General features: G+C 66.6%; 46 protein-coding genes, 1 tRNA gene and 1 pseudogene. 24 read left to right on the forward strand and 24 right to left on the reverse strand.

Going from position 1 to position 40,500, the window contains the following annotated elements; all coding sequences use genetic code 11:
- The 5 genes and pseudogenes from ACREB7_RS09455 to ACREB7_RS09475 all read left to right on the forward strand — a co-directional run.
- Positions 1-429: pseudogene (locus ACREB7_RS09455) on the forward strand (P-type conjugative transfer protein TrbL); the annotation flags it as partial.
- Positions 430-431: 2 nt separating this feature from the next.
- A complete protein-coding gene (gene trbF, locus ACREB7_RS09460) occupies positions 432-1,115 on the forward strand; it encodes a conjugal transfer protein TrbF (RefSeq protein ID WP_431592020.1) in 684 nt (227 codons plus the stop codon).
- On the forward strand, positions 1,091-1,963 hold the full coding sequence (trbG, locus tag ACREB7_RS09465; RefSeq protein WP_431592021.1) for a P-type conjugative transfer protein TrbG: 873 nt from the start codon (positions 1,091-1,093) through the stop codon (positions 1,961-1,963). Before trbF ends, trbG begins: the two co-directional genes overlap by 25 nt.
- Positions 1,960-3,168: a TrbI/VirB10 family protein gene (locus ACREB7_RS09470; protein ID WP_431592022.1), complete on the forward strand. Its 1,209-nt coding sequence runs from the start codon at positions 1,960-1,962 to the stop codon at positions 3,166-3,168. The genes trbG and ACREB7_RS09470 overlap by 4 nt, the downstream gene beginning before the upstream one ends.
- Complete coding sequence (locus tag ACREB7_RS09475) at positions 3,165-3,386, forward strand: DUF2274 domain-containing protein (RefSeq protein WP_431592023.1); 222 nt, start codon at positions 3,165-3,167, stop codon at positions 3,384-3,386. The genes ACREB7_RS09470 and ACREB7_RS09475 overlap by 4 nt, the downstream gene beginning before the upstream one ends.
- Positions 3,387-3,691: 305 nt before the next feature.
- Here ACREB7_RS09475 and ACREB7_RS09480 read toward each other — a convergent pair whose 3' ends face one another.
- From ACREB7_RS09480 to lnt, 6 genes are all read right to left on the reverse strand, one after another.
- Positions 3,692-4,912: a tyrosine-type recombinase/integrase gene (locus tag ACREB7_RS09480; RefSeq protein ID WP_431592024.1), complete on the reverse strand. Its 1,221-nt coding sequence runs from the start codon at positions 4,910-4,912 to the stop codon at positions 3,692-3,694.
- A gap of 131 nt (positions 4,913-5,043) precedes the next feature.
- Complete coding sequence (trmB, locus tag ACREB7_RS09485; RefSeq protein WP_431592025.1) at positions 5,044-5,757, reverse strand: tRNA (guanine(46)-N(7))-methyltransferase TrmB; 714 nt, start codon at positions 5,755-5,757, stop codon at positions 5,044-5,046.
- A 47-nt stretch (positions 5,758-5,804) separates the two neighbouring features.
- Positions 5,805-6,887 (reverse strand): hypothetical protein, encoded by a 1,083-nt coding sequence (locus ACREB7_RS09490; protein ID WP_431592026.1) that lies wholly within the window; start codon positions 6,885-6,887, stop codon positions 5,805-5,807.
- Positions 6,888-6,947: 60 nt separating this feature from the next.
- Positions 6,948-7,925 (reverse strand): hypothetical protein, encoded by a 978-nt coding sequence (locus ACREB7_RS09495; RefSeq protein ID WP_431592027.1) that lies wholly within the window; start codon positions 7,923-7,925, stop codon positions 6,948-6,950.
- Between the two features lie 68 nt (positions 7,926-7,993).
- Positions 7,994-9,214: a methionine adenosyltransferase gene (gene metK, locus ACREB7_RS09500; protein ID WP_431592028.1), complete on the reverse strand. Its 1,221-nt coding sequence runs from the start codon at positions 9,212-9,214 to the stop codon at positions 7,994-7,996.
- A 49-nt stretch (positions 9,215-9,263) separates the two neighbouring features.
- Positions 9,264-10,901 carry an apolipoprotein N-acyltransferase gene (lnt, locus tag ACREB7_RS09505; RefSeq protein ID WP_431592029.1) on the reverse strand — a complete coding sequence of 546 codons (1,638 nt, stop codon included), beginning with the start codon at positions 10,899-10,901 and terminating at the stop codon, positions 9,264-9,266.
- A 104-nt stretch (positions 10,902-11,005) separates the two neighbouring features.
- Here lnt and ACREB7_RS09510 point away from each other — a divergent pair, with 104 nt between their 5' ends.
- Complete coding sequence (locus tag ACREB7_RS09510) at positions 11,006-12,082, forward strand: hypothetical protein (RefSeq protein ID WP_431592030.1); 1,077 nt, start codon at positions 11,006-11,008, stop codon at positions 12,080-12,082.
- Positions 12,083-12,088: 6 nt separating this feature from the next.
- Here the strand turns inward: ACREB7_RS09510 and ACREB7_RS09515 are convergent, their stop codons facing one another.
- Genes ACREB7_RS09515 through ACREB7_RS09525 form a run of 3 tightly spaced genes read right to left on the reverse strand, consistent with a single transcriptional unit; the run spans position 12,089 to position 13,762 of the window.
- Entirely contained in the window at positions 12,089-12,511 is a 423-nt protein-coding gene (locus ACREB7_RS09515) for a DUF2141 domain-containing protein (RefSeq protein ID WP_431592031.1), read from the reverse strand.
- A complete protein-coding gene (locus ACREB7_RS09520) occupies positions 12,459-13,211 on the reverse strand; it encodes a sterol desaturase family protein (RefSeq protein WP_431592032.1) in 753 nt (250 codons plus the stop codon). Before ACREB7_RS09520 ends, ACREB7_RS09515 begins: the two co-directional genes overlap by 53 nt.
- Positions 13,208-13,762 carry an N-acetyltransferase family protein gene (locus ACREB7_RS09525; RefSeq protein WP_431592033.1) on the reverse strand — a complete coding sequence of 185 codons (555 nt, stop codon included), beginning with the start codon at positions 13,760-13,762 and terminating at the stop codon, positions 13,208-13,210. Before ACREB7_RS09525 ends, ACREB7_RS09520 begins: the two co-directional genes overlap by 4 nt.
- Positions 13,763-13,810: 48 nt before the next feature.
- Between ACREB7_RS09525 and crtY the strand changes: the two genes are divergently transcribed.
- From crtY to ACREB7_RS09555, 6 genes are all read left to right on the forward strand, one after another.
- Positions 13,811-14,965 (forward strand): lycopene beta-cyclase CrtY, encoded by a 1,155-nt coding sequence (gene crtY / locus ACREB7_RS09530; RefSeq protein WP_431592034.1) that lies wholly within the window; start codon positions 13,811-13,813, stop codon positions 14,963-14,965.
- Positions 14,962-16,452: a phytoene desaturase gene (locus ACREB7_RS09535; RefSeq protein WP_431592035.1), complete on the forward strand. Its 1,491-nt coding sequence runs from the start codon at positions 14,962-14,964 to the stop codon at positions 16,450-16,452. The genes crtY and ACREB7_RS09535 overlap by 4 nt, the downstream gene beginning before the upstream one ends.
- Positions 16,453-16,547: 95 nt before the next feature.
- Positions 16,548-17,129, forward strand: a complete 582-nt coding sequence (locus ACREB7_RS09540) for a TIGR00730 family Rossman fold protein (RefSeq protein WP_431592036.1) — start codon at positions 16,548-16,550, stop codon at positions 17,127-17,129.
- Between the two features lie 84 nt (positions 17,130-17,213).
- Positions 17,214-18,215 carry a phytoene/squalene synthase family protein gene (locus ACREB7_RS09545; RefSeq protein ID WP_431592037.1) on the forward strand — a complete coding sequence of 334 codons (1,002 nt, stop codon included), beginning with the start codon at positions 17,214-17,216 and terminating at the stop codon, positions 18,213-18,215.
- Positions 18,212-18,790, forward strand: coding sequence for a nicotinamide riboside transporter PnuC (gene pnuC / locus ACREB7_RS09550; RefSeq protein WP_431592038.1), 579 nt, complete (start codon positions 18,212-18,214; stop codon positions 18,788-18,790). The genes ACREB7_RS09545 and pnuC overlap by 4 nt, the downstream gene beginning before the upstream one ends.
- Positions 18,787-19,302: an AAA family ATPase gene (locus ACREB7_RS09555; RefSeq protein ID WP_431592039.1), complete on the forward strand. Its 516-nt coding sequence runs from the start codon at positions 18,787-18,789 to the stop codon at positions 19,300-19,302. Before pnuC ends, ACREB7_RS09555 begins: the two co-directional genes overlap by 4 nt.
- 99 nt (positions 19,303-19,401) lie before the next feature.
- Here ACREB7_RS09555 and ACREB7_RS09560 read toward each other — a convergent pair whose 3' ends face one another.
- On the reverse strand, positions 19,402-20,946 hold the full coding sequence (locus ACREB7_RS09560; RefSeq protein WP_431592040.1) for a class I adenylate-forming enzyme family protein: 1,545 nt from the start codon (positions 20,944-20,946) through the stop codon (positions 19,402-19,404).
- A 95-nt stretch (positions 20,947-21,041) separates the two neighbouring features.
- Here ACREB7_RS09560 and ACREB7_RS09565 point away from each other — a divergent pair, with 95 nt between their 5' ends.
- From ACREB7_RS09565 to ACREB7_RS09580, 4 genes are all read left to right on the forward strand, one after another.
- Positions 21,042-21,764 (forward strand): response regulator transcription factor, encoded by a 723-nt coding sequence (locus ACREB7_RS09565; RefSeq protein WP_431592041.1) that lies wholly within the window; start codon positions 21,042-21,044, stop codon positions 21,762-21,764.
- Positions 21,765-21,830: 66 nt separating this feature from the next.
- Positions 21,831-23,363: an acyl-CoA synthetase gene (locus ACREB7_RS09570; protein WP_431592042.1), complete on the forward strand. Its 1,533-nt coding sequence runs from the start codon at positions 21,831-21,833 to the stop codon at positions 23,361-23,363.
- A 3-nt stretch (positions 23,364-23,366) separates the two neighbouring features.
- Entirely contained in the window at positions 23,367-23,981 is a 615-nt protein-coding gene (locus tag ACREB7_RS09575; RefSeq protein ID WP_431592043.1) for a 2-hydroxychromene-2-carboxylate isomerase, read from the forward strand.
- Positions 23,982-23,992: 11 nt separating this feature from the next.
- Positions 23,993-24,796, forward strand: a complete 804-nt coding sequence (locus ACREB7_RS09580) for a crotonase/enoyl-CoA hydratase family protein (protein WP_431592044.1) — start codon at positions 23,993-23,995, stop codon at positions 24,794-24,796.
- A 125-nt stretch (positions 24,797-24,921) separates the two neighbouring features.
- On the opposite strand, the gene ACREB7_RS09585 is transcribed toward ACREB7_RS09580, so the two are convergent.
- From ACREB7_RS09585 to ACREB7_RS09610, 6 genes are read right to left on the reverse strand one after another with little or no spacing between them, the layout of a single operon-like run.
- Positions 24,922-25,611: an ATP12 family chaperone protein gene (locus ACREB7_RS09585; protein ID WP_431592045.1), complete on the reverse strand. Its 690-nt coding sequence runs from the start codon at positions 25,609-25,611 to the stop codon at positions 24,922-24,924.
- Positions 25,608-25,844, reverse strand: a complete 237-nt coding sequence (locus tag ACREB7_RS09590) for a hypothetical protein (RefSeq protein ID WP_431592046.1) — start codon at positions 25,842-25,844, stop codon at positions 25,608-25,610. The genes ACREB7_RS09585 and ACREB7_RS09590 overlap by 4 nt, the downstream gene beginning before the upstream one ends.
- The gene (locus tag ACREB7_RS09595; RefSeq protein ID WP_431592047.1) at positions 25,841-26,461 is read right to left on the reverse strand and encodes an FMN-binding negative transcriptional regulator; all 621 of its coding nucleotides are present in this window, start codon (positions 26,459-26,461) and stop codon (positions 25,841-25,843) included. Before ACREB7_RS09595 ends, ACREB7_RS09590 begins: the two co-directional genes overlap by 4 nt.
- Positions 26,461-27,681, reverse strand: a complete 1,221-nt coding sequence (locus ACREB7_RS09600; protein WP_431592048.1) for an RluA family pseudouridine synthase — start codon at positions 27,679-27,681, stop codon at positions 26,461-26,463. Before ACREB7_RS09600 ends, ACREB7_RS09595 begins: the two co-directional genes overlap by 1 nt.
- Positions 27,678-28,055, reverse strand: a complete 378-nt coding sequence (crcB, locus tag ACREB7_RS09605; protein WP_431592049.1) for a fluoride efflux transporter CrcB — start codon at positions 28,053-28,055, stop codon at positions 27,678-27,680. The genes ACREB7_RS09600 and crcB overlap by 4 nt, the downstream gene beginning before the upstream one ends.
- A gap of 46 nt (positions 28,056-28,101) precedes the next feature.
- Positions 28,102-28,689 carry a thermonuclease family protein gene (locus ACREB7_RS09610; protein ID WP_431592050.1) on the reverse strand — a complete coding sequence of 196 codons (588 nt, stop codon included), beginning with the start codon at positions 28,687-28,689 and terminating at the stop codon, positions 28,102-28,104.
- Between the two features lie 237 nt (positions 28,690-28,926).
- Here ACREB7_RS09610 and ACREB7_RS09615 point away from each other — a divergent pair, with 237 nt between their 5' ends.
- The 3 genes from ACREB7_RS09615 (at position 28,927) to ACREB7_RS09625 (ending at position 31,621) form a co-directional block, all read left to right on the forward strand.
- A complete protein-coding gene (locus tag ACREB7_RS09615) occupies positions 28,927-29,964 on the forward strand; it encodes a MarR family transcriptional regulator (RefSeq protein ID WP_431592051.1) in 1,038 nt (345 codons plus the stop codon).
- A gap of 56 nt (positions 29,965-30,020) precedes the next feature.
- A tRNA-Val gene (locus tag ACREB7_RS09620) sits at positions 30,021-30,096 on the forward strand.
- 67 nt (positions 30,097-30,163) lie between these two features.
- A complete protein-coding gene (locus ACREB7_RS09625; protein ID WP_431592052.1) occupies positions 30,164-31,621 on the forward strand; it encodes an amidohydrolase family protein in 1,458 nt (485 codons plus the stop codon).
- Here ACREB7_RS09625 and ACREB7_RS09630 read toward each other — a convergent pair.
- Genes ACREB7_RS09630 through acnA form a run of 3 tightly spaced genes read right to left on the reverse strand, consistent with a single transcriptional unit; the run spans position 31,618 to position 34,940 of the window.
- Positions 31,618-31,893, reverse strand: coding sequence for a CBU_0592 family membrane protein (locus ACREB7_RS09630; protein WP_431592053.1), 276 nt, complete (start codon positions 31,891-31,893; stop codon positions 31,618-31,620). The genes ACREB7_RS09625 and ACREB7_RS09630 overlap by 4 nt on opposite strands.
- Before the next feature lie 52 nt (positions 31,894-31,945).
- Positions 31,946-32,251, reverse strand: coding sequence for a ribosomal protein L7/L12 (locus tag ACREB7_RS09635; protein WP_431592054.1), 306 nt, complete (start codon positions 32,249-32,251; stop codon positions 31,946-31,948).
- Positions 32,252-32,267: 16 nt separating this feature from the next.
- On the reverse strand, positions 32,268-34,940 hold the full coding sequence (gene acnA, locus ACREB7_RS09640) for an aconitate hydratase AcnA (protein ID WP_431592055.1): 2,673 nt from the start codon (positions 34,938-34,940) through the stop codon (positions 32,268-32,270).
- 147 nt (positions 34,941-35,087) lie between these two features.
- Here acnA and ACREB7_RS09645 point away from each other — a divergent pair, with 147 nt between their 5' ends.
- The gene (locus tag ACREB7_RS09645) at positions 35,088-35,240 is read left to right on the forward strand and encodes a hypothetical protein (RefSeq protein WP_431592056.1); all 153 of its coding nucleotides are present in this window, start codon (positions 35,088-35,090) and stop codon (positions 35,238-35,240) included.
- 152 nt (positions 35,241-35,392) lie between these two features.
- Here the strand turns inward: ACREB7_RS09645 and ACREB7_RS09650 are convergent, their stop codons facing one another.
- From ACREB7_RS09650 to ACREB7_RS09660, 3 genes are read right to left on the reverse strand one after another with little or no spacing between them, the layout of a single operon-like run.
- Complete coding sequence (locus ACREB7_RS09650) at positions 35,393-35,902, reverse strand: hypothetical protein (RefSeq protein ID WP_431592057.1); 510 nt, start codon at positions 35,900-35,902, stop codon at positions 35,393-35,395.
- 46 nt (positions 35,903-35,948) lie between these two features.
- Entirely contained in the window at positions 35,949-36,269 is a 321-nt protein-coding gene (locus tag ACREB7_RS09655) for a hypothetical protein (protein WP_431592058.1), read from the reverse strand.
- Positions 36,266-36,793: a DUF4142 domain-containing protein gene (locus tag ACREB7_RS09660; protein ID WP_431592059.1), complete on the reverse strand. Its 528-nt coding sequence runs from the start codon at positions 36,791-36,793 to the stop codon at positions 36,266-36,268. The genes ACREB7_RS09655 and ACREB7_RS09660 overlap by 4 nt, the downstream gene beginning before the upstream one ends.
- 117 nt (positions 36,794-36,910) lie before the next feature.
- Here ACREB7_RS09660 and folE point away from each other — a divergent pair, with 117 nt between their 5' ends.
- The 4 genes from folE (at position 36,911) to ACREB7_RS09680 (ending at position 39,887) form a co-directional block, all read left to right on the forward strand.
- Positions 36,911-37,567: a GTP cyclohydrolase I FolE gene (gene folE, locus ACREB7_RS09665; RefSeq protein WP_431592060.1), complete on the forward strand. Its 657-nt coding sequence runs from the start codon at positions 36,911-36,913 to the stop codon at positions 37,565-37,567.
- On the forward strand, positions 37,564-38,247 hold the full coding sequence (locus ACREB7_RS09670; protein WP_431592061.1) for an RNA polymerase sigma factor: 684 nt from the start codon (positions 37,564-37,566) through the stop codon (positions 38,245-38,247). The genes folE and ACREB7_RS09670 overlap by 4 nt, the downstream gene beginning before the upstream one ends.
- Positions 38,248-38,572: 325 nt before the next feature.
- The gene (locus ACREB7_RS09675) at positions 38,573-39,253 is read left to right on the forward strand and encodes a hypothetical protein (protein ID WP_431592062.1); all 681 of its coding nucleotides are present in this window, start codon (positions 38,573-38,575) and stop codon (positions 39,251-39,253) included.
- A 145-nt stretch (positions 39,254-39,398) separates the two neighbouring features.
- Positions 39,399-39,887, forward strand: a complete 489-nt coding sequence (locus ACREB7_RS09680; protein WP_431592063.1) for a MarR family winged helix-turn-helix transcriptional regulator — start codon at positions 39,399-39,401, stop codon at positions 39,885-39,887.
- Positions 39,888-39,892: 5 nt separating this feature from the next.
- On the opposite strand, the gene ACREB7_RS09685 is transcribed toward ACREB7_RS09680, so the two are convergent.
- Entirely contained in the window at positions 39,893-40,186 is a 294-nt protein-coding gene (locus ACREB7_RS09685; protein ID WP_431592064.1) for a hypothetical protein, read from the reverse strand.
- Between the two features lie 146 nt (positions 40,187-40,332).
- Positions 40,333-40,488: a hypothetical protein gene (locus ACREB7_RS09690; RefSeq protein ID WP_431592065.1), complete on the reverse strand. Its 156-nt coding sequence runs from the start codon at positions 40,486-40,488 to the stop codon at positions 40,333-40,335.
- Between the last annotated feature and the right edge of the window lie 12 nt (positions 40,489-40,500).

A 40,500-nucleotide genomic window follows, 5' to 3' on the forward strand; every position in this document is an offset into this window, starting at 1 on the left:
CTCGCTGCCGGCGCGGCCGGCGCGACGCTCGCGGGAGGAGCGGGCGCCACCGCAGCGCGCGGCGCCGCTTCAGCAGGAGCGCGCGGCGTCGGCAGCGCCTCGGCGGCCTATTCCGCGGGAGCGGCCGGGAAGGGCGGTGCGGGCGCGGTCGGCTCGGGCCTTGCCAATGTGGCCCGAAGTGCCGCGAGCGGCGCCGCATCACCGCTCCGCCGCGCCGCTCAGAAGCTGAGAGCCGACTTCGAGGCCGGACGCAGTGGGCCCGCCGAGAGCGCTGGGGCTTCACCGCCTGCCGACGGTCCTCCCGCATGGGCGGCCGCGATGCGCCGCCGACAGATGATGACACAGGGCGCGACCATCGGTGCCCACACCTTGAAGAGCGGCGATAGCCATGGCGGCGGCTCGGCGCCGGATATCAGCGAAAAGGACTGATCATGTTCAAGAGACCCAGCAATCACTATGGCCGTACGCCCGAGCCGGTCACGCCCTATCAGCGTGCCGCGCAGGTCTGGGACGACCGCATCGGGTCGGCAAGGGTGCAGGCCAAAAACTGGCGGCTCGCCTTCTTCGGCTCGCTTCTCCTCTCCGGGGGGCTTGCGGGCGGTCTCATCTGGCACTCGGCGCGCGGCACGATCACGCCCTGGGTCGTCGAAGTCGACAAGCTCGGCGAGGCCCGCGCCGTCGCGGCGGCGGACGAGGATTATCAGCCGACCGATCCGCAGATCGCCTTTCACCTCGCGCGCTTCATCGAGCATGTCCGCTCGATTCCCGCCGATCCCGTGGTGCTGCGGAAGAATTGGCTTGCTGCCTATGACTTCACGACCGCGGCGGGCGCGCAGGCGCTCAACGACCATGCGCGGAACAACGACCCGTTCGCCGAGGTCGGCAAGCTCCAGGTCGCGGTCGATGTCTCGAGCGTGATCCGCGCCTCGAAGGACAGCTTCCGGATCGCGTGGAGCGAACGGCGCTATCAGGATGGCAGCCTCGTCGAGACCTCGCGCTGGTCCGCGATCCTCACCGTCACCCATGTGCCGCCGCGCACGCCGGACGCGCTTCGCCGCAACCCGCTCGGCGTGTTTGTGTCCGCTATTTCATGGTCGAAGGAGCTCAACCAATGAACGCAATTTCCCGCATTTCGCTGCTCGCCGGCGCCGCCGCTTTCGGGATGGCGTTGCCGTCGGTTGCTGCAGAAATCAAGGATCCGAAGCAGAATGTGGGCCGGGCCAATGACGCCGCGCGCGTGCAGCCCGATCGCGCGACCTTTCTCAACGCGATCCAGAAATATGCATGGGCGGAGGGCGCCTTGTTCCAGGTCTATGCGTCCCCCGGGCAGATTACCGACATCGTGCTGCAGGAAGGCGAGGAGTTGGTGGGACCGGGACCCGTCGCTGCCGGTGATACGGTGCGCTGGATCATCGGCGATACGGTGAGCGGTAGCGGTGCGGCCCGCCGCGTGCATATCCTCGTGAAACCAACGCGGCCCGACATCATGACGAATATCGTCATCAACACGAGCCGGCGCACCTATCATATCGAGCTGCGCGCGACGCCATCGACCTACATGGCCTCGGTGTCCTGGTCCTATCCCGAAGCTGAGCTGATCGCTTTGCGTACCGCCGAAGCCGAGCGTGAGCGGGCGGCCCCGATCGCGGCGGGGCTCGATCTTGCCACTCTCAACTTTCGCTATCGCCTTTCGGGCGACAAGCCTGACTGGCGCCCGGTCCGGATCTTCGACGATGGTCGACAAACTTTTGTCGAGTTTGACGACGATATCGGAACGCGCGAGATGCCGCCGCTGTTCGTTACCGGTTCGAAGGGCGAGGCGGAGCTTCTCAACTATCGTGTCCAGGGACGCTACATGATAGTCGACCGACTGTTCGAGCGCGGTGAACTGCGGATGGGTGCCGGCCGCGCGGCGCGCAGGGTGATCATCGAACGCGCCTCGCGCGGCGGTGGTCGCTCATGAGCGCGCCGGAACAGGACAAGGCGATTGAGGCTGAGCCTGCAGCTGCCCCCGCCTCCGGTGCCGAAGCCTTCCAACTCGGCGCGGAACCTCCAAAGGTTATGCGTCTCTCGCGCAAGGCGCTCGCCATCATGGGCGGTGCTGCGGGAATCGCGATCGGTGGTGCGCTGCTCTACGCACTCCAGTCTTCGGAACCGAAGGTAGCGGAAAACCTCTATAGCAGCGAGCGGGCAAACCGGTCCGAACTCGTCACCGGTGCGCCAGGTGATTATGACAAGATACCGAAGCTCGGGAACCCGCTTCCTGGCGATCTCGGGCGGCCGATCCTGACGGCGCGTGAGAGGGACGAAGCAGGGCCCGTCGCGGCTATTGACGCGCCGGTGCCCGATCCAAAGCAAACTGCGGTCGAACAGGCCCGCGTGCGGGCTGCGCAGGAGCGGGACAGCGCGCGCGCCAGCCAATTATTTCTTGGTAGCGGAGCGTCAGGTCCGTCGTCGCTGCCGGTGCTTGCAGATGCGGCGTTGCCACCTGCTGCCAGCGATCCGGCAGTCCGCCAAACCGCGGCGGATAAGCGAAAGGCCTTTCTCGTTGGCGGCGGCGAGAGACCGACGGAAAGCGCGGCTCGGATCGTCGCGCCCTCGTCGCAGCACGTGCTTCAGGCGGGCAGCGTGATCCCGGCTGCCCTCATCACGGGCATCCGGTCCGATCTCCCCGGGCAGATCACCGCGCAGGTCACCCAGAATATCTATGACAGTCCTACCGGCCGCATCTTGCTGATCCCGCAGGGCGCGCGGCTGATCGGGGAATATGACAACGAGATCGCCGACGGGCAAAGCCGGGTCCTCCTCGTCTGGGAAAGGCTCATCCTTCCGGGCGGACGGTCGATCGCTCTAGATCGCCAGCCGGGCGCCGATGCGACGGGGCAGGCGGGGCTCACCGATCGCACCGACCATCATTGGGGCCGGGTGCTACGTGCAGCGCTCGTTTCTACTTTGCTCGGTATCGGCGCCGAAGCGGGAACGGGCAGCGACGGTGTTCTGCTCCGAGCGCTTCGCGACGGGGCGCAAGACAGCGTGAATCAGGCAGGGCAGCGGATCGTCGAGCGCGAAATGAAGGTGCCGCCGACGCTCACGATACGTCCGGGTCATTCGCTGCGCGTGATCGTGACGCGTGATCTCGTCTTCGAGACCAAGAGCAACGAAGGATGAGCGCGCTCCGCCTCGGTCCGATTATCGACGACAAGCCGGTCAAGCTGACCATCGAACTTCCCGGAAGCCTGCACCGCGATCTCCTGACCTATGCCGAGATCCATGCCAAGGCGACGGGCCTCGCCGAGCCGCTGGCTCCCGAAAAGATCGCGGTTCCGATGATCGAGCGCTTCATCGCGGCCGACCGTGGTTTCGCGAAAGCTCGGCGGCAGCGTTGAGAGGCGCAAACCGAGCGCCTGGGCTTCGCGGGGAGCACGCTTTTGTGGAAACCAGATCCACGTCGCTTTTGGCGTTTTCGTACAATTTCTGGGATTCGCCAGCACCTAAGGCCGCCTGGCGACCCAGAAGAGCTCGTCTTTCTTGCAAAGGCTGGATCTTCATTCCTGTGCCCGCCCGGCTCCTGTCGGGCGGGCCCTTTTTTTTCCTCGTGCTGAGATGCCTTCGGCTTTCCATTTCTGGACGGGCGGGTTGCGCAAGTGTCATTGTCGAAAGTTCGGATTCGATGCTGGAAGGATCTGACAAGTTAACCGCGCGCGGCTGACCTAGCCGCAAGGATGATTGAGGAAACATGATCATTCCACAGCTTCAGCGCTTCCTGCTTTTCCTCCTTCCAATCGTGGCGCTGGTATATTCCGGCTACGCCCGCGCGGGATCCGCCCACATGGTTCAGAACGGCTTCGGTGACTTCGAAGCGGATACCGAGCCGCTGGAATCCTGTTGCGAGCGTGCGCCTCAGATCATGCAGACGCCAGTCTGGCACTGGCTCGCCGCCGTCCTGCGATAAGAGCAAAACCAGCTTGTTTTTGCCCTTGCTGTAGCCCGTGAATGCGCCACCGCGTGCCGTCGCGAACAGCTTCCCGGCACGCGGCCATTTAGCCGTGCCGGCCATCTGATCCAAAACGGCAACCGCTAGATCGTTCAGTGGTATCTGGTTCGACTTGCCATTCTTTGCCCGCTCCTTTGGCAAGGTCCACATACGTTCGACTTGGTCGACTTCCTCCCAGCGGAGCGACGAAACTTCCTCTCGCCGCTGGCCGGTGACGATCAACAGCCGTATGATCGGGCCGAAGCAATGGTGCGTGTGGGGCGCCGCGAGCCAGACACGCGCGAGCTCCTGGTCGGACAGCCAGCGGTCGCGCGGCGTAACGGCAGGCGGTGTCTCCATCCCCTCCATTGGACTGCGGTCGATATCCCCGCGGCTCACCGCCCAGCGAAACAGCCGGCGTATTACCGCAAAGACGTTTCGGATATTGCCTATTTGCTCCCGGGGCATCCGGTCGATCACCGCAACAATATCGGACCGGACAAGCCGGGGCAGGGGTTTGGAACCCAACACCGGCTTCACATGCAGTCTCAGAGCTTGCTCCGCGAGCCGCTTCCAACCTTTGCCAACGCAAGACTCGACAAACCGATCGGCATAATTGTCGAATGCCAGATCTACCGCCTCACGTCGACGCTGCCGCTCTGCCTCTCCGGGATCTGTGCCGTGGGCGACGAGTATGAATAACCGCTCTGCCTCGGCTCGCGCTGTGGTTGGCGTCCAAGGCGAGCCGTGACTGCCGATGGTATATCGGCGGGTCTTGGATTCTCGTCCGCCCATTCGAAATTGCAGAACATAAGAAACGGCCCCGGATTTTGTTCGCTTGGCGCCAAAGCCTCTTATGCTATCATCCCAAAGGATGTCATTTTCGCTACTTGCGATGAGAGCATCGATAGAGCGTTTCGTGATCTTTCCGCGTGCCATAAATGGTCTCCCAATACGGCGTTTCCAGCAATCACCGGGCAATCACCGTGACGGAAATTGCCGCGTAATTGGGGAAAAGATAGCATAGGGAAGAGCTAGAAAAAACTAGCCTTTTCAACTCTATAGCACTCTTATCTACGCCTCCAGCGGAAATACCAGACCTCATGCCCCTGCGCGCGCGCCTTCGCCTCATAGCGCGTTTCGGGCCAGCCGGCGGGGCGGGTCTGGAAATCATTGGCGTCCTTCGCCAGCCATTCGAACTGGTGACGATGGCGGCGCATCACCATCAGCGCATGTTCGAGGTAGATCGGATGGTCGGTGCCGAAACGGAACTCGCCGCCGGGCTTCAGCTTGGCCGCGATCAGGTCGAGCGGGCCGTCGTTCATCATCCGCCGCTTCGCGTGGCGCGCCTTTGGCCAGGGGTCGGGGTGGAGCAGATAGGCGAAGCTCAGCGCGCCGTCGGGGATACGCCGCAGCACCTCCAGCGCGTCGCCGTGATGGATACGGACATTGCCCAGCGGCAGGCCGGCGCCATGGTCGCCCGCGACATGGACCAATGCTTGGGCAACGCCGTTGATAAAGGGCTCGGCGCCGATGAAGCCATGGTCGGGCAGCATGTCGGCGCGCCCCGCCATATGCTCGCCGCCGCCGAAACCGATCTCGAAATGCAGCGGCCGGTCATAGCCGAACAGCGCCTCGGCGGTGACCTCGCCCTCCAGAGGCACCGCGATCTGCGGCAGCAGCGTATCGACCAGATCCTGTTGGCCCGCGCGCAGCGGTTTGCCTTTGGATCGGCCATAGAGGCGGTTGATCGTCGTCGGATCGCCGGGCTTGTAAGCAGTCATGGCGCGCGCGTTAGCGCGGTGTCCGGCGCGGCGAAAGCGCTTAATCCCTATTTGATGTCGCTGTTGATCTGGACGGCACGCTCTTTCCCCCAGGTCGTCACGGTGCTGGTGCGGCGGTTCGCATTGACGATTTCGGCGGCGCGCTCGGGCGACGGCAGCCGATCCTGCGCCATGAAATTCACATCCTCCGCCGCCGTGTGGAGCGTCACGCTGTAGCGCGGTTTCGCCTTTTTGCCTTCCAGTTCGGCCATGATCGCATTTACGCCGGACAGTCCGACCGACACGCCATTGCCGTTGTCGCCGAAGGTCAGCAGATAGGCATCGGTCGCCGCGTCCGCGCGATAGGTCGCGATATTGTTGCTCAGCTGATCGTCGCGGCACCACTGAACCGGCGTCGTCGAGGCCGGTTCCTTCTGGATCGAATCGTCGCCGGCCGCCGCCGAAACCAGCGCCGCCGCTAGTATCTCTTCCATGCCGCCACCGGCCAGATCCTTCGATTTCTTGTCGAAGGCGAGGGGCGTGGGGCAGGGCACGACCGGCAAAGCGGCGAGGGCGGGAGACATTTGCGACGGCCACTGGATTTCGCCGATCACGCGGTCGATCAGCGCGTCGAGCTCGGCCGGGGTGCGCTGGCGCGACGAGATTCGAAGCTTGGCATACCAGTTGCCGACCGGAACGAGCGCCACGCCCGTGCTCGTGAAAAACCCGCCGTCGCCCTGCGGCGCGTAGACCGCGCGCAGGCCGCTGGCCACCGTCTGGCCCGGCAAGGCGAAGGCGCGCGGCGGCCCGGCCAGCTTGGGCGCGCCATAGATGTCGCGATTCTCGATCGCCCATTGCGCCTGCGCGAACCACACCGGCGCCGCGCCATTGGTGTTGCGAAAGACATAGAAGGAAATGAAATCCTCGGCCCCGTCGGGCTCGAACGACAGGCCGACGTCGAGTTCGTCCTGCGCATAGGCCTTGGCCTTGGTCAGCGCATTGCCGCCCAGCGCCGGCGGCACAATGATGCCGCTATGGGCGTGGGTCCAGGCCTCGCCATGCTTGATCGCCAGGTCCTGCTGCGCGGCGGCAGGTGAGCCGAGCGCCAGCGCACCCGCGACAATAAGACCTTTAATCCAACGACTTCGCATGACTGCCCCCTCCGTTCGCGCCGCGACGCTGTCAGAACGGGAGGGCGATGGCAAGCCGCGTCAGCGCGCCGGCCAGGTTTCGACCATCGCGACCGCACGTTCGGCGGCGACCAGGTCGAGGATGCGTTGCGGTGCGGGCATATCGGCCTGGGCGACGAGCGTGAAGGTCCGGTTCGCGCCGATCATATTGGCCGAATAATAGGTCGCGCCGGCGGCGCCTTGCGGTTCGACCGCGAACGCCTTGCCATTGTCGCCGGTCGCCAGCAGGTAACGGTCGCGCGCGCCGTCGGGGCGGTACACCGCCTGATTGCCGCGCACGACATGGTCGAGGCACCAGCGCGCGCCGACCATCCGCGCCGCCGCCGTCTTGACCCCCGCCGTCAGGCTCGCGTCGGGCAGCGCCGAGTCGGCGGCGTCGGCGGCAAAGGCCAGCTTCGGCGCGCAATCGGCGATCGGGCGGACGGCGAGCGCGGTGCCGCGCGGCAGCGTGAGTTCGCTCAGCACCCCTTCCATCCAGTCCGACAGGTCGGCCGGGGTCAGGCTCGCCGAATTGGCGCGCAGCTTCACATACCAGTCGCCGACCGCGAACAGCGCGACCCCGGTGCTGCGGAGACCCTCGACCCCTACCGGTGCAAACACCGCCTTGATCCCGCTCGCGCTGCCTTGTCCGGGCGGGGTGAAGGCGACGGGCGCGACGGCGAGCGGCGGATCGGCGAGGTCGGTGCGCAGGCCGATCGCGCGCTGCGCCTGTGCGAACCACAGCGGGACCGCGCCATTGGTGTTGCGGAAGATATAGACGGTGAGCGATTCGCGCCCGTCGTCCGACGCGAAACTCTGGCTGATGTCGAGTTCGGGGGCGACGAAGCTGGTGGCGCGCACGCGCGGCAGTTCGTCGAGCGCGGCCGGGATGGTGATGCCGCTATGCGCGTGCGTCCACGGCTTGCCGTCGGCGACCGCCAGCGGCTCCTGCGCCGCAGCGGGCGCCGCGACCAGCGCCGCCGCGATAAAAAATGCCCGATACCAGATACTTGTCATCATCGATCCCCCCGCTCCCAGCCGATAGCTGTCAGAACGGGAGGGCGATGGCAAGCGGGCCTGGCGGCGCCTTATGCGGCGAGCGCGGCCTTCAGCTTGTCGACGAGATCGGTGCGCTCCCAAGGGAAGCCGTCGCCGGTCGCGGTGCGGCCGAAATGGCCATAGGCGGCGGTCTGCTTGTAGATCGGCTTGTTGAGGCCGAGGTGGGTGCGGATGCCCTTCGGCGTCAGGCGCACGAGCTGCGGGATCACCGACTCCAGCTTGCCTTCGTCGACATTGCCGGTGCCGTGCAGGTCGACATAGATCGACAGCGGCTCGGCGACGCCGATCGCATAGCTGAGCTGGATCGTGCAGCGGCGGGCGAGGCCGGCGGCGACGATATTCTTCGCCAGATAGCGGGTGATATACGCCGCCGAGCGGTCGACCTTGGTCGGGTCCTTGCCGCTGAACGCGCCGCCGCCGTGCGGGCTGGCGCCGCCATAGGTGTCGACGATGATCTTGCGGCCGGTCAGCCCGGCGTCGCCGTCGGGACCGCCGATCTCGAAACGCCCCGTCGGGTTGATGTGATAGACGGTGTTCGCGGTGAGCAGCTCGGCGGGCAGCACGTCGGCGATGACGCCCTTCACATAATCGCGCAGCTCGGCATATTTCGCCGCATCGCCTTCGCCATTGTGGAAATAATAGCCCGGCGCATGCTGGGTCGACACGACGATCGCGGTCGCTTCGACCGGGCGTTCGTTGGCGTAGCGCAGCGTCACCTGGCTCTTGGTGTCGGGCTCGAGGAAGGGCGCGGTGCCGGCCTTGCGGTCGGCGGCCATGCGCTCGAGGATCTTGTGGCTGTAATCGAGCGTCGCGGGCATCAGGTCGGGGGTCTCGTCCGACGCATAGCCGAACATGATGCCCTGATCGCCGGCGCCTTCGTCCTTGTCGGCGGTCGCATCGACGCCCTGCGCGATATGGTCCGACTGGCCGTGCAGGTTGTTCTCGAAGCGGAAGGTCTCCCAGTGGAAGCCGTCCTGTTCGTAACCGATGTCCTTCACCGTGTTGCGCACCGTGGTCTCGATCTCTTCGAGCGCGCCCGGCGCCCATTCGCCATTTTCGAACACGCCCTTGCAGCGGATTTCGCCCGCGAGCACGACGAGCTGGGTCGTGGTCAGCGTTTCACAGGCGACGCGCGCTTCGGGGTCCTTCGACAGGAACAGGTCGACGATCGAATCGCTGATCTGGTCCGACACCTTGTCGGGATGGCCTTCGGACACGCTTTCGGAAGTGAAGAGGAAGCTGTTGCGCATGGGAGCCTTCTTGGATCGAATATAAAGGAAGCTTTATGTGTGGGCGCTGTTAACGCCCGCGCCGTCGAAAGGCAATGGCGAGCACGAGCAGGAGCAGCGCAAATCCGACGGGCAGCACATTGCCATGGCGCGCGAACAGCGTCGGTGCGTGCGCCGGCGGCAGCAGCGTGTCGATCCGCCCCGCCTGATGCATCGGGATTGATTCGCGCACCCATCCGTCGGCGTCGATCACCGCGCTGATCCCGGTCGGGGTCGAACGAACGACGGGTAGCCCCTCCTCGATCGCGCGCAGCCGGGCCTGCGCCAGATGCTGCGGCGGACCCCATGACCCGAACCAGGCGTCGTTCGACGGGTTGAACAGGAAAGCAGGACGGTGGTCACGGTCGACGACCTGGCCCGAAAAGATGATCTCGTAACAGACCTGCAGCCCAACCTTGCCGAAGCGGCCGAGGTCGAGCGTGTGCGGGCCGGGGCCGGGCCAGAAATCGATGTCGCCGGGCGCCAGCCGCGACAGGCCGATCGCCGACAATATCGGCCGCATCGGCAGATATTCGCCATATGGGACAAGGTGCGACTTGTCGTAGCGCGGGCCGAGCCTGCCGTCGGCGTGCACCGTCATCACCGCATTGCGCGCGCCGACCACATCGCCCGTCTTGTCGAGCTCGAGCTTGAGCGCGCCGAGCAGCATCACGTCGTCAGGGTTCATCAAGGCCACGAGCCGCCCGCGCGCTTCGGCGGGCGAGCGGTCATAATAGACCGGCGGATAACCGGTCTCGAGATAGTCGGGCACCGCCGCCTCGGGCCACAGGATCAGGCGCGGGGTGTCGTTCTTCGGTGCTGTGAGGCGCGCGAGCTTCGCGAAATTGGCGTCGGCCTTGGTGCCGACCCATTTGTCTTCCTGGCCCACATTGGGCTGGACGACGGTGATGGAGGTCGCGTTTCCGGGTATTCCACGCACATAATCGTCGCTCCGACTGGCCTTGTCCAAGAGCGCTACGGGCGCATTGAGCACCCCTACGGCAAGCCACCAAACAAAAAATTGTGCAAAAGGCCGACCCGCCAATGTCGGGTGGTCGGGCCTATGAAGATACTGCCACAACCAGATCATTGCACCGATCTGGGCGACCAAAATACCCGACGCGCCATAAGTGCCGACCCATCGGATAACGGCCGGACCGAAAAAATCCCGCAACATCACTACGGACAGCGGATTCCAGGCAAAGCCGGTGAACACCCAGCTGCGCAGCCATTCGGTCAGCGTCCAGAGCGCGGCAAAGGCGAGGATGAAGGAGACGGAGGCGGCTGTGCCCGCGCCGCCCTTGAAGCGCGCGACCATCCACGCGCCCCACGCCGCCAGCGCGGGATAGACGGCGAGATACAGCGCCAGCAACACCACCGCGATCCAGCCGAGCCAGGCGGGCATCGCTGCCTGATAGGTGAAGGCGGTCGCGATCCAGTTCAGTCCGATCGTGAAATGCCCGACGCCAAAGGCCCAGCCGATCCCGAAGGCGCGCCATCCCTTCGGGCTGCGCGCCACCAGCGCCATCCAGCCTGCCAGCGCGAGCAGGGTCAGCGGCGAGAAATGCAGTGGCGCAAAACCGGTCGCCGAAACGGCGCCGAGCAGCAGGGCGATCAGCTTGGGCCAGCGGTCGGCGAAAGCGGCGATGCGGGGGGATGGCGCGGTCACGCGCGCTGCTTTAGCGGCGCGGCGGTGCGCCCACAATGGCGCTTGCCAAGCCCCGGCGATTTCGCCAGCATTCGGGCGGGGTCGCGCCTTCACGGGAGGCGCTTATGTGGTGGGCGATGCTCGCGCTGCTGTCGGGCAGCCATGTCGATCTGGTCAATAATCCGGCGGACCTGCGCGTCTGTGCCGCCGCCGCCGAGCTGTCGGCGCAGCAGGCCGAACGCAAGGGCGCGGACGATTTCGACATCAGGCTGAACCGGATGGTGGCGAAAATCTATCTCGACCGGCTTCGCGAACTCGGCGCCGACGATGCGGCGGCGCTGGCGGCAGTGCAAAAGGGATTGGGCGACTCTCCCGACGAGATGGCGCTTTATGAGAAATGCCAGACGATCGTGATGGCGATGCCCGCCGACGGATCGTTGATCGAGGGGGCGGAGGCGGCCGATGCGATGGGCAATGGCGACGCGTCGGCGGCGGCGGACGAGGCTGCCGAAGCGGCCGAGGCGAGCGGGCCGGCCTATGACGGCGATACCCTGCTCGCCGCGCTGTCCGAACCGCGCCGTGGCGAGGTGCGCTGCGCGACGATCGCCAGCGCGATCATGTACGATGTCGGGCGCGGCGTGTCGGACAGGAGCTATGGGCTGACCACGGAAAGCGCCGAAACGCTGGCGGGGCGGCTGGCCGAGACGATCATGGCTGAAACCGGGATGAGCGAGGCCGAGGTCCGCGCCGCCTATAAGGCCGATTTCGAGGCCTTCACCTTCGGCCTGCTTGGCGAGGATCAGGATGAGAAGACGGCGCTGGCGACGGTCGAGGCCGGGATCGACCAATGCCGGATGCTCTACGACAGCATCGACCTGTCGGGTCACGGCGACGGCGTCGTCAGGGGATTGAGTCCCGCCGCGATGCTGGGCGGCGCTGCCGCGCCCGATGCGGCGCAATGCTATGCGATCATGGCGCGTTTCGTGCCGGGACTGCCCGAGGGGAGCAAGGAGGCGAAAGCGTTCGGCGACATCGTGGCGCGGCTCGAACAGCGGCATTATGCCGAGAAGGGGCAGACGGCCGAAGCTGCCGCCGATCTCGCCACCGCTGTCGCGAGCTTCGACGATGCGGCGTTCGAGGCCTTGCCGGAGGCGGAAGCCGAAACGCAGATGAGCTATTGCATGGAGATGGCGGGCCAATAGGCGCGCCTAGAACATATATTTCATCTTGATCGACTGGCTGGTGTCGCCGGTCACCGCAAAACTCGCCGATTTGAAGCTTGGCGGGCCGACGGTGATCGTCGGGTTGCGCGAGAAGCCGAAGCCTTCCTTGGGCAGGAAGATCGCGACGTCCATCTTGTTGTTGCTGTTCTCGTCATGGACGACGGCGATCGCATAGGTGCCGGCCGTCGGCGCGACGACCTTGAAATGGGCGGCGTCGGTTGCCTTTACCGCCATGCGCACCGACGCCTTGTCCTTGCTGCAATCGGGAAAGGCCTTGGGATTGGTGGTCAGGCACACCAGCACCTGGCCCTTCATGTTGCGCAGCCCGGTGATGCCGACCTCAACGCTCGGCGCCTCAACGCTCGGGGGCGGGGCGCTCGCGCCGGTCAGCAACGTCAAAGCGGCCAAGGCCCAGATCGGTGCCGCACGCCTTGTCCCAGAAGCGGAAATAAAGCCCATAATTCCCCCGGTAAGCGGCGTGATGCTGCTGATGATGCGTCGCGGTTATCAGCCAGCGCCCCGCCGGTCCATGAACAAGCGCGCGCGGGAACATCTCCCACCCCATATGATTGCCGACCCCCATGATCGTCATCACCGTCAGGACCAGGCCGAGGACCGCGACATGGATCGGGATCAGGAAGACGAGCGCCGGAATGACCACCGCGCCGGTGATCGCCTCGACGGGGTGGAAACTCATCGCCGCCCAGGCGGTCGGGGGGCGGCTGTCGTGGTGGACGGCGTGGGCGATGCGGAACCACTTGGGCTGATGCATCCAGCGGTGGGTCCAATAGAACCAGCTGTCGTGGATCAGCAGGTAAGCGAACAGGCTGACCGGCAGGGCCCAGAGCGGATAATCGCTGACGTCGGTGTAGATGCGCGTCCAGCCACGCTCCTGCCACCCCCAGGCGACGATGCCCGCGGGAATGCCATAGATTGCGGCGCTGGCGAGGCTCCAGCCGATCTCGCGCTTCATCTGCCCTTCCAGCCCGCGATAGAGGCCGGGATGGCGAAGCCGCGTCGCGAGCGCGAAACCGCCGCTGCTGATCAGATAGCGCACCCCGACGATCAGCGTCATGGCGAGCGCCGACAGGGCGATCCCGGCGCTCATGCCGGCGGCCTCGCCGTGCCGCACCCAAGGCTGCGCTGCATATAGACCGTGTCGAGCCAGCGCCCGTGCTTCCACCCCATGCCCGCGAGACGCCCGGCGTGGGTGAAGCCGCACGCCGCGTGCAGCGCGACCGAAGCGGGCTCGGCGCCGCCGATGACCGCGACCATGGTGCGGAACCCGCTCGCCTCGGCCGCGACGAGCAGCGCGTGCAGCAGCGCGCGGCCGACCCCGCGACCCTGCGCGGCGGGCGCGACATAGATGCTGTTCTCGCACGCCCAGGCATAGGCGGCGCGCGGGCGGAACTGGCTGGCATAGGCATAGCCGAGGAGCGTGCCGCCCGCATCGCGCGCGGCGAGGAAGGGCCAGCCTTTGGCGCGATGGTCGGCGATCAGCGCCTCGGTCGTGACGACGCTGCGTGGCTCGGTGTCGTAGCTCGCGGTGCCATGGGCGACATGATGGGCATAGATGGCGGCGACGGCGGCTGCGTCGTCGAGGGTGGCGGGTGCGATGCGCGGCGCGATCATGCGTTCGGGATAGCGGGTGCACGCCATGGCGCAATCGCTTTGCGCCGCCCGCGAAGCGCGGCTAGGACCGTAGGCATGACCCGCGCTTCCTCTTCCTGCGACATCGCCATCGTCGGCGGCGGGCTGGCAGGCGGGCTGGCGGCGCTGGCGCTGGCGGCGAAGCGCCCCGACCTCGATGTGCGGCTGGTCGAGCCCGAGGCGATCGGCGGCAATCACATCTGGTCCTTCTTCGACGGCGACATCGCGACACGCGACCGCTGGCTCGTCGCGCCGCTCGTGCGCCATTATTGGCACGGCTATGACGTCCATTTCCCGCATCATCGCCGCACGTTGCGCATGGGGTATAAGAGCATCACCGGCGAGGCGCTGGCCGAGGCGGTCGCGGCGGCGCTGCCCGCCGAGCGCATCATCGCCGACCGGGTCAAGCATGTGGCGCCCGATCACCTGCTCTTCGGTCGCGGCGGCCGGCTCGACGCGAAACATGTCATCGACGCGCGCGGCGCCGCCCATGTCTCGGCGCTGACCTGCGGCTGGCAGAAATTCGTCGGCCAAGCGCTGACGGTGAAGGGCGGCCATGGCCTCGCCCATCCGGTGGTGATGGACGCGCGCGTCGCGCAACTCGACGGCTATCGTTTCATCTATCTGCTGCCGCTCGATGAAGAGACGATCTTCGTCGAGGATACCTATTACAGCGACAGCCCCGATCTCGACGCCGAGCTGATCCGCGAACGGATCGGCGCCTATGCCGCCTGGCGCGAGTGGGAGGTCACCGGGGTCTCGCGCGAGGAAAGCGGGGTGCTGCCGGTGGTGATCGCCGGCGAGTTCGACCGTTTCTGGCCCGAGGGCGACAAGGTCGGTCGCATTGGCACCCGCGCCGGGGCCTTCCACGCGACCACCGGCTATTCGCTGCCCGATGCGGTGCGCACCGCCGCCGCGCTGCCGAAACTGGTCGATCGCAAAGACCTGCCGGCGAAGCTGCGCGAGCGTGCGGCGCGGGGGTGGCGGCGCCAGCGTTTCTACCGCCTGCTCGATGCGATGCTGTTCCGCGCCGCCGAACCCGCGCAGCGCGTGCGCATCTTCGAACGTTTCTATCGCCTGTCGCCGCGGCTGATCTCGCGCTTCTACGCCGGACAATCGACGCGCGGCGACAAGCTGCGCCTGCTCGCGGGCAAGCCCCCGGTGCCGGTCGGGCGCGCGCTGAGCGCGGTGCGGAAATTCGACTGGAAATGAGCCGGAAAGCCATCATCATCGGCGCCGGTTTCGGCGGCCTCGCGCTCGCGATCCGCTTGCAGTCGGCGGGGGTCGAAACAACGGTGGTCGAGGCGCGCGACAAGCCTGGCGGGCGGGCGTACCACTGGAAGCAGGATGGCTTCACCTTCGACGCCGGACCGACGGTGATCACGGACCCGCCGTGCCTCCATGAATTATGGGCGCTGACCGGGCAGGATATGGCGGCCGATGTCGATCTGGTCCCGGTCATGCCCTTCTATCGCCTCAACTGGCCCGACGGCACGAACTTCGACTATTCGAATGACGAGGCCGCGCTCGCCGCCGAGATCGCGAAGCTCAATCCGGCCGATGTCGCGGGCTATGCGAAATTCCTGACCTATTCGAAGGGGGTCTATGAACAGGGTTATGTGAAGCTCGGCGCGGTCGCCTTCCTCGACTTCGCGTCGATGATCAAGGCCGCCCCGGCGCTGATGAAATATCAGGCCTGGCGCAGCGTCTATGCGATCGTTTCCTCCTATGTGCAGGACGAACGGCTGCGGCAGGCCTTGTCCTTTCACACGCTGCTCGTCGGCGGCAATCCGATGACGACGAGCAGCATCTATGCGCTGATCCACACGATCGAGAAGGACGGCGGCGTGTGGTTCGCGCGCGGCGGCACCAATGCGCTGGTCAGCGGCATGGTGCGTCTGTTCGAGCGGCTTGGCGGCACGCTGCGGCTTGGCGATCCGGTGACCGGCATCGAGACGCAGGGCGACCGCGCGACCGGCGTGAGGGCCGCGAGCGGTTGGCGCGGCGACGCCGATATGGTCGCGACCAACGGCGACCTGATGCACAGCTACCGCGACCTGCTCGGCCACAAGCGCGGGGCCAAGGTCGCGAAAAGCCTCGCGCGCAAACGCTGGTCGCCCTCGCTGTTCGTCGTCCATTTCGGGGTGAAGGGCGATTATCCCGATATCGCGCACCACAGTATCCTCTTCGGCCCGCGCTATCGGGGGCTGCTCGACGACATCTACAGGAACGGCGTCGTGCCGAGCGATTTCTCGCTCTACCTCCACCACCCCAGCATCGCCGACCCCGGCATGGCGCCGCCCGGCCATGCGAGCTTCTACGCGCTCGCCCCGGTTGCGCATCTCGGCAAGGCAGAGGCCGATTGGGACGGCGATTTCGGGCGGCAGTTCGCCGATGCGATATTGGACGAGGTCGAGGCGCGCGTGCTCCTCGGCCTCCGCGCCAATCTCGTGACGCGCTTCCACTACACCCCGGCCGATTTCGGCCGCGACCTGTCGGCGCATCTGGGGAGCGCCTTCAGCCTCGAACCCGTGCTCTGGCAGAGCGCCTGGTTCCGCGCGCACAACCGCGACGATGTGATCGGCAATCTCTATTTCGTCGGCGCGGGCACGCATCCGGGTGCCGGTATTCCGGGGGTCGTCGGCAGCGCCAAGGCGACCGCTGCGCTGATGCTGGAATCCTCATCCCGTTCGGCCTGAGCTTGTCGAAGGGCCGTTCTTCCTTCAAAGCGCAGGAAGAAAGAGCGGGGCTTCGACAAGCTCGGCCCGAACGGATTTTTGAAAGCACCCCAGCGATGAAACGCCTTGCCGTCTATTGTGGCTCCGCCACCCCCGCCGACCCAATCTATATCGAAACCGCGCGCCATGTCGGCCGCACCCTCGCCGAAAAAGGGATCGGCGTCGTCTATGGCGGCGGCCGCCTCGGGCTGATGGGCGCGGTCGCCGACAGCGCGCTGGAAGCGGGCGGCGAGGTGATCGGGGTGATCCCCGATGCGCTCGTCGGCAGCGAGGTCGCGCATCGCGGCTGCACCGAGCTGCATGTCGTCAGCGGCATGCACGAACGCAAAAAGATGTTCACCGACCTGTCGGACGGCTTCCTCACCATTCCCGGCGGCGTCGGCACGATGGACGAATTATGGGAAGCGATCAGCTGGGCGCAGCTCGGCTATCATGCCAAACCCGTCGGGCTGCTCAACGCGGCGGGTTTCTACAATGAACTGATCGCATTCAATCGCCACATGATCGACGTCGGCTTCATCCGCCCGGCGCACGCCGGGATCATGGTCGTCGACGCCAGCCTCGAACCGTTGCTCGACAAGATGGCCGCCTATGAGCCGCACGCGCCGATCTTCGCGATGAAAGCCGACGATCTGTGAGAGCAGGGCGACGCGCTATCTTCTCCCCTCCCGCTTGCGGGAGGGGTCGGGGGAGGGCGTGTTTCTTTCCCAACGGCTTAAAACATGCCCTCCCCTAGCCCCTCCCAAAAGCGAGAGGGGGACTTTCGCTACGACCCCCAAACCCTCCACGGCTTCGCGCACGACAGCATCGCGCGCGGCTCGAAAAGCTTCGCGCTCGCCAGCCAGTTGTTCGACCGCGCAACGCGCGAGCGGGTGTGGCTGCTCTACGCCTGGTGCCGCGCCGCCGACGATTTGACCGACGGGCAGGACCATGGCGGCGCGATGACGGCGGGCCATGACGCGAAGGCCGCGGTCGCGCGCATCCGCGACCTGACCGACAAGGCCTATGCGGGCCAGCCGACCGGCGTTCCCGCCTTCGACGGGCTCGGGCTATTGCTCACCGAAATCGCCATCCCGCGCCCCGTCATCGACGACATCATCGCGGGTTTCGACCTCGACGCCGCCGACTGGCGGCCGCGCAGCGAACAGGATCTGCTGCGCTATAGCTATCATGTCGCGGGCGCGGTCGGGGTCGCGATGGCGCTGGTGATGGGGATCGACCCCGCCGACGAAACCACGCTCGACCGCGCTTCCGATCTCGGCATCGCCTTCCAGCTCGCCAATATCGCGCGCGACGTGGCGGAGGATGCCGCCGCCGACCGCTGCTACCTGCCGGTCGAATGGATGGTCGAGCTCGACATCCCGCCCGGCCAGCATATGCATCCGGCCTTTCGCCAGCGCCTGTCGGTGATGGCGAAATGGCTGTCCGAACTGGCCGAGGAATATGAGGCGTCGGCGCGCTGGGGCGCGCGCAAGCTGCCCCCGCGCAGCCGCTGGGCGGTGCTCGCCGCCGCCGGCATCTATGGCGATATCGCGCGCGAGGTGCGCGCGCGCGGTGATCATGCGTGGGACCATCGCGCCGGGACGTCGCTCTTCGCCAAGCTCGGCTGGGTCGCACGCGCCGGCTGGTCGGTGCTGCGCCGCCCGCCGCAACGGCGGATCAGCCGCGACGGGCTGTGGACGCGCCCGCGCGGAAACGGGCTCCGCCCGGGCGTGGCCGGATGAGCGAGCTGGAATGGCTGGCCGCCGCGCTGGTCCTCACCAATGTCGCGCTCGTGGCGTTGCGCAGCGTGTGGAACTACCCCTTCGCGCTCGTCGCGGTTAGCGTCTATGCGATCGTCTTTTTCGAGGCGAAGCTTTATAGCGACATGCTGCTCCAGGGCTTTTTCTTCGCGCTCAACCTCTATGGCTGGGCCGCGTGGGTACGGGCGCGCGCAGACGGCGGGGTGCCGGTCGGCTGGATGACCGACCGCGCCCGGATGGGCTGGGGACTGGCGACCGCCGCGGCCTGGCTCGGCTGGAGCTTTCTGATGCACCGCTACACCGACGCGGTCGCGCCATGGATCGACGGCGGCATCGCAATGCTCAGCATCACCGCGCAATGGCTGCTGGCGCGGCGGCGGGTCGAAAGCTGGTGGCTGTGGATTCTCGTCGACCTGATCGCGGTGCCGCTCTTCGCCTGGCGGGGCCTCTATGCGACCAGTGTCGTCTATGTCGTGCTGCTCGGGCTGTCGATCGACGGGCTGATCCAGTGGCGCCGCGCCGCTGCGACCGCCCATGCGGGCGATGTTTTCGCATGACGCGCCAGATCTGCCTGCACGGTGCCGAAAGTACCGGAAAATCGACCCTGGCGCCGCGACTGGCGAAGACGCTCGGCGGGGTGGTCGTTCCCGAATATGGCCGCGACTATGCCGAGGCGAACGGCACCGATCTCGACGCCGCCGACCTGCTGGCGATTTTTGACGGCCATGTCGCGGCAACGCGCGCGGCCTTGGCGGCGGGGCCCGACTGGCTGATCTCCGACACCGATCCGCTGATGACGCAGGCGTGGGCGGTGATGCTGCTCGGCGAGCGGCTGCCGGCGATCGATGCCTGGACCGACGTCGCCGACCTCTATCTCGTCCCCGCGATGGATCTGCCTTGGGAAGAGGATGGCACGCGCCTGTTCGGCAGCGATTCGGCGCGGCGGCAGTTCATGGAGGTGGCGATCGGCGAGCTCGACCGGCGCAAATTGCGCTGGGCGTGGGCCGAGGGTGCGGGCGATGCGCGGCTACAAAGCGCGCTGGCGGCGATTCAGGCGTCGGGACTTTAAAACGTCGTCATTGCGAGGAGCGAAGCGACGCGGCAATCCAGAGCGTGCGTAAGCCGCCCTGGCTTGCTTCGCTTCGCTCGCAATGACGAAACGATGAAATCAGGCGGCAGGAGTTCCCGCAAATTTATCGCGCAGCTCGCGCTTCAACACCTTGCCGATCGGGCTGCGCGGCAGCTCGTCGACCATGGTGATGGCGCTGATCCGCTGGGTCTTGCCGACCTTGGCGTTGCAGTCGGCGCGCACGCTCTCCGCATCGGCGCCTTCCTTCAGCACCACGAACGCCACCGGCGTCTCGCCCCACTCCTCGCTCGGCATGCCGACGACCGCCGCCTCGACGACGCGCGCGTCGGCGAGCAATATGCCTTCGAGGTCGCTCGGGAAGATGTTGAAGCCGCCCGAGATGATCATGTCCTTGGCGCGGTCCATCAGCGTCAGGAAACCGTCCTCGTCGATGCGGCCGATATCGCCATGGCGATAGAAGAGGTTCCCGTCGGCATCGTACCAGTGCATCGCCTTGGTCGCGTCGGGGCGGTTGTTGTATCCGGTCATCATCGCCGGGCTGCGGCCGACGACCTCGCCGACCGACCCTTGCGGTAGTTCGTTGCCGTCTTCGTCGATCACTTTCGCGATATGGCCCGGCGCCGGGCGGCCGACGGTGTGCAGCTTGTCGGGGAATTGATGCGCTTCGAGGATGAAGGCGGCGCCGCCCTCGGTCATCCCGTAGATCTCGACGAGCCCGCCCGGCCAGCGCTGCAGCACATCGGCTTTCAGCGACGCCGCGAACGGCGCCGAGGTGCAATATTTCATCACGAAGCTGTCGAGGTCGAAGCGGTCGAAATCCTCGAGCGCCATGATCCGGCGATATTGCACCGGCACCAGCATGCAGTTGGTCGCGCGCTCGCGGCTCGCGAGTTCGAGGAAACCGCGCGCGTCGAATTTCTTCATCAGCACCGTCTGCCCGCCCGACCCGATCGTCGGCATGAAACTCGCCATCGTCGTGTTCGAATAGAGCGGGGTCGACAGGATCGTCACCGCGTTCGGACCATAAGCGGGGGCGCCGCGCTGGATATGCTGCCAGCGCATGGCATGGCTGTGGATGATGCCCTTGGGGGTGCCCGTGGTGCCCGAGGAATAGATGATGTTGAAGCCGTCTTCGGGCCGGATGTCGACCGGCGCAGGCGTCGCTCCCGCCAGCGCCAGCCAGGCGTCGAGCGGTGTGCCGACATCGCTGCCGTCCATCGCGACGCGGTCGCTCGCGGTCACCACATGGCCCTCCAGGCTCGCCGAGGCGGCGCTGTCGAGGAACAGGTGGCGCGCGCCGGTGTCGGCGATCATCGCCGCCATCTGCTCGCCCGTGGCGCTGTTGGTGATTAGTCCCGCAACCCCGCCGGCGCGCAGCGTGCCGAGGATGGCGGCCATCTGTTCGACGCTGTTCAGCCCGGCGATCGCGGTGCGGTCGCCCTTGGCAAAGCCGTCCTGCTGCAACCGCGCGGCAATGCGATCGACCAATGCGTCCAGTTCGGACCAGCTCAGCCGTCGCACCGGATCGGCGGCGGCTATGGCGTCGGGACGATCGGCGGCATGGGCGCGGATCAGGTCGGGCAGCGAGGCGAAATCGCCAGCGAGCAGGTCGGTCACGGTCATGGACGATTCGTTAGCACAGCCGGCGGTGCGTGCAACGGAGCGAAGCGAGCGATCGAAAAGGCGTCGGGGCGGGAGCGGGGCAGGGGGGAGGGGCGATGGAGCAAGGCGACGGCCGCGCCGCGACCGGCCCCCCGCCGCTTATCGGCGTCTGTCACGCGAACGAGGCGCGCGCTGATCGGCTCGGCCGCGCGCTCGTTTCGGCGGGATTTCGCACTGTATCGCTGCCGCCCCTGACCACCGGGACGCGGACGTGGCGCGACAGCTGCTTTGACGTGCTGGCTTTCGATCCGTTCGGCGATTCGCACGAACCCGCCGGTCTTGTCGGGCTGGCGCGCGCCATCGCGGCGCGGCGACCTTTGCTGGTCCTGTCCGATCGCGACAGTCGTACCGACCGGATGCTCGCGCTCGATGCCGGGGCCGACGACGCCGTCGGCTGGGCCGATGATCCCGCCGAGGTCGTCGCGCGCATCGCCGGCCTGCTGCGCCGCAGCCGGATGGCGGCGGGCCAGCTCGGCGACGGGGAATTGCGGATCGACCTGATCGACCGGCGCGTCGAGCGCGCGGGGCGGCTGATCCGCCTGCCGCTGCGCGAATTCGACCTGCTCGCGAATCTCGCGCGCGCGCCTGACCGGCCGGTATCGCGCAGCGCGCTGCTCAAGGCGGTGTGGCGGATCGACTTCGATCCCGGCACCAACCGCGTCGAGGTGCATATGTCGCGGCTGCGCGCCAAGGTCGACCATGGTTTTGGCTGGCCGATGCTCGCGACGGTCAAAGGCCGTGGTTATGCGCTTCGCTCGCGTCCCGACCTGCTCGCTTGACCAAAAGTTTCGGTTTGCTACGGGTTGGGGACATAAAGAAACCAATGCCCTGCTGGAGAGTCCCCGATGCACCCGTCCGTCCATGCCCGCACCCATCCCGACAAGCCCGCGATCATCGTCGCCGAAACGGGGGAGGCGATCAGCTATGCCGAACTCGACGCCGCGTCGAACCGGGTCGCGCAATTGTTCCGCGCGCATGGCCTGGGGCATGACGATGTCGTCGCTTTCATGCTCGACAACAGCCCGCATTATTATGGGCTGACCTGGGGGGCACAGCGCGCCGGGCTGCGCTATGTCTGCATTTCGTCGCGGCTGACGCAGGATGAGACCGACTATATCCTCGAAAATTCGGGCGCGAAATTGCTCGTCGTCTCGGCGAGCCTCGCCGAGGCCGCACAGGCGCTGACCACCGGGATCGGGCGCTTTTCGATGGGCGGCGCGATCCCCGGTTACAAAGGCTGGGAGGATGCCGTCGCGGCGATGCCCGCGACGCCGGTCGCCGACGAGCGCGCGGGCACCGACATGCTCTATTCGTCGGGCACCACCGGCCGCCCCAAGGGGGTGCGCGTGCCCTTGCCCGAGGATCCCGCGATCGACGCGACCAACAGTCTCGTCATGCTCGCCTCGGCGGTGTTCCAGATCAACGCCGACAGCATCTATCTCTCGCCCGCGCCGCTCTATCACGCCGCGCCCCTGCGCTGGTCGATGACGATCCATCGCCTCGGCGGCACCGTCGTGCTGATGAAGAAATTCGACCCCGAAGCGGCACTGTCGTTCATCGAAAAATACCGGGTGAACGCGAGCCAATGGGTGCCGACCCATTTCGTGCGGATGCTCAAATTGCCCGACGACGTGCGCAGCCGCTACGACGTCTCGTCGATGAAGGTCGCGATCCACGCCGCCGCGCCCTGTCCGGTCCCGGTCAAGCAGGCGATGATCGACTGGTGGGGGCCGGTGCTGTTCGAATATTATGCGGGGTCGGAGGGGAACGGCATGACCTTCATCTCCAGCGCCGACTGGCTGGCGCACAAGGGCAGCGTCGGCCGCCCGATCCTCGGCGCGGTGCACATCATGGGCGAGGATAATGAAACCGAACTTGGCGCGAACGAGGAAGGCTGCGTTTTCTTTGAAAGCGAAAATGTCTTTGAATATCATGGTGATGATGAAAAGACCGCATCGAGCCGCAACTCGAAAGGCTGGTCGACCCTTGGCGATGTGGGCAAAGTTGATGAAGATGGCTTCCTCTACCTCACCGACCGCAAGAGCTTTATGATCATCACCGGCGGGGTGAATGTCTATCCGCAGGAAATCGAAAATCACCTCGTCACCCACCCGAAGGTCGCCGACGTCGCGGTGGTCGGCGGCCCGCACGATGATTTCGGCGAGGAGGTGATCGCGGTGATCCAGCCCGCTGACATGGCCGACGCGACCGATGCCTTCCGCGATGAACTGATCGGCTATGCGCGCGAGAAATTGTCGGGGGTCAAAATCCCGCGCCGCATCGATTTCATGGAAGCGCTGCCGCGTCACGACACCGGCAAGCTCTACAAGCGCCTGCTGCGCGACCAATATTGGGCCAAGGCAAAGGCCGAGGCCTGAACCATGGCCGCGCGCGTCGAATTCTTCTTTGACCTCTCTTCGCCCTGGACATGCCTGGCTTTCCACAATCTGCCTGCGGTTCTGGAGCGCAGCGGGGCCAGCGCCGTGTATCGCCCGATCCTCGTCGGCGGGGTGTTCAACGCGGTGAATCCGGCCGTTTATGCGGCGCGCGAACAGGTCGACAACCGGCGGCTCCTGCATAGCTGGAAGGTGCTGCAGGACTGGGCGCGGCTCGCCGATGTGCCGATGAACTTCCCCTCGCAATGGCATCCCGCAAAAAGCATCGCGGCGATGCGCTTCTGTTGCGCGCTCGAGGAGGATCAGGCGGCGCTGGTGCGCTTTGCGCGCGCGGCCTTCGCCAGCTATTTCGATCGGCAGGAAAATCTCGACGACCCGGCGGTACTCGCGACCGTGGCCGATGCCGAGGGGCTCGACGGCGCGGCGCTTGCAGCGGCGGCGACCAGCGATCCGGTCAAGGCGCGGCTGCGGACCAATACCGAGGAACTGATCGCGCGCGGCGGCTACGGATCTCCGTCGCTGTTCGTCGATGGCGACGATATGTATTTCGGCAACGACCAATTGCCGCTCGTCGAAGCGGCCCTGACCCGTCAAGTTTAGAGGATTCTCCCATGAAAGACCGGATTACGATCACCATGCTCGAAGGCGGCATCGCCGATGTCCGGCTGATCCGCACCGACAAGATGAACGCGCTCGACGCGGCGATGTGGGCGGCGCTGAGCGAGGCGATCGACGAATTGAAGGCGAAGGCCGGGCTGCGCGTCGTCGTGCTGTCGGGCGAAGGCCGCGCCTTTTGCGCCGGTCTCGACCTGTCGAGCCTCAGCAACGATCGCGATCCCGGCGCGAGCAGCGCGGGCGGGACGCTGTCCGACCGGACCAAGGGAATTTCCAACAACGCCCAATATGCGGCCTGGGGCTGGCGCGAACTGCCGGTGCCGGTGATCGCGGCGGTGCACGGCGTCGCCTTTGGCGCGGGCAGCCAGATCATGGCGGCGGCGGACATCCGCATTGTTCACCCCGACACGCGCATCGCGATCATGGAAATGCGTTGGGGTCTGGTCCCCGATGTCGCGGGCATGGCATTGTGGCGCACCCAAGTCGCCGACGATGTGCTCCGCGAGCTTGTTTATACCAACCGCGAATTCAACGGGTCGGAAGCGAAATTGCTCGGCTTCGCGACGCATGTCTCGGATGATCCGCTGGCGAAGGCGATGGACCTGGCGCAGGTGATCGCGAACAAGAATCCCCATGCGATCCGCGGTGCCAAGCGTCTCTGCAACATGCTGGCCGACGCGAGCGACGCCGAGATTCTGCAGGCCGAAAGCGACGAGCAGGTCAAGGTGATCCGCACGCCCAACCAGGTCGAGGCGGTGATGGCGGGTATGGAAAAGCGGGTTCCGAATTTCGCGGACTAAGCGCCGCGCCGCGCCGCCTTCTCATTCTCCGTTCGTGTCGAGCGAAGTCGAGATGCCCATAGGTCGTGCATGCCTTAGGGGTGTCTCGACTTCGCTCGACACGAATGGGTTGAGGGGCAGGCGCTTTAGATCAGGCTCAAAAACCGCGCCGCATTGTCCCAATCGGCCTGCTTCTTCTCGCGCGCCGCCGTCGCCAGATCGTCGGCGCCCCAGCGGCGTTCTTGATAGAGCTCGTCGAGGCTGACCGCCTGCCACAGCGCGCCGCCATCGTTGGCGCCCTCGATGAGCGCCAGCCCCGCGACGAGCGACCCGCCGATCGTGACCAGCGGGGTCAGCGCGGTCATGCGCCATGGGTCGAGCGCCAGCACCGCCGCGCGCAGCGCGGCGACCGTCGCGGGCGGCTGGTCGATCGGCAAGATGCCCTGGGTGATCTCGAACTCGATTCCGAAGCGCGTCTCCGCCCAGGCGAGCAGGGGGTTCCACGCGGCCGCCTGCTCGGCCTGCAGCAGCGGGTCGCGGTCGTCGCGATAACAGAGCAGGTCGGTGGCGGCATAAGCGGCGACGGGTTCGGCAAAGGCGGCCGGATCGGGCGTCGCCAGATCGATCGCCGCGTTCGTCAGCCCGGTCATTGGCATCGCCGCCGGGTCGATCGCCTCGCCCTGCGCCTGCCACTCGGCGGCGATCGCCTGGGCGAGTGCGGGGTTCTTTACGGCGAGCGCGGCGCGCTGCGGCGTTCGTACCGGACGCCCGTCGAGCGCGATGCCCCAGCCGCCGTCGATTTCAACGACGCTCGTGTCTTTCCAGAACCGCTTCACAGCTCCCTGGGACTCCGCCAGCGCCGCGCGAGCAGCATCGGGAAGACCGCAAAATCGAAGGCGCCCATCAGCACCACCGCGACGCCGATATAGCGGTCGGTCGGCTGGCCCATGATCGCCCATTCCCCTGCGATCAGGACGAATCCCGCCATCACGAAAAAGGCGCCGATAATGCGCATCAGGTTGATCGCGAAATAGCGTTTTTTGGCGAGCGCCTCGTCGGCGGGGGTCATCGTCTTTCTCCTCGGCCAGCGAGCTGGTCCATCAAATGGGCGAGCGCGCCATGGCCCTGCGCCTTGAGCGCGTCGATCACGCGCGTGCGCTCGTCGGCCGGCTTGTTCTGCGACAGCTTGATCGTCGGGCGCCACGCGGTGATCGTCAGCTCAAAGCCGGTGATCGCATCGGCCAGCTTGCCGAAAATCGCGGGGCTCATCTTGGCGCGGGTCCAGGGCGGGTCGATGCCGCTCCGCGCTTCATGGGTTTCCGACAGCGTATCGAGTTGCGCGACCAGCGCCTCGCGGTCGAGCTTGCGGGCCACTCCCTCCATCTCGACCGCGACATAATTCCAGGTCGGGACCTGGTCGGCGGCGGCATACCAGTTCGCGCTGACATAGGCGTCGGGACCCTGCACCACCACGAGCGCCGCCGCGCCGTCGAGATGCTTCGTCAGGCCGTTGCCGCGCGACAGGTGGAATTGCAGCGTGCGGTTGTCGGCGCCGAGCACCACCGGCGCATGGGCGGCGCGCGGGCCATCGGGGGTGCCCGCAAAGATCGCGGCGAAACCGATCTCGCGTACCAGCAGCGCGGCGAGGTCGTCGTCCTTGGGCCGAAAGGCGGGATCGGGATGCATCAGCCGGGTTTCGCGGGCCGCGCCGGATGTTTCCTGGCGGTCGGCTTTTTGCCGGTGGGCTTGGGCCCTGCGGGTTTGCCGGATTTCGCCTTGGTCTTGGGTTTCGGCTTGCCGACGAAGTCGGTGGGCTTGCCCTCGGCGGTGCGCCCGCGCCTCTCGCCGCGCCGCGCCTTGCGGATCTGCTTGCTGTGTGCCTTGGCCTGCGCCTTCAGCGCCGCCTTCGGCGGCGGCCCCTTTTGCTGCGCGTCGATGCCGATATCGCCCAGCAGCGTGTCGAAACCCAGCGCGTCGATCGTCGCCGCGAAATGGTCGGGAACCTCGGCGCTGATATCGATCGCGCCGCCGTCGGGATGGTCGATGCGCAGCCGGCGGCTGTGCAAATGCATCTTGCGGCTGATCGCTCCGGTCAGGAAGGCGCCTTTGCCGCCATATTTGCCGTCGCCGACGATCGGATGGCCGATCGCCGCCATATGGACGCGCAGTTGGTGGGTGCGCCCGGTCAGCGGCTGCAGCTCGACCCACGCGGCGCTGTTGCCGGCGCGTTCGATGACACGGTAGCGCGTCTTCGACGGCAGGCCGTCGTCATGGACGTGCATTTTCTCGCCGCCCGATCCGGGCTGCTTGGCGAGCGGAAGATCGATCTCGCCCTGCTGGATGTCGGGGACCCCGACGATGATCGCCCAATAGGTCTTCTTCGCACTGCGGTTCGAGAAGCTTTTGGCGAAATAGGCGGCCGCCTTGGGCGTGCGCGCGATCAGCAGGGCGCCCGACGTGTCCTTGTCGAGCCGGTGGACGAGTTTCGGCCGTACCGGCCCGTCAAATTTCAGCGCGTCGAGCAGGCCGTCGACATGCTGCTCGGTCTTCGTCCCGCCTTGTGTCGCAAGCCCTGGCTCCTTGTTCAGCACGATAGCGCTCGCGTCGCGGTGGATCATCATCCCCGTCGCCAGCTCGATATCGGCGTCGGTCAGCGCGCGGCCCTTGCGCGCCGGGCGCGCTGCAGTCTCGACCGGCGGCGTCGGCATGACCAGCGTCTGCCCGGTCGCGATCCGGTCCGACACATCGGCCTTCCTGCCGTCGAGGGTCAGCTGCCCCGAGCGCGCCCAGCGTGCGAGCAGGGCATGCGGCGTGCCTTCCCGGTGGCGCTTGAACCAGCGGTCGAGCCGGATGCCGTCATCCTCCTCGGCGATCGTCGCCCCGTCCATTTTTATTTTGTCGCTCATGCTGGCACCTGTCGCATAACGAGCAGGCCGATTCCGCAGGCGGCGACCGCGCCGACCACCGAGACGAGAACGTAGGAAAAGGCCTGTGTCGCCTGGCCGCGCTCGAACAGGGTCCAGAACTCCAGGCTGAACGCCGAGAAGGTCGTGAAGCCGCCGAGCAGGCCGACGCCGATAAAGAGGCGCACCGTCTCGGTCCCCCCGCTCCGCGTGAGCCAGCCGATCAGCAGGCCCATCAACAGGCTGCCGACGATATTGATCGACAGCGTTCCCCAAGGGAAGCCGGGACCGAGGCGCGCGAGTATCGCGCCGCCGACAAGGTGCCGCGCGCCGGCGCCGATGGCGCCGCCGATCATCACAGGAAAAAGGCCGTTCATCCGCCCGCCCTAGCCGCAAAAGCGCGCGGCGGAAAGCCGTGCATCGTCAGCGGTCGGCGGCGGGCGCGCCGACGAGGGTCGCGGCGCGTTCGTGCGCTGCGCGCCAGTCGACCGGGCGGTCGAAATCGCCCCGCCAGATCCCGCGGCGCGCCAGTTGTGCTTCGCCCTCTTCCGGCAGGTGGGCGTCGTCGGTGGCGACCGCCCAGCCCTGGCGGATCATCTCGGCCGACAGGTCGACGCCATCGGGCTCGGGCCGTGTGCGGCAGGCGGCGAGCGTGCGGCCATATTTGTCCTTCGCCGTCAGCGCGCAAAACAGCGGGCCGCGCCCCGCGAGCTTGGCGAGCGCGGTGCGGGCTTCGTGACCGCAAGCCCAGCGGCTGCCGTCGGCGCGGGCGCAATCCTGCCGATACTCGACCGCATCGAGCCCGATCAGGCGGACGGTGAGCGCGGCGCTGTCCTGAGTCACGATCAGGCTGTCGCCATCGATGACATGGACGAGCGGTACGGCCTCGGTCGGCGCCGGCTGTGCGAACCAGACCGCCAATATCATCGCGGCGAGCAGCAGCAGGGCAGCCAGCGAGCGCAGCCGCCGTCGCCAGCGCAGGCGGGTGGAGAGGGAGAGGCGGAACAGCATCTTATTGCGAACCGTGCGAGGAGGAAGCCGAACTGGCAAGCGCGAATAGGGGATTGACGAGAAGAACAAAACATGTCCAAAATGGAGGCAATTCCACCCGCTTGGTCGCGACCAGCACTGTCTGCTTTTCGTCAGTGTCCGGATCGGCGGCACTTTGGAACGAACAAAAGGTGAATGTCGCCATATTGACGACATAAGGACGCCAGGGTGGAGATACGGCAAGGAAAGGGCGGCGCGATGGAACCTGTGATCGATCCGAACGCGCGGGGTTCGGCTTTGGCGCCCCCGCGCTTCGACCAAAATGGACCGTCGGCCGGACCGTCGCGATGGGCGGCCGCGAACGATGCTCCGGCGGCGGTGCTTTTCGTGGGGGCGCGGGCGATCGGCGCCGAACTGACGCGCACCGGCCGGGCGCGTGTGATCGATCATATTCCGCCGGCGCGCGTGGCGGCGCATCTGCGCACCATGGCCTTGCCCGATATCGTCTGGTTGATGGATGCCGAAACGATCGACATCGAAACGCTGACCGAAATTTGCGATGCCGCGATCGTGATGGAATGCGGCCTGGTGTGCGAAACATCGCTCGGCACGCTCGATCGGGTCGCCGCGATGGTTCCGGCGTCGATCCGCACCGAATGGCTGGTCGATGCCGACGCCGCCGATCGGCTGGTCGCGCTGGCGGCGGCGTCGCGTTCGCAAGGCGCGGCGGTCCACGATGTGGCGCGTGACGAGGCGATGGAGCGGATCGACCGGTTGCAGGACGAGGTCGCGCGCATCGCGCGGCTGCTCGGCGATCTGTCGGGCCAGCGCGGTCTCGCCGGCACCCCGCCGGCTTTCGCGCCGCAGGGCGGGGATGTTGGCGACCCCGGGGGTCAGGTTCGTTCGCCGGTACGCGACTATGCCGCCGGACCGCGCAGCTTCGAACCCGAGGAACGCACGGTGCATCGCCAGCGCGCAAAGGCGGTACGCCGGATGCTGCGCCAGCGCCGGATGCGCGAGCAATATTTCCCCGCCGACCTGTTTGCCGATCCGGCGTGGGACATGCTGCTCGACCTCTATGCCGCAAGGCTGGAACGTCAGCCAGTCTCGGTATCAAGCCTCTGCATCGCCGCCGCCGTGCCGGCGACGACCGCGCTACGCTGGATCAAGACGATGACCGATGCGGGGCTTTTCCTCCGCGAAGCCGATCCGCACGATGGCCGCCGCATCTTCATCGGCCTCGCCGAAGCGGCGTTCGATGCGCTGGCGCGCTATTTCGAGGCGCTCGAGGAATGAGGCCCGAGCTTGCCCCGGCCGCGAAGCTGTGGCAGGGGCGCGCTTCTTCCGAAAGGGGGCGCTTAGCTCAGTTGGTAGAGCATCTCGTTTACACCGAGAGGGTCGGCGGTTCGAGCCCGTCAGCGCCCACCACTTCTCCGGCCTTGTTGCGATTGTCACGGCGGCGCTAAAGGGATTCGCCTGTCACGAGGGATTCCCGATGAAACGTCTGCTTTCCGTCATTGCCACCGCCCTGCTTGCTATCGCGACCCCCGTGCTCGCTGCGCCGAAGCAGGGCGACGTCGTCATCCGCCACGTCACGCTGATCGATGTCGAGGCGGCGAAGACCGTCATCGACCAGGCCGTGGTGCTGCGCGGCGGCGATATCGTTGCGGTTGGGCCGGATGGCGCCATCGCGCGCGGCTGGCGGGCGAAGCAGTCGATCGCGGGCGAAGGCAAATATCTGATCCCGGGCCTGTGGGACATGCATGTCCATTTCGGCGGTGGCCCTGACCTGATTGCCGAAAATGAAGCGCTCTTCCCGCTCTATGTCGCGAACGGCATTACCACGATCCGCGACTGCTCGGGCGACCTCGCCGACCAGGTGCTTGCCTGGCGGAGCGCGATCGCGGGTGGCACGCTGTTCGGCCCGCGCCTGCTCACCTCGGGCGAGAAGATCGAGGGGATCGCGCCCTTGTGGAAGGGCACGATCGAGGTCGGGAGTGAAGCCGATGTTGATGCGGCGCTCGACCGGTTGAAGAACCGCGATCATGTCGATTTCGTCAAGATCACCGACAGCACGTTGAAACCCGAACTCTTTCTCTACGCGCTGAAACAGGCGAAGGCGCTGGGCATGCGGACCTCGGGTCATATCCCGATGGCGCTGACGACGGGGCAGGCGGTCGATGCGGGGATCAGTTCGATCGAGCATCTCGACTATGCCTATAACGCCGGAGCGAAGGACGAGGCGGCAATCGCGGCCGATTTCGCTGCGGGCCGGATCGACCGCGCAGAAGCGAACCGTCGCCTCGACGCCGGCTTCGACCGCGACACTGCGATGGCCGCCTATCGCCGCTTTGCGAGCCAGGGTGTCTCGGTTACCCCGACGCTCAACGGCAGCCGGATCATCGCCTATCTCGACCGCGACGATCACAGCAAGGATGCCGGGCTGGCCTATATCGGGCCGAAGCTGCGCAAAACCTATGAGTGGCGCGTCGAGCGCGCGGCGAAGGCCGATGCCGCCGCGATTGCGGCGCGGCACAAGCAGATCGAGGATATCGGCGCGATCCTGCCGATGCTCGCCGAAGCGGGGGTGCCGATCATCGCGGGGACTGACGCGGGTTTCCTCAACAGCTTCAACTATCCGGGTTTCGGGTTGCACGACGAACTCGCGCTGTTCGTCGAAAAGGGGCTCACTCCGGCGCAGGCGCTCGCCTCGGCAACGCGTGCGGGACCCGCATGGTTCGGCTGGCTCGACCGTTATGGCGCGATCAAGCCGGGCATGGCAGCGGATCTGGTGCTCCTGGATCGTAATCCGCTGGAAGATATCGCGGCGACGCGCGCGATCGATGCGGTGGTGATGCGCGGGATCGTCCATGATCGCGCGGCGCTCGACAAAATGCTCGCCGATACGCGCGCCAAGGTCGCGGCCTGGGATGCCGAGGTGGCGAAGCCCTAGGGCGTCGCCGATCGCGCCGCAGCGCGGGCGCGCCAGACGCTCCACAAAGTGAACAGCCCCATCGCTGCCCAGATGACGTTGAGCACCGCCGAGGGCAGCGCGCCATTATAGCCCGAGTTGATGACGAAGCCCCCCGCGCCGATCACGTTCATCCACTGATAGGCATAGCCGCGCGGTTCGAGCCGGCCGAGCGACAGCAGGATATAGGCGGCGAGGATGAGCGCGGCCGCTGCCCAGCCGATGGCTTCGATGCCGATATTGAACATGCTCATATCCTGCCCCTTTGTGGCGGTCCTGCGGTCCACCGATAGCGGGGGACGATGGTCAGCGCATGTCCCGTTCGAGTGCTTCGACCGCATCCTTGGCTTCGGCGAGGCCGAGCCCGGTCTTTTCGCGCATCAGTTTGATCGCCTCGATCTTGCGGTTCTGGCGGATGAGGTCGAGGATGTCCTCGTCGCCGATCCGCTCGTCGCCGACACGGACCATTGGTCGCATTTCGGGCGTGCGCGGCGCTGCGCGTGGCGGTGGGGCGGTGAGGTCGCGCCGGTCGCCCTGGCCCTTGCGGATCAGGAACAAGGTGAGCGCGACCCCGAGCAGCAGGCCGAGGACGAAGGGGATCAAGACGCCCATCGTCCCCGCCTAGTCCTTAAGCGGCCAGCTTGCGCAGCACATAGTGCAGGATGCCGCCGTTCATATAATATTCGACCTCGTTCGCGGTATCGATGCGGCAGAGCGTGTCGAAGGCGAAGGTCGAGCCGTCGGGGCGGGTGACAGTCACCGTGACGGTCTGGCGCGGCTTGAGGTCTGCAACGCCGGTGATGGTGAAAATGTCGTCGCCGGTCAGGCCCAGCGTCTCGCGGCTCTGCCCTTCGAGGAATTGCAGCGGCAGCACGCCCATGCCGACGAGGTTCGAGCGGTGGATGCGCTCGAAGCTTTCGACGATCACCGCGCGGACGCCGAGCAGGTTGGTGCCCTTCGCCGCCCAGTCGCGCGACGAGCCGGTGCCATATTCCTTGCCCGCGATGACAACGAGCGGGGTGCCGTCGGCCTTGTGGCGCATCGCGGCGTCGTAGATCGGCATGACCTCGGCGCCGTAGCGCGACATGCCGCCTTCGATGCCGGGGACCATTTCATTTTTGATGCGGATGTTGGCGAAGGTGCCGCGCATCATCACGTCGTGGTGGCCGCGGCGGGCGCCGTAGCTGTTGAAGTCGGCCTTGCTAACCTGATGTTCCATAAGCCATTTTCCGGCCGGCGAGTCCGCCTTGATGCTGCCGGCGGGGCTGATGTGGTCGGTCGTGATGCTGTCGCCGAGGATCGCGAGCGGCTTCGCGCCGACGATATCCGACACCGGCGCCGGGGTCATCGACATGCCCTCGAAGTACGGCGGGTTCGCCACATAGGTCGATCCGGCGCGCCACTGGTACGTATCCGAACCCTCGACCTCGATCTTCTGCCAATGCTCGTCGCCCTTGTAGACATGGGCATAGCGCGCAACGAACATGTCGCGGTCGACCGCGCCCGCCATCGTGTCGGCGACTTCCTGGTTGGTCGGCCAGATGTCCTTGAGGAACACGTCGTTGCCCGACTGGTCCTGCCCGATCGGCGTGGTCGTGAAATCCTCGATCACCGTGCCCTTGAGCGCATAGGCGACGACGAGCGGCGGCGAGGCGAGGAAGTTGGCGCGCACGTCGGGCGACACGCGGCCTTCGAAGTTGCGGTTGCCCGAGATGACCGCCGCGGCGACCAGGCCGTTCTCGTTGATCGCCTTCGAGATCGGCTCGGCGAGCGGACCCGAATTGCCGATGCAGGTGGTGCAGCCATAACCGACGAGGTTGAAGCCGATATTGTCGAGATGCGATTGCAGCCCGGCCTTTTCCAGATAGTCGGTGACGACTTGCGACCCCGGAGCGAGCGAGGTCTTGACCCACGGCTTGGGCTTGAGGCCGAAGGCGTCGGCCTTTTTCGCGACGAGGCCGGCGGCGATCAGCACGCCGGGGTTCGAGGTGTTGGTGCAGCTGGTGATTGCGGCGATGGTGACGTCGCCGTCGCCGATGTCGAAATCCTTGCCCTCGACCGGCACGCGCGTCTGCGCCTTTTTATAGGTGTTGACCATGTCGGCGTTGAACACATCGTCGACCTCGGGGAGCGAAACGCGGTCTTGCGGGCGCTTGGGCCCCGCGAGCGACGGCACGACGGTGGCGAGGTCGAGTTCGAGCGTTTCGGTGAACACCGGGTCGGCGGCGCCCTCGACGATCCACAGCCCCTGCGCCTTGGCATAGGCCTCGACCAGCGCGATATTCTCTTCGCTGCGGCCGGTCAGGCGCATATAATCGAGCGTCTTGTCGTCGACGCCGAAGAAGCCGCAGGTCGCGCCATATTCGGGCGCCATATTGGCGAGCGTCGCGCGGTCGGCGAGCGACAGCGAGGCGAGGCCGGGGCCGAAATATTCGACGAAGCGGCCGACGACGCCTTTGGCGCGCAGCATCTGCGTCGCGGTGAGCACGAGGTCGGTCGCGGTGACGCCTTCCTTCAGCGCGCCGGTGAACTTGAAGCCGACGACTTCGGGGATGAGCATCGACACGGGCTGGCCGAGCATGGCCGCTTCGGCCTCGATCCCGCCGACGCCCCAGCCGAGCACGCCGAGGCCGTTGATCATCGTCGTGTGGCTGTCGGTGCCGACGCAGGTGTCGGGGTAAGCGACGGTTTCACCCGACGCGTCGTCGCTCGACCACACCGCCTGCGCGATATGCTCCAGATTGACCTGGTGGCAGATGCCGGTGCCCGGGGGAACCGCCTTGAAGTTCGACAGCGACTTCGACCCCCATTTCAGGAAGTCGTACCGCTCGCCGTTGCGATAATATTCGATCTCGACATTCTGCTCGAACGCCTTGGGGTGGCCAAATTCGTCGACCATGACCGAGTGGTCGATGACGAGGTGGACGGGGACGAGCGGGTTGATCTTGGTCGTGTCGCCGCCGAGCTTGGCGATCGCATCGCGCATCGCGGCGAGGTCGACGACGCAGGGAACGCCCGTGAAATCCTGCAGCAGCACGCGCGCCGGGCGATACTGGATTTCCTGGTTCGAATGCGGGTCCTTCTGCCAGTCGACCAGCGCCTTCACATCATCGGTCGACACGGTGAAGCCGCCATCCTCGAAACGCAGCAGGTTTTCGAGCAGCACCTTCATCGAGAAGGGCAGGCGCGACACGTCGCCGAGCTTCGCCGCGGCCTTGTCGAGCGAATAGTAGGCGTATTTCTTGCCGCCGACGTCGAGCGTCGAGCGGGTTCCAAGCGTGTCGTTGCCGGTGGTCGTCATGGTGCAGCAGTCCCCTGTTGTGCGCGGCGGGGAAATGACGACCGAAGCCCGATCGGGAGAGCGGGGCAAACGGGAGTCGCGCGCGCGGTTTTTGTTGGGGACGCCTTACGCCGGGGGTGGGGAATTGCAAGGGGGTGGGGGAGGTTGGTGCGCGCGGCGGTGGCGGCTTATGGCAAAGGCGGCGATTTCGCCGACCATCTCCATTTGGTCGCGGCGAAGGGCGTCGAGGCGTTTGTGACGTTCGATCAGCGCGTGGAGGTGAACGATGCGATCGGGGTGAGGGTCGAAATCGCCGGTTGAGACTGCCGATTTGGGATCGTTGCACCTGTCGCCGTAATTCCCACCGTGATTCCCCGTGGAGCCCATTCCATTTGATCCCCTGAAATCCGCAGCCAAAGCACGCTCCGCGCTGCAAGGGCGGAGCGCGCATGGATATCGATTTCGGGCGATGCCTAATTATTGTTGCATTCGCCGGGCGTGCACGAATCCGGATCCCCCGCACCATCGATCGCGACGAGCAGCCCCACACCGGCCGCGGCGACAAGGCCAACCAGAGCGAGGGCGACGGTTCCGCCGTCTGACAGATTGTTGCGGCTTCGTGTCGGCGTCCTTCCGTAGGGGGCGTAGCGCGACGGGGTCAGGCGCAGGCCCGCGAGCGATAATTGCGGCGTCGGGTCGTCGTCGCGGAAACCGAATTCCAATCCGTCGCCGATGCGCCAGGCGGGGCTCCGGAGATCGGCGCCGCTGCCGAGCAGCATCGGCGCGACCGTCAGGCCGGCGCGGATCGTCGGGTCTTCGGCGCTGTTTCCCCCCAGCGAAAGGCGAAGCCGCGCGCCAACGAAGCCGCCGGTCGACACCGGACCGGCGCCGGTCATGTGCAGGGCGGGATCGGCGGTCTGCGCGTGGAGCGGCAGAGCGAAGGACGTGATGGCGAGCAATGCTGCAAATATTCTCATGGTCATAATAGCCTGTTGTTGTGGCGCGTCGATTTCCTCAAATGGACCGGTCTTATCGCCGGACCGTCAGCACCCCGGTCATCCCCGGGTGATAGACGCAGTAATAGGCGATCGCCCCGGCGCGCTTGAGCACCACGCGTCCGCTTTTTCCCGCCGGCAGGTCGACGTTGAAGCTGCCGTCGCGGGCCGTCGCGGTGTGGCGGAACATGTCCCGGTTGACCCACAGGATCGTGTCGCCGACGCGCGCGCCCGGCGGTACGGCTCCGAATTTCATCTTGTCGACGACGATGGTGTGGACTTTCGGGGCGGGAGCCGCGCCGCCGAGCAGCGGCGCGGCAACCATCGCGAAGGCGCAAAGCAGCGCGCGTGTCACTGGAGGCCCGCGGCCAGATGTTCGGCATGCGCCTGATGCTCGCCGAACAGCGTCAGCCCGGTTTCGAGCAGCGATTTGAGTTCGCCGTTCGTCGCCGACGGGATCAGCAGGTCGCGCAGCGCGCCGTTGACCGTGGCGTGATAGGCGACCTCGTTTGCGACATAGGCGCGATCGAAGGCGGCGCCTTCGAGCCTGGCGAGTTCGGCGTGCTTCTGCGCCGCCTGTGCCGAGAGCGCGGTGCTGGTGGGGTTGGCTTCCGGCTTGACGCCGAGCTTGCCGACGAGCGCAAGCGCCTTGTCGTTCACCGCAGCATGATCGCGCACCATTTCTTCGGCGAAGGCGCGCACCGCGGGGTCGTGCGACTTTGCGAGCGCCTGTTTGCCCGCGTCGATGTCGATCTGTCCCGCCGTATAGGCGATATGCGCGATCTGGGCGTCGTTCGGCCTGGCCGAGTCGTGCGACAGCGCCGGGCCGCTGATGGTCAGCGCCGCCGCGGCGCCGAGCCAGAGGAATGTCTTTCGCATCATCGATCTCCTTTTTCGAATGCGGCCATTGGATGGCGCGGCCGGATAAAGGTTCCCGGGAACCTGAAGCGCCGTGCGGCATCCAATGGGCATCACAATCCGGAGATGCGAATGGACATGTACGACGCCGCCCCCGAGCCGGCGGCAATTGAAACCGGCGAGAGTTCGGCGCAGGCGCGGGTGCGCCCCGGGAGAGCCGAGATCGAGGCGGCGGTTCGCACCCTGATCGCGGCGACGGGTGATGATCCCGCGCGGGAAGGGGTGTTGGAGACGCCGGCACGGGTGGCGCGCGCCTATCGCGAATGGTTCGCCGGCTATGCGATGGACCCCGGTTCCCTGCTCAGCCGGACCTTTGGCGAGGCCGAGGGCTATGACGAAACCATCCTGCTCCGTTCGATCCCGCTCGTTTCCACCTGCGAGCATCATCTTGCGCCGATCACCGGGGTGGCGCATGTTGGGTACCGCCCCCGCGATCGCGTGGTCGGCATCTCGAAACTGTCGCGGCTGGTCGATGCCTATGCCCGCCGGCTGCAATTGCAGGAGCGCCTGACGCGCCAGATCGCCCATGCACTCGACGACGCATTGCAGCCTCGCGGCGTCGCGGTGATCATCGAGGCGGCGCATGGTTGCATGTCGACGCGCGGCGTGCGGCAGCATGGCGTGTCGCTCGTCACCCAATGCTGGTTGGGCGAGTTCGGCGACAAGGAAGGGCTGCGCCGCGAATTGCTCGGTTCGCTGCCGCGCCGTGGCAGCGAATGGGGAGGCGAGGGATGACGGCGCAGACATGGCGCGACGCTTCGGGGCTTTCCGACCTCGAACTTGCGGCGCGGATCGCCGTTCGCGACCGCGAGGCGGTGCGGATCGTGACCGAACGCAACAACCAGCGGCTGTTTCGCGTCGCCTGGAGCGTCCTCAAGGAACGGGAGGAAGCCGAGGATGTCGTGCAGAGCACCTATATGCGCGGCTTTGAAGCGATCGACAGCTTTGCCGGGCGTTCTTCGCTGTCGACCTGGCTGACGCGGATCGCGATCAACGAGGCGCTGGGCCGCGCCCGGGCGACGGCGCGCCGGCGGAAACGGCTCGACGCGACGTCGGTCGTCGACCTCAACGCATATCGGGATCATTTGATGCGCGGATCGATGCAAGGGGGAAAGCCCGACGCGGAACTGGCCCGGGGCCAGATCCGCGAGACGCTGGAGGCGGCCATCGCGCAGCTTCCCATCGAGTTTCGCACGGCATTCGTGCTGCGCGAAATCGAAGCGATGTCGGTCGAGGAAACGGCGGCCCTGCTCGACATCGCGCCGACGACGGTCAAGACGCGCTGCCTGCGCGCCCGGCGGCGGTTGCAGCAATTGCTGGCACCCGAACTCCGGTCGGCGCTCACCGGCAGCTTTCCCTTTGCCGGGGCCGATTGCAGCGCGATGACCGAGCGGGTCCTTGCCGGCTGGTGTTGAGGCAAGCGGCGAGACCGGCGCGACGACGGTTTTGAAAGGTCCGCTTTTTCCGCTTTCCTAAATTATCCAAATAGGTTCAAAATGATTCCGATTCATTCCAGGTGATTCGGGAGATGGAGCTATGGGGCGTAAGGTGGCGCGGGTTTCGCAGGGGAAATCGGTTGTGGTTTCGGGCAGTGGTGGGGGACATGCCCACCCCGCTGCGACTAACGAGCAAGCTCGTAAGTCTCGTGGTCGGAGCCACGGGTCTCCGACCACCCCCTCCCGCTTGCGGGAGGGGAGCAGGGCGAACGCCGGCGCTGGGGCGACGGACGCCAATCCCTTCATGCCTGGCCTGCGTATCCGCGAAGACGGGTGGACGGTGGCGCGGACGCGGGTGTTTTTGGCGACGCTCGCGCAGACGGGGTGCGTGGCCGATGCGGCGCGGATCGCCGGGGTCAGCACGACATCGGTCAATCGCTCGCGGCGGCTGTTCCCGCCCTTCGATGCGGCGTGCGTCGAAGCCTTGGCGAACGCGCTGCGCGGGCTGGAGGCGGTGGCGTATCAGCGCGCGGTCGTGGGGCGCGAGACGGTGATCTTTCGCGGCGGCAAAGAGTATGAGCGGCGGATCGCGCCGTCGGACAATCTGCTGCGGCTGCTGATCCGGCGCGGCGACCTGTCGGGCGCGCTGGGGCGGGCGCTGAGCCCCGCCGAGGCCGAGGCGTTCGTCCTGCCCGAGGCGGTGCGCCACCGCTTTATCGACCGCGCCGAATATGAAAGCGGGATCAGGTTCGAGCGCGGGGTAAAGCAGCAGCGCCATATCGCGACGCAGGAGGAGACCGACGCCGTCCTCATCCACAAGATCCGGATGGTCAAAAAGATGCGCGCGGCGCGCGGACCCGAGCATCCTTGCTGCGCGGCGTGCGGGCAGAAGATGCCGCTGACCGAGGCCGAGATGGACGCGATGGAGGCCGAATGGGAGGCCGGGGCGGAGCGCAAGCGCCTGCCGCCGCCGGGTGCGGCTTGAGGCGCGGCGGTGCTTGCGCCCGCGTCTGGCGGGGTCCCCTTCGCGCCCGTGATGCGAAGCCGATAAGCCGCCATGGCCGTCGGCGCGCTTTCCCTTGCCCCGCGCGCGGCTTGTCGGCAACAGGGGCCGGCGGGGAGGAGTGCGTGTGACCGGCAGCGACGACATCATCGACGACAGGACGCTGGGCATCCGGATCATGAAGCTCTCGCGCGTGCTGCGGCTGCGCTTCGACCGGCGCGCGGCGGGAGTCGGGCTGACCAGCGCGCAGTGGCGGACGATCGCCAGCGTGCGGCGCTTTCCCGGCGCGACCCAGCGCGAGATCGCGGCGCTGCTCGAGGTCGGCGAGGTGACGGTGGGGCGCTCGATCGACAAGCTGGTCGAGGCGGGCTGGCTCGAACGCCGCGCCGACCCCGCCGACCGGCGCGCGTACCGCATCCACCTGACCGACGCGATCGGGCCGGTGACCGGTGCGCTGACGCGGCTGGGGATCGAGGAGGAGGCGGTCGCGCTGGCGGGCTTCAGCGCCGAGGAACATGCGACGCTGCTCGCGATGCTCGAACGCATCGCGGCGAACCTGGGCGGCGACATCGACCCCGCGAGCGCGACCTGCGCGGCGGGCGGGGGCGACGCCTAGCGCGGTTATTTCTGCCGGAGCGCTTCGCTCTTGGTCAGCGTGGTGACGAGCTTGCCGTCGACGATGCTGAGCGTGCTCGCCGGGATGCGCACGGTCTGGCGGTTGACGATCGCGAGGATATTGCCCGACGGCTGGACCTTGTAGACCTGACCGACGATGCGGGCGCCGCTGTCGCGCAGCACTTCGCCTTCCCTGGGCGCGCGATCGAGCGTGGCGGCGGCTTCGGCGGGGGCGGTTTCGATCGCGAGCGCGGGGGTGGCCGCAGCGGCGAGCAGGGCGAGGGAGACGAACAGACGCATGGCGTGATCCTTTGACGACTATATACTAAGCTATATTAGTATATGCCAGATTAGTGTGCAATGCACAAAAATCGTCGATCGCGAAAGCGCGGCTTGGGACGGGGCCTGGGAGTGCGACGGGGGACGGGGACGGGGGCGGCGCGGCGTCAGGCGCCGTTGGCGGCGCGGGATGCGGGCACGGGGGCCGGGGTGAAGGCGCGAACGCGGTCGCGGCCCGCGCGCTTGGCTTCGTAGAGCGCCTGATCGGCGTCGCGCATCAGGCGTGACAGGCCGGCGCCGGGGGCGCTGACCGCGAGGCCGATGCTGGCGGTCGG

The organism is Sphingopyxis sp. (genome assembly GCF_050725615.1).
Classification (GTDB): domain Bacteria; phylum Pseudomonadota; class Alphaproteobacteria; order Sphingomonadales; family Sphingomonadaceae; genus Sphingopyxis.

Excerpts from the sequence above, each read along its gene's own strand:
- trbF (WP_431592020.1), top strand. The coding sequence starts at position 432 with ATGTTCAAGAGACCCAGCAATCACTATGGCCGTACGCCCGAGCCGGTC.
- trbG (WP_431592021.1), top strand. The coding sequence starts at position 1,091 with ATGGTCGAAGGAGCTCAACCAATGAACGCAATTTCCCGCATTTCGCTG.
- ACREB7_RS09470 (WP_431592022.1), top strand. The coding sequence starts at position 1,960 with ATGAGCGCGCCGGAACAGGACAAGGCGATTGAGGCTGAGCCTGCAGCT.
- ACREB7_RS09475 (WP_431592023.1), top strand. The coding sequence starts at position 3,165 with ATGAGCGCGCTCCGCCTCGGTCCGATTATCGACGACAAGCCGGTCAAG.
- ACREB7_RS09480 (WP_431592024.1), bottom strand. The coding sequence starts at position 4,912 with ATGGCACGCGGAAAGATCACGAAACGCTCTATCGATGCTCTCATCGCA.
- trmB (WP_431592025.1), bottom strand. The coding sequence starts at position 5,757 with ATGACTGCTTACAAGCCCGGCGATCCGACGACGATCAACCGCCTCTAT.
- ACREB7_RS09490 (WP_431592026.1), bottom strand. The coding sequence starts at position 6,887 with ATGCGAAGTCGTTGGATTAAAGGTCTTATTGTCGCGGGTGCGCTGGCG.
- ACREB7_RS09495 (WP_431592027.1), bottom strand. The coding sequence starts at position 7,925 with ATGATGACAAGTATCTGGTATCGGGCATTTTTTATCGCGGCGGCGCTG.
- metK (WP_431592028.1), bottom strand. The coding sequence starts at position 9,214 with ATGCGCAACAGCTTCCTCTTCACTTCCGAAAGCGTGTCCGAAGGCCAT.
- ACREB7_RS09510 (WP_431592030.1), top strand. The coding sequence starts at position 11,006 with ATGTGGTGGGCGATGCTCGCGCTGCTGTCGGGCAGCCATGTCGATCTG.
- ACREB7_RS09520 (WP_431592032.1), bottom strand. The coding sequence starts at position 13,211 with ATGAGCGCCGGGATCGCCCTGTCGGCGCTCGCCATGACGCTGATCGTC.
- ACREB7_RS09525 (WP_431592033.1), bottom strand. The coding sequence starts at position 13,762 with ATGGCGTGCACCCGCTATCCCGAACGCATGATCGCGCCGCGCATCGCA.
- crtY (WP_431592034.1), top strand. The coding sequence starts at position 13,811 with ATGACCCGCGCTTCCTCTTCCTGCGACATCGCCATCGTCGGCGGCGGG.
- ACREB7_RS09535 (WP_431592035.1), top strand. The coding sequence starts at position 14,962 with ATGAGCCGGAAAGCCATCATCATCGGCGCCGGTTTCGGCGGCCTCGCG.
- ACREB7_RS09540 (WP_431592036.1), top strand. The coding sequence starts at position 16,548 with ATGAAACGCCTTGCCGTCTATTGTGGCTCCGCCACCCCCGCCGACCCA.
- ACREB7_RS09545 (WP_431592037.1), top strand. The coding sequence starts at position 17,214 with ATGCCCTCCCCTAGCCCCTCCCAAAAGCGAGAGGGGGACTTTCGCTAC.
- pnuC (WP_431592038.1), top strand. The coding sequence starts at position 18,212 with ATGAGCGAGCTGGAATGGCTGGCCGCCGCGCTGGTCCTCACCAATGTC.
- ACREB7_RS09555 (WP_431592039.1), top strand. The coding sequence starts at position 18,787 with ATGACGCGCCAGATCTGCCTGCACGGTGCCGAAAGTACCGGAAAATCG.
- ACREB7_RS09560 (WP_431592040.1), bottom strand. The coding sequence starts at position 20,946 with ATGACCGTGACCGACCTGCTCGCTGGCGATTTCGCCTCGCTGCCCGAC.
- ACREB7_RS09565 (WP_431592041.1), top strand. The coding sequence starts at position 21,042 with ATGGAGCAAGGCGACGGCCGCGCCGCGACCGGCCCCCCGCCGCTTATC.
- ACREB7_RS09570 (WP_431592042.1), top strand. The coding sequence starts at position 21,831 with ATGCACCCGTCCGTCCATGCCCGCACCCATCCCGACAAGCCCGCGATC.
- ACREB7_RS09575 (WP_431592043.1), top strand. The coding sequence starts at position 23,367 with ATGGCCGCGCGCGTCGAATTCTTCTTTGACCTCTCTTCGCCCTGGACA.
- ACREB7_RS09580 (WP_431592044.1), top strand. The coding sequence starts at position 23,993 with ATGAAAGACCGGATTACGATCACCATGCTCGAAGGCGGCATCGCCGAT.
- ACREB7_RS09590 (WP_431592046.1), bottom strand. The coding sequence starts at position 25,844 with ATGACCCCCGCCGACGAGGCGCTCGCCAAAAAACGCTATTTCGCGATC.
- ACREB7_RS09595 (WP_431592047.1), bottom strand. The coding sequence starts at position 26,461 with ATGCATCCCGATCCCGCCTTTCGGCCCAAGGACGACGACCTCGCCGCG.
- ACREB7_RS09600 (WP_431592048.1), bottom strand. The coding sequence starts at position 27,681 with ATGAGCGACAAAATAAAAATGGACGGGGCGACGATCGCCGAGGAGGAT.
- crcB (WP_431592049.1), bottom strand. The coding sequence starts at position 28,055 with ATGAACGGCCTTTTTCCTGTGATGATCGGCGGCGCCATCGGCGCCGGC.
- ACREB7_RS09610 (WP_431592050.1), bottom strand. The coding sequence starts at position 28,689 with ATGCTGTTCCGCCTCTCCCTCTCCACCCGCCTGCGCTGGCGACGGCGG.
- ACREB7_RS09615 (WP_431592051.1), top strand. The coding sequence starts at position 28,927 with ATGGAACCTGTGATCGATCCGAACGCGCGGGGTTCGGCTTTGGCGCCC.
- ACREB7_RS09625 (WP_431592052.1), top strand. The coding sequence starts at position 30,164 with ATGAAACGTCTGCTTTCCGTCATTGCCACCGCCCTGCTTGCTATCGCG.
- ACREB7_RS09630 (WP_431592053.1), bottom strand. The coding sequence starts at position 31,893 with ATGAGCATGTTCAATATCGGCATCGAAGCCATCGGCTGGGCAGCGGCC.
- ACREB7_RS09635 (WP_431592054.1), bottom strand. The coding sequence starts at position 32,251 with ATGGGCGTCTTGATCCCCTTCGTCCTCGGCCTGCTGCTCGGGGTCGCG.
- acnA (WP_431592055.1), bottom strand. The coding sequence starts at position 34,940 with ATGACGACCACCGGCAACGACACGCTTGGAACCCGCTCGACGCTCGAC.
- ACREB7_RS09650 (WP_431592057.1), bottom strand. The coding sequence starts at position 35,902 with ATGACCATGAGAATATTTGCAGCATTGCTCGCCATCACGTCCTTCGCT.
- ACREB7_RS09660 (WP_431592059.1), bottom strand. The coding sequence starts at position 36,793 with ATGCGAAAGACATTCCTCTGGCTCGGCGCCGCGGCGGCGCTGACCATC.
- folE (WP_431592060.1), top strand. The coding sequence starts at position 36,911 with ATGTACGACGCCGCCCCCGAGCCGGCGGCAATTGAAACCGGCGAGAGT.
- ACREB7_RS09670 (WP_431592061.1), top strand. The coding sequence starts at position 37,564 with ATGACGGCGCAGACATGGCGCGACGCTTCGGGGCTTTCCGACCTCGAA.
- ACREB7_RS09675 (WP_431592062.1), top strand. The coding sequence starts at position 38,573 with ATGCCTGGCCTGCGTATCCGCGAAGACGGGTGGACGGTGGCGCGGACG.
- ACREB7_RS09685 (WP_431592064.1), bottom strand. The coding sequence starts at position 40,186 with ATGCGTCTGTTCGTCTCCCTCGCCCTGCTCGCCGCTGCGGCCACCCCC.